Below are 53,836 nucleotides of genomic sequence, written 5' to 3'. Positions count from 1 at the left end.
CCGCGGCCACCCCGGGGGTTTTTTGGCTTTCCGGGGTTTTCCCCGGCACGACATTCCCCGGGCGCGCCCCTGCCCCGTAAACCCGGTGGCCCCGCACAAACCGGCGGGGCGCCCTCCGGTGACGTACTGGACCGTCTTACGCCTCGTCCCTGCGCAGGGAGGGCTTCAGGTCCTTGAAACGGCCGAGAAGGCCGTTGACGAAGGACGGCGACTCATCCGTGGAGAACTCCTTGGCGAGCTGCACCGCCTCGTCGAGCACCACGGCGTCCGGCGTCCCGTCGACCCAGACCAGCTCGTAGGCGCCGAGCCGCAGGATGTTGCGGTCGACGACGGGCATGCGGTCCAGGGTCCAGCCGACGGCGTACTGCGCGATGAGCTCGTCGATGCGGCGCTCATGCTCGGCGTACCCCTCGACGAGCTCCATCGTGTACTCGCTCACCGGCGGCTGCCGGGTGTCGGACCGCGAGTGACGCACCCAGTCAGCGAGGACCGTCAGGACGTCGGTGCCGCGCTGGTCGGCCTCGAAGAGGATCTGGAAGGCGCGCTTGCGGGCCGTGTTACGAGCAGCCACGGTTAGCTGTTCACCCGGCCGAGGTAGTCGCTGGTGCGGGTGTCGACCTTGATCTTCTCGCCGGTGGTGATGAAGAGCGGCACCTGGATCTGGTGGCCGGTCTCCAGCGTGGCGGGCTTGGTGCCACCGGTGGAGCGGTCGCCCTGGACGCCCGGCTCGGTCTCCTGGATGACGAGCTCGACGGCGGCGGGCAGCTCGACGAAGAGCACCTCGCCCTCGTGCTGCGCGACGGTGGCGGTGAAGCCCTCGATCAGGAAGTTGGCGGCGTCGCCGACGGCCTTCTTGTCGACGTGCAGCTGGTCGTAGGTCTCCATGTCCATGAAGACGAAGTAGTCGCCGTCCATGTAGGAGAACTGCATGTCGCGCTTGTCGATCGTGGCCGTGTCGACCTTGACGCCGGCGTTGAACGTCTTGTCGACGACCTTGCCGGAGAGCACGTTCTTGAGCTTGGTGCGCACGAAGGCCGGGCCCTTGCCGGGCTTGACGTGCTGGAACTCGACGACGGACCAGAGCTGGCCGCCTTCGAGCTTGAGCACCAGGCCGTTCTTGAGGTCGTTCGTGGAAGCCACGGTTGCGGAATCTCCTGGACTGACGTGGACGACGCCGGGGCACGCGCCGCGGTGGGTACCGCTAGAGCGCGAGCAGCTCCTTGGTCGTGATGGTGAGTAGCTCGGGTCCGCCGTCCGCCTCGGGGCGCACGACGAGCGTGTCATCGATCCGGACACCACCCCGGCCCGGGAGGTGAACCCCCGGTTCGACGGTGACCGGCACGCAGGCGTCCAGTTTACCCATGGCCGCGGGCGCCAACTGCGGGTCCTCGTCGATTTCGAGCCCCACACCGTGTCCGGTCAGCGGAGCGAGCCCGTCCGCATAGCCCGCGGAGTCCAGCACATGACGTGCCGCACGGTCCACGTCACGGCACGCGGCGCCCGGTACGAGGGCCTCTCTGCCCGCCCGTTGAGCGGCGAAGACGAGGTCGTACAGCTCGATCTGCCAGTCCGCGGGCGACGTGCCGATCACGAACGTACGCCCGATCTCACACCGGTACCCGCGATACGTCGCGCCCAGGCACACGGAGAGGAAGTCGCCCTCCTCCACACGCCGGTCCGAGGGCCGGTGGGCGCCCCGGCCCGAGTGGGGCCCGGTGCCGACCGACGTCGGGAAGGCGGGGCCGTCCGCGCCGTGGTCGACGAGTCGGCGCTCCAGCTCCAGCGCGAGATGGCGCTCGGTCCGCCCGACCAGGATCGACTCCAGGAGCTCGCCGAGGGCCTGGTCGGCGATCTCGGCCGCGATCCGCAGGCTGGAGATCTCCTCCTCGTCCTTGATGAGCCGCAGCTGCTCGACGGCGGTCCCGAGGTCCAGCAGCCGCAGCCGCGGCGCCACCGAACCGAGCGCCCGGTGCCGGGCCACGGTCAGATCGTGCTCCTCGACGGCCAGCGTCTCGGCACCCTGCGCGCCCGCGAGCCCCGCGCCGGCGACGGCGGGATCGGCCCCGGGCGTGGGCAGCACCTGCATCCGCAGCGCCTCGTCGGGCCGCCCCTCCCCCTGCTGATCGCTGGGCGGCCTGCCGCACAGCAGTACGTCCTCGTCCGGGCCCACCAGAAGCACCGCACCGTGCGGCGCCGCACCGGCGAGATAGCGGACATTGGCGGGCCTCGACACCAGCGCCGCGGCACCGCCCCCCGCCGCGCACCGCTCCCTCACCCGATCTCGACGGGCCGCGTACACCTCTGACATGGGGCGAGCCTACGAGCGCCGACACGCCACGGCCCGGCGGGCGCGTCCGACCGGGCGGTGGTGCACGCCTGTACTAAGCGGTGGAGCACGCCTGTACTAAATCGCCGGGGCTACCACTGCGGCGGGCTCGCGATCGCGCGGGCCAGGACGTCGTCCAGGACGCGGGCCGTGGCGGGGACGTCGAGCTGGGAGTTGTCGATGATGGGGAGGCCCGAGCCGTACCAGCCGGCCATCCGGCCGTGGATGCGGGCGACTTCCTCGTCCGTGAGGCGGCGGTTGCCGCTGCGCTCCGCGTTGCGCTCCAGGACGATCTCCAGGCCCGGGAGCAGGACCACGGGGAGCAGGCCGGGGCCCACATGACGCTTCCAGCCACCGAGGCCGACGACCGGGCGGTCGGGGAAGACCGCGTCGTCGAGGATGCACGAGATGCCGTTGGCCAGGAAGTTCCGCGCGGCGAAGCCGCAGGTGCGGCGGGCCAGGCGGTACTGCGCCTCGGAGTGGTCGTTCCAGCCCGACTGGGGGTCGGCGAACCCCGAGCGCACCCATTCGCGTACGTCGTCGAGGCTGATGTGGGCCGTCGGCACCCGGCGGTGCTCGGCCCAGAACTTGGCGACGCTCGTCTTGCCCGCGCCCGCGGGGCCGATGAGCAGCACCGCGAGCGTCGTGGCGCCGGTGTCGGCCCGCGCCGTGCCCTGCGGCGGGCTCGGCATGGCGACGGGGCCGCCGGGCGGGAGCTGGATGTGTCCCGTGGTGTCCGGGATGGGCGGGATCGGACCGTGTCCGAGTCGCAGGGTCGCGGGGCTCTGGCCCGGCGCGCGGGGAGCCTGTCCCTGGGCGTGCGGGGCGGGACCGCCCGCGAATCCCGGCGCGGGGGGCGGCGGAGCGCCCTGCGGCAGGGATCCGGGACATGGCGCGCCCTGGGGTCCGGCTCCCTGCGCGGCTCCCTGGGGCGGCGCGCCCTGGTGATGTGCGGCCGGGGACCAGCCGGTTGCCGGTCCGTGCCCCGGCTGATGGGGCGGCGGCAGCGGAGACCCCACTGCGTGCTGCATCCGGTGCCACTCCGTCTCGTGCGACTGACGCTGGTCGGGCGGCGGCCGGGGCCGCCCGTTACCGAACGGTACCGTCCCCGGCCGTCGTTGTGTGAACGGCCGGGGATGCCAAGAGGTGCCCGTGGCCGGAATGTCCGGCCACGGGTACCGGACTACTCGCCGACTTCGCCGTACGCGGCCAGGAGCACGGCCGGGTCGGGGCCCTCCAGGACGGTCGGCTTGCCGAGCCCGTCCAGGACGATGAAGCGCAGCAGGTCACCGCGGGACTTCTTGTCGACCTTCATGGTCTCCAGAAGCTTGGGCCACTGGTCGTAGCGGTAGCTCAGGGGCAGGCCGACCGATGCGAGGACCGTGCGGTGCCGGTCGGCCGTGGCGTCGTCCAACCGGCCCGCCAGACGGCCGAGTTCGGCCGCGAAGTGCATGCCGACGGAGACCGCGGCACCGTGCCGCCACTTGTAGCGCTCGTTCTTCTCGATGGCGTGCGCGAGCGTGTGCCCGTAGTTGAGGATCTCGCGCAGCCCCGACTCCTTGAGGTCGCCAGAGACGACCTCGGCCTTGACCCTGATGGAGCGCTCGATCAGCTCGGCGGTGTGCGGGCCCGCAGGCGTACGCGCCGCCTCGGGGTCGGACTCGATGAGCTCGAGGATCACCGGGTCGGCGATGAAACCGGCCTTGATGATCTCCGCGAGGCCGGAGACGTAGTCGTTCACCGGCAGCGAGTCGAGCGCCGCGAGGTCGCAGAGCACCCCGGCCGGCGGGTGGAAGGAGCCCACCAGGTTCTTGCCCTCGGCGGTGTTGATGCCGGTCTTGCCGCCGACCGCCGCGTCCACCATGCCGAGCACCGTGGTCGGCACGGCGATCCAGCGGACCCCGCGCAGCCAGGTGGCCGCGACGAACCCGGCGAGGTCGGTGGTGGCGCCGCCGCCGACGCCGACGATGACGTCGCTGCGGGTGAAGCCGGACTGGCCGAGCGCCTTCCAGCAGTACGCGGCGACCTCGGCCGTCTTGGCCTCCTCCGCGTTCGGCACCTGGATGGCGACGGCGTCGTAACCCTGCTCGGCGAGGTCCGCGCGCAGCGCGTCACCGGTCTCGGCGAGCGCCTCCGGGTGGATCACGGCGATGCGCTTGGCCTTGTCGCCGATGAGGCCGGGCAGCTCGCCGAGGAGCTGCCGACCGACCAGGACCTCGTACGGATCCGAGCCGGCGGAACCGCCGACGTGGATACGGGTGGGGGTCTGCTCCGTCGTCATGCTTCCTTCAACTCCAGTGCGTCGAGGACCGCTTGGGCGACCTCTTCGGGGGTGCGGCCGTCGGTGGCGACGACCGCGCGGGCGACTTCGGCGTACAGATGGCGGCGGGCGTCCATCAGCTCGCGCCACTGCTTGCGCGGGTTGACCGCGAGCAGCGGGCGCGCCTGGTTGAGGCCGGTGCGCTTGACGGCCTCCTCGACGTCCATCGACAGATAGACGACGGGGTGCGCGCCGAGCAGTGTCCGGGTGCTCTCGTCGAGGATCGCTCCCCCGCCGAGCGCGAGGACGCCGTCGTGCTCGGCGACCGCGGTGCGCACCGCCTGCCGTTCGAGCTCGCGGAAGACCGGCTCGCCGTCGTCGACGAAGATGTCCGCGATCTCGCGGCCCTGCGCGGCGACGATGTCGGCGTCGGTGTCACGGAACGCGGTGCCGAGCCGCTCGGCGAGCAGCGCGCCCACCGTCGACTTGCCCACGCCCATCGGCCCGATCAGGACGATCAGCGGGCCGCTCACCGGATCTGCAGGTTCTCGAGGTAGCTCTGTACGTTCCGCCGGGTCTCGGGCACGCTGTCGCCGCCGAACTTCTCGGCGACCGCGTCGGCGAGGACGAGCGCGACCATCGCCTCGGCGACGATGCCTGCCGCAGGGACGGCACACACGTCGGAGCGCTGGTGGTGCGCCTTGGTGGCCTCGCCGGTCGCCACGTCGACGGTGGCGAGCGCGCGCGGCACGGTCGCGATGGGCTTCATCGCGGCGCGCACCCGCAGCAGTTCACCGGTGGTCAGACCGCCCTCGGTGCCGCCGGAGCGGCCGGAGGTGCGCCTGATGCCGTCCTCGGTGGAGACGATCTCGTCGTGCGCCTTGGAGCCGGGCACGCGCGCGAGGTCGAAGCCGTCGCCGACCTCGACGCCCTTGATCGCCTGGATGCCCATGAGCGCGGCGGCGAGCCGCGCGTCGAGGCGCCGGTCCCAGTGCACGTGCGAGCCGAGGCCCACGGGCACGCCGTACGCGAGCACCTCGACCACACCGCCGAGGGTGTCGCCGTCCTTGTGGGCCTGGTCGATCTCGGCGACCATCGCCTTCGACGCGTCGGCGTCGAGGCAGCGCACCGGGTCGGCATCCAGCTTCTCGACATCGGCGGGGGTCGGCACGACGCCGTACGGAGCCTTGGCCGCGGCCAGCTCGACGACATGGCTGACGATCTCGATCCCGGCCGTCTCCTTCAGGTAGGAGCGGGCGACCGCGCCGAGCGCGACACGGGCCGCGGTCTCACGGGCGGAGGCGCGCTCCAGGATCGGCCGTGCCTCGTCGAAGCCGTACTTCTGCATGCCCGCGAGGTCGGCGTGGCCGGGCCGCGGGCGGGTCAGCGGGGCGTTGCGGGCCAGGTCGGCGAGGATCTCCGGGTCGACCGGGTCGGCCGCCATGACCTCTTCCCACTTGGGCCACTCGGTGTTGCCCACCATGACCGCCACCGGCGAGCCCATGGTCAGGCCGTGCCGGACGCCGCCGAGGAAGGTGACCTCGTCGCGCTCGAACTTCATGCGCGCACCGCGTCCATAGCCGAGGCGGCGCCGGGCCAGATGGTCGGCCACCATCTCCGTGGTGATCGGCACGCCGGCGGGAAGTCCCTCCAGCGTCGCCACAAGTGCGGGTCCGTGGGACTCCCCAGCGGTCAGCCAGCGCAACCTGCTCAACGGTGCTCCTCATGCTCGCGCCTGGAACTGCGGTCTTCGACGGCGCGGCCGGGTGCGCGGCCCTGGCCCGCCATCCCCCGATCCTCCCATGACCTGACGCGGGCCCGGCCGCCGGTCCATCAGGCGGACTCTCCCCTAGCGTGCGGCGAGCGCCTGCTCCCCCGCCTTGCGCATGGCGTCGAGGGGCGCGGGGGCGCGGCCCGTCATCTGCTCGACCTGGAGCACGGCCTGGTGGACGAGCAGGTCGAGGCCGCCGACGACCGCCCCGCCGTACGCCGACCAGCGGGCCGCGAGAGCGGTGGGCCACGGGTCGTAGAGCACGTCGAAGAGCGTGGCAGGGCGCTCGGGGACGACGGCCGAGAGCGCGTCCGTGGTGCCCGCCGGGGTCGTGGCGATCACCAGCGGCGCGCTCAGCGCCTCACGGGCGTCGTCCCAGGCCTCGGTCCTGACCTCGACGCCGAGCCGCTCGCCCCACTGCCGCATCTCCGCGGCCCGGGTGTCACTGCGTACGTACGCGACGACCTCGCCCGTGCAGATCCGCGCGAGCGCGGCGAGCGCCGAGGACGCGGTGGCGCCCGCGCCGAGGATCGCGGCGGACTCCACCTGCTCGATGCCGCGTTCCCGCAGCGCGGCGACCATGCCGGGGATGTCGGTGTTGTCGCCGCGACGGCTGCCGTCCGCCCCGAACACGACCGTGTTGACGGCTTCGACGGACGCCGCGGTCTCACTGACCTCGTCGAGCAGCGGAATGATCGCCCGCTTCAACGGCATGGTCAGGGAAAGCCCCGCCCATTCGGAACCGAGTTCGTCGACGAATGCGGGCAGCGCCGCCTCGTCGATCTCGAAACGGTCGTACGTCCAGTCGCTCAGCCCCAACTCCCCGTATGCGGCGCGGTGCAGCACCGGGGAGAGGGAATGCGCGATCGGGGAACCAAGGACCGCGGCCCGACGGCCGCCACCGCGCTCAGTCGCCATTCTTCTGCCGCTCGTTGAATTCGTTGACCAGCTTGTCGTGCTCGGCCAGCGTCTTGGTGAACTCGGTCTTCTTTCCGTCGACGGAGACGAAGAACATCCAGCCGCCGCTGTCCGGATCCAGGGTGGCCTTCAACGCCTCGTCGCCCGGGTTTCCGATCGGTCCCGGCGGAAGACCCTTGTGGTAGTAGGTGTTGTACGGGTCGGGGTCGTTCCTGATCTCCGAGATCGGGATCTTGATCTTGCTCTGACCCTTGAGGTAGTTGTACGCCGAGTCGAACTCGAGTTTCTGGTTGGTCACCGTGTTCGTCGCCTTGAGGCGGTTGTAGACGACGGCCGCCATCTTCTTGAAGTCGTCGTGCGTCATGCCCTCTGCCTGCACGAGGCTGGCCACGGTGAGGACCTGCAACGGGTCCTTCAACTTCAGCTCGTCGGCCTTCGACTTGAGGCCGAACTCCTCGTACTTCTCGTTCGCCTGGGCGACCATCCTCTTGAGCACGTCCTCGGGCTTCTGGCCCTTGGCGACCGGATAGCTGGAGGGGTAGAGGAATCCTTCCAGCGGGTCCCTGATGTCCTTGTTCGTATTCGCCCAGCCAGGAAGTCCGAGGCTCTTCCATTCCTTCTTGGCGACCGCTGCCGTGGTGCCATGGTCCAGGTCGAGACGCGTGTCGATCTGCTGGTAGACCCACGCGTTCCGCCTGCCCTCAGGAATGATGAGGTTGTTGCGGCTCTTGGGGCTGAGCATCAATTCGACGGCGCTCTTGGCGGACATCTCCTTCTTCAGCACATAGACGCCCGCCTGAATGGACTTGCCCTGCGGGTTCTGGCCCTGTGCGGAGACGAAGGCGTCGACGCTCTTGACGACTCCGGCGTCCTTGAGCTTCTGGCCGATCGCGTAGCCGCTGGAATCCTTGGGGATTTCGACGGTGGCCTGGCCCGAGCCCTCGCCCGCATAGTCAGGGGCCGTGCCGAAACGGTCCTGGTAGAACTGGTAGCCGAAATAGCCGACGCCGCCGAGGCCGCCCGCGAAGACGAGCGTGACGACCAGACAGGCGCACCCGCTGCGGCGCTTCTTCGGCTTCTTTCCGCCACGGCCGCCGCGCCGGTCGCCGCGGTCACCTTTGCGGCCGGGGTCGTCATCGTCGTAGCCGTCGTCATCGTCCCCGCCGCCCGCGAAGAAGGCGTGCTCCCCCTGGTCGGGACCCGGGTCCCAGTCCTGTTCGGGCTCGGGGGGCGCGGCGGGGCGTCGGCGGCCGGGCGGTTCCGGCGGCTCGTAGGCGTCGGGCGTGGCGTAGTAGTCGGGACTCTCCGCGCCGTAGCCGGCCTGCTGGCCGCCGTAGGGGTCCATCGGGTCGCCGCCGTAGGGGACCTGCCCCTGGCCGCCGGTGTCCCAACCGCCGTTGTTGTAGCCCTGGTCGGGGCCGCCGTTGTAGCCCTGAGCGGGCCCGTTCCCATAGCCCCGGCCCTGGCCGGGCCCGCCGTTGTACTGCTGCTGTCCGGTGTCGTACTGCTGCTGACCCGTGTCGTACTGCTGCTGGCCATAGGCCTGCTGCTGGCCGGTGCTCCAGTCCCCGTACTGGCCCTGGTGCGGCGGCTGCTGCTGATGCTGGTGCGGCTGCTGCGGGTGGTACTGCCCCTGGCCGCCGTAGGTGGACGCGCCGCCCGAGGGCTGCTGTCCTCCCCATCCGCCGTCCCCGTACAACGGGTCCTCCGGATGCCACGGTTCGGAGCCTGGGCCCCGGCCATACTCAGTCATCGATCCCCTACATGCCGCGAGGCGGGGCCGCCGTCTGGATGGCCGGGCAACCGTTCCGCCTCTTGATGCTGTGCGGCAGCTGTTCGAACGCCGCCGCATCGCGCGGAACGTTACCGTATCGCGATCAGATGACCACTTCGACGCCCTCGCCGGGAGCTTTGCCTGACGCCCGTTCGGACTCCAGGGCCTGCTGAAGGATGATCACTGCCGCCGCCTGATCGATGACAGACCTGCCCTTTTTGGACTTCACGCCGGAGGCGCGCAGACCCTGACTGGCCGTCACTGTGGTCATCCTCTCGTCCACGAGCCTCACCGATATGGGGGCGACCATGCGGGCGAGCTCCTGGGTGAAGGCACGGATCTTGGCGGCCGCCGGGCCCTCGCCCCCGTTGAGGGAGCGAGGGAGGCCGACGACGATCTCGATCGGCTCGTACTCGTCGGCGAGCTGCTTCAACCGGCGCTGGGCGGCCGGGACATCGCGCCCCGGCACCGTCTCGACCGGAGTGGCGAGGATCCCGTCGGGGTCGCACGAGGCGACCCCGATGCGGGCGTCACCGACGTCGATGGCCAGACGTCGGCCCCGGCGCATGCCCTGGGCGGACTCGCCGGTCATCAGGCCGTCTCGGTGACGAGGCGCTCGACCGCGGCGATGGCGTCACCGATCGCGGCCGGGTTCTGGCCGCCGCCCTGGGCGACGTCCGGCTTGCCGCCGCCACCGCCGCCGAGGGTCTTGGCGGCCGTGCGGACCAGGTCGCCGGCCTTGAGGCCGCGCTCGCGTGCGGCTTCGTTGGTGGCGATGACGGTGAGCGGGCGGCCGTTGGCCGTGGTGAACAGCGCGACGACGGCCGGGCGGTCGCCCTGGATGCGGCCGCGCACGTCGAGGACCAGCTTGCGCAGGTCGTCGGCGCCCGTGCCGTCCGGCACCTGACCGGTGACCAGGGCGATGCCGCGTACGTCCTTGGCACCCTCGACGAGACCGGCGGCGGCCTGCAGGACCTTCTCCGCGCGGAACTTCTCGATCTCCTTCTCGGCGTCCTTCAGCTTGCCGAGCATGGCGGAGACCTTCTCGGGCAGCTCCTCGGGACGGCCCTTGACCAGCTCCTGGAGCTGGGCGACGACCGTGTGCTCCTTGGCGAGGAAGTTGTACGCGTCGACGCCGACCAGGGCCTCGATGCGGCGCACGCCGGAGCCGATCGACGATTCGCCGAGCAGCTTGACCAGGCCGAGCTGGGCGGTGTTGTGGACGTGCGTGCCGCCGCACAACTCCTTGGAGAAGTCGCCGATGGTGACGACGCGCACGCGCTCGCCGTACTTCTCGCCGAACTCGGCGATGGCGCCGGACTTCTTGGCGTCGTCGATCGACATGATCTCGGCCTGCACGTCCAGCTCGCGGGCGAGGACCTCGTTGATCTTCTGCTCGACGTCCGTCATCACGGCCGTGGGCACGGCGGACGGGGAGCCGAAGTCGAAGCGGAAGCGTCCCGGCTGGTTCTCGGAACCGGCCTGGGCGGCCGTCGGGCCGAGCGCGTCGCGCAGCGCCTGGTGCGTGAGGTGCGTGGCGGAGTGGGCGCGGGCGATGGCGCGGCGGCGGTGCGAGTCGATCGAGGCCCAGACCGGGGCGCCGACGGTGATCTCGCCGACCTGGACGACACCCTTGTGCACGTGCACGCCGGGCACCGGCTTCTGCACGTCACGGATCTCGACGACGGCGCCGCTGTCCAGGCGGATCCGCCCGGTGTCGCCGATCTGGCCGCCGCCCTCGGCGTAGAACGGGGTGCGGTCGAGGACGACCTCGACCTCGTCGCCCTCGGTGGCCGCGGGCGAGGAGACGCCGTTGACGAGGAGGCCGACGATCACGGCCTCGTTCTCGGTGAGGGAGTAGCCCGTGAAGTCGGTGGCGCCCGAGGCGTCCGCGATCTCGCGGTAGGCGTGCAGGTCGGCGTGGCCGGTCTTCTTGGCCCGCGCGTCGGCCTTGGCGCGGTCGCGCTGCTCCTTCATCAGGCGGCGGAAGCCGTCCTCGTCCACGGTCAGGCCCTGTTCGGCGGCCATCTCCAGGGTGAGGTCGATGGGGAAGCCCCACGTGTCGTGCAGCAGGAACGCCTTGTCGCCGGAGAGGACCTGGCCGCCGGCGGCCTTGGTCTCGGTGACGGCGGTGTCGAGGATGTTCGTGCCGCCCTTGAGGGCCTTGAGGAAGGCGGCCTCTTCGGCGAGGGCGACGGTCTCGATGCGCTTGCGGTCGGTGACCAGCTCCGGGTACTGCAGGCCCATCGTGTCGATCACGACGTCGATGAGGTCCTTGACGACCGGGCCCGTGGCACCGAGCAGGCGCATGTTGCGGATGGCGCGGCGCATGATGCGGCGCAGGACGTACCCGCGGCCCTCGTTGCCGGGCGTGACGCCGTCGCCGATGAGCATGGCGGACGTACGGATGTGGTCGGCGACCACGCGCAGGGAGACGTCCGAGCCGTGCTCGGCGCCGTAGCGCACGCCGGTCAGCTCGGTGGCCTTGTCCATGACGACGCGCAGGGTGTCGGTCTCGTACATGTTCTGCACGCCCTGCAGGATCATGGCGAGGCGCTCGAGACCGAGACCGGTGTCGATGTTCTTGGTGGGCAGCTCGCCGAGGATCTCGAAGTCCTCCTTCGAGATGCCCTCGCCGCGCTCGTACTGCATGAAGACCAGGTTCCAGATCTCCACGTAGCGCTCGTCGTTGACGGCCGGGCCGCCCTCGACGCCGAACTCGGGGCCGCGGTCGTAGTTGATCTCGGAGCACGGGCCGCAGGGACCGGGCACGCCCATGGACCAGAAGTTGTCCTTCTTGCCCAGGCGCTGGATGCGCTCCTTCGGTACGCCGACCACCTCGTGCCAGATCCGCTCGGCCTCGTCGTCGTCGAGGTAGACGGTGATCCAGAGCTTCTCCGGCTCCAGGCCGTAGCCACCGTCGGCCACGGAGCTGGTGAGCAGCTCCCAGGCCAGCTTGATGGCGCCTTCCTTGAAGTAGTCGCCGAAGGAGAAGTTGCCGCACATCTGGAAGAACGTGCCGTGGCGGGTGGTCTTGCCGACCTCTTCGATGTCGGGCGTGCGCACGCACTTCTGCACGCTGGTGACGCGCGGGGCGGGCGGCTTGACCTCACCGAGGAAGTAGGGCTTGAAGGGCACCATGCCCGCGGGGACGAGGAGCAGAGTCGGGTCGTCCGCGATGAGCGACGCCGAAGGGACGACGGTGTGCCCGCGCTCCTCGAAGAAGCTCAGCCAGCGGCGGCGGATTTCAGCCGACTCCATCAGTGGTCCTCATTCCGGTTGTACGAGTACGTCGTGTTCTCGAGGTACTTCGTCTTCTTCTTGCTGTCGTTCTTGGTGGAGCTGTGGTTCTCGATGACCGCGAAGCGGCGCTGCGCGGGCAGCTCGGCGTCGGGGTGGTCGTTCATGCCGAGGGCCTCGCCCAGCTCGGCCTCGCGCTCGGCCATGCCGTCGCGGACGTCGAGCGCGAAGTCCTTCAGACGGTGACCGGCCTCGAGTGCCTTGTTCGCGGCCTGCGCGGCGAGGCTCTCGGGGGTCAGCTGCTTGAGCTTGCGGTTGACCTTCGTGGTGGCCCATACGCCGGCGGCTGCGCCCGCGGTGAACCAGAACGTACGGCGGAACATCGCTGCGTCAGTCCCTCTTATTCCGGTTGTCCCGCTTCCCCCGCCGTGCGGCCGGGACGGTTCGGCCCACGATCACCGTACGACGGGACGGCTTGGCGGGCATTTCCTTTGCTTCGGGCCCGGCCTTGCGGCTGATGGCCCGGCGCACGCCGTAGCCGAACGCGGCCACCTTGACGAGCGGGCCGCCGAAGGTGGACGCGACGGTCGTGGACAGGGCCGACGCGTTCGAGGTGACTTCCTGCACGTCGGAGGCGATGGCGTCGACGCGGTCGATCTGCGTCTGCGCGGACCGCACCGCGGTGGAGGCATCGGCCAGGAGCGGAACGGCCTGCTCGGTCACGTCCGCGACGAGCTTGGTGGTCGCCCTGAGCGTCTGGGCCAGCCTCGCCAGTGCCACCGCGAGGAAGGAGACCAGGATCGCCCAGAAGACGGCCACCAGGACCCCGGCAACCTCTCCACCGGACACTTGGCACCGCTCCCTGGATCTCGTCCCTGAACTTCGTCCCTGAACATCGAAAAGTCGTCCCCCGACCCTATCGCGCCGGGGCCGCCCGTCCGCACCGCATTCCCCCTCGGTGCAACAGGAGTTGTGCGAAGTGATTGTACGGACCGCATGCGGATGAGTACGCTCCGTATCCCATGCGACCCTCTCAGCCCGGCAACCTCCCCCTGGAACTCAACGCCTTCGTCGGCCGCGGCACCGAACTGGCCGAACTGGCAACGGCGTTGGAGGCCGGACGGCTGGTCACGGTGACCGGGGTCGGCGGGGTCGGCAAGTCGCGCCTCGCCGCGCGCGCCGCGGCAGGAAGCCGGCTGCGCGACGGGGCCTGGCTGGTGGATCTGACGGCGCTGCGGGACCCGGACCTGGTGGAGCACGCGATAGCCGAGGCCCTCGAACTGACCGACCACACGAACAGGGCGCCGCGCCAGGTGCTGCTCGGGCATCTCGCCGAGCGGGAACTGCTCCTCGTCGTCGACGGGTTCGAGCACCTCGTCGACGTCTGCGCCCCGCTGGTGCGCGACCTGCTCGCCCACTCCCCCGGCCTGCGGGTGCTCGCCGTGGGACGCAGGCCGCTGGAGACCGCGGGCGAGCGGCTCTTCCCGCTCGCGCCGCTGCCCGCCCCCGACGCGGCCACGCTCTTCACCGACCGCGCGACGGACATCGTGCCCGGCTTCGCCATCGACGACGGCAACCGCGCGGAGGTCCTGGAACTGTGCCACCGCCTGGACGGCATCCCGCTCGCCCTCGAACTGGCCGCGAGCCGGCTCCGGGCGCTCTCCCCCGGACAGCTCCTCGCCCGGCTCGACGACCGGTTCCGACTGCTCACGGGGGCCAGGCGCGATGTGCCGACGCGGCACCAGACGCTGCGCACGGCCATCGGCTGGAGCCATGAGCTGTGCACCCCGACGGAGCGGCTGCTGTGGTCGCGGCTCTCGGTGTTCGCCGGGCAGTTCGACCTGGAGGCGGTCGAGTACATCTGCGCCGGGGACGGACTGCACGCCGACGACGTCCTCGACGTGCTCGGCGAGCTGCTCGCGCAGTCCGTGGTGGGCCGCGAGGAGACCCCGGCGGGCGTGCGGTACCGCATGCTCGACACGGTCAGGGCGTACGGCGGCGACTGGCTGGAGGCGGCGGGCGAGGCCGCCCGGCTGCGGCGCAGGCACCGCGACTGGTACATGGGGCTCGCCACCTGGTGCGAGCTGGACTGGTTCTCACCGCGCCAGCCGCAGGTCGCGACCCTCATCGACATGGAACTGCCCAATCTGCGCGCCGCGTTGGAGTTCTGTCTGACGGAGCGGGACGAGGCGCATCTGGGGCAGTACCTCGCGGGCACGCTGTGGTTCTACTGGGTCGGCTGCGGGCGGCTGGCCGAGGGCAGGCACTGGCTCGGCCGGGCCCTCGAACTCGACGGCGGCCACGAGGAGTCGCGGCTCAAGGCCCTGTGGGTGCTCGGCTACGTCGCGGTGCTTCAGGGCGACACCGTCGCGGCGCTCGCCGCGCTGCACGAGTGCCGTGACGCGGCGGAGCGCACGGGCAGCGCCGTCGCGGCCGCGTACGCCGAGCACCGCATCGGCTGTCTGGCCCTGGTCTCCGACGACATCTCGCGCGCGGAAACCCTGCTGCGCTCGGCGCTCGACCAGTACCACGAGATCGGCGAGCTCAACAGCAATGTCCTGATGGGCCAGGTCGAGCTGGCCATGGCCCTGGCCTTCCGCGGCGAGCTCGCCGCGGCGGTGGAGCTCTGCGAGGACGTACGCCAGGTCTGCGAGGACCACGGCGAGCGCTGGACCCTCGCGTACGCCCTCTATGTCCTCGGCTACGCGGCCTGGACCCGCGGCGAGGCGCGGACGGCGCGGGCGCTGCTCGCCGAGTCGCTCGATCTCGACCACCGCTTCCACGACCTGCTCGGGGCGGTGCTGTCCCTGGAGCTGCTCGCGCTGTTCACGGCGGCGGACGATCCCGCGGAGGCCGCGGTGCTGCAGGGCGCGGCGTCCGGCATCTGGCCGTCGGTGGGTCTGCCGCTGTTCGGCTCGGGCAACTTCGGCGGGCCGCACGCGGCGTGCGAGGCACAGGCCCGTGAGGCGCTGGGCGACGAGCGGTACGAGGAGTGCGTGCGCGTGGGCGCGGAGCTCGACCTGGACGCGGCGGTGGAGCGGGCGCTGCGGGCCGGCGGCGGCGCGGGAACCGACCCCGAGAACGAGCGAACCCGCCGCCTGCCCCGCCAGGAAGGGCGGGGAGGCGACGGGCTGAAGCAGGGAGAGCTACGACCGGGTCAGCGGGCGTAGTACTCGACGACGAGCTGCTCGTCGCAGATCACGGGGATCTCCTTGCGGTTCGGGTCGCGGTCCAGGCGGAAGGCCAGGGCCTTCAGGTTCACCTGGAGGTAGCGCGGGGTCTCGCCCTCGGGGGCGAAGCCACCCTCGCGGGAGACCTGGAAGAGGGTCTTCTCGCGGGAGCGCTCGCGGACCATGACGACGTCGTCCGGCTTCACGCGGAAGGACGGCTTGTCGACCTTCTGGCCGTTGACCTCGATGTGGCCGTGCACGACCATCTGGCGGGCCTGGTAGATCGTGCGGGCGATGCCCGAACGCAGGACCAGGGCGTCGAGACGACGCTCCAGCTCGATGATCAGGGCCTCACCGGTCTTGCCCTGGACCTTGGAGGCACGCTCGTAGGCGCGGACGAGCTGGCGCTCGGACACGTCGTACTGCGCGCGCAGACGCTGCTTCTCGAGCAGACGGACCTTGTAGTCCGAGTTCTGCTTGCGCCCACGGCCGTGCTCGCCCGGCGGGTAGGGGCGGGCCTCGAAGTACTTGACGGCCTTCGGGGTCAGCGCGATGCCGAGGGCACGCGACTTCTTGACCTTGGGGCGGGACTGGTTCGGCATGAACCAACCTCTCTGTTCTCAGTGAATTCGGCTTCACCAGGGTTAGGGGAGGTCGCATCCGCAGCCTGGGAAACCTCGCGGGCCCGGGCTCGAAAGCCGTGGGCCGTGAGGCAGCCGCTCCCTGGTCTGGGCACTATGTGCAGCACGCGAGTGGCCCACCGACCGCCATTTCTGGGGTGATGGGCTGCCCGCGACACCTTCGACGGTGCGCGACGCTCCTGGATCCCCTGTGCCTTGCGGCGGTGGGGGTCCGGCTGGATGTCCCGTTCTGGTGGCGCCGGTACGAGACCGGACACGGAACGCAGCACTTCGGGCAAGTGTACCGGGTGCGGCGAGGTGCCTCAGCCGCTGGGCCCGGGGCCCTGTCCGCAGGTGGCGAGGAGGTCCTGGAGGGCCAGCTTCTCGGGGGCGGTGACCGTCAGCCGGTACTTGGCCTTGATGCCGGTCCAGCGGCGCCCGTACTCGCACCAGTATTCCTTGCGGGGCGGCTGCCACTTGTCGGGCGTCCGGCTGCTCTTCCTGTAGTTGGTGTCCTTGTCGGCGGCGAGCAGGACGTCCAGGTCGTTGGCGTAGGTGAGGCGCTGCTGCGGGGTCCAGGCCCAGGCCCCGGCCCGCCACGCGGCGCCGAGCGCGACGACGTGGTCGGTCTGGACCTGGGAGGCGCGGCGGTAGTAGTACGGCAGCTTCTTGCCGGTGTACGGGTCGTGCAGGGTCCCGGAGATCACGACACAGGGATTGCGGTCGCCCTCGCGCAGGTCCTTCAGGTCGCGCCTGAGGACGTCGTCCCGGGTGTCACAGCCGTTGCGCCCACCAGGGGCGTCGACGTCGTCGGACCAGCCGTCGCCGAATGCGGAGCGCTTGTACGTCTCCCAGTTCTTGCCCCAGGCGACGGTGAGACGGGCGAGCTGGTCACGGGCCTGAGCCGGGGTGGGCGGGAAGCCGGGGCTCGCGAGGGGGGCCTTGGGGGACGGCGGGGTCTTGCCTGGCGAGGTCTTCCCTGGCGAGGCCTTGCCGGGCGACGTCGCCGGGGCCTTCGTGTAGCGGGAGTCCGCGCGGTCCAGCTGCGGCGGGGCGCAGGCCGCGGCCACGGCGGCAAGGACGAGCGCTGCCCCCGCGGCCGGTCCGGCTGCTCTGCCCATGGCGCTGAGCGTAGGCGGCGGCACCGGTCCCCGCCTGTCGACTCAGGCGTCGCCGGGCTGCTCACCCTTGAGCCGCGCACGGACCCGCTCGACCACGTCGGCGTAACGCGCCTCCGCACCGTACCGAGTGGGTTGGTAGTACCGCTTGCCCTCCACCGCGTCCGGCGCGTACCGCTGGGCGGCGATGCCCCCGGGCACGTCGTGCGGATAGACATACCCCTGGGCGTGGCCGAGCTTGGCCGCGCCCTTGTAGTGGCCGTCGCGCAGATGGGGCGGGACGGGCCCGGCGAGGCCCGCGCGGACGTCCGCCTGGGCCTGCTGGATCGCGATCGTCGCGGCGTTCGACTTCGGGGCGAGGGCGAGGGCGATCGTCGCGTGGCTGAGGGTGAGCGCGGCCTCCGGGAAGCCGATCATCGCGACGGCCTGGGCGGCGGCGACGGCGGTCGGCAGGGCGGTGGGGTCGGCGAGGCCGATGTCCTCGCTGGCGGAGATCATCAGGCGCCGGGCGATGAAGCGGGGGTCCTCGCCCGCCTCGATCATGCGGGCCAGATAGTGCAGGGCCGCGTCCACGTCCGAGCCGCGGATGGACTTGATGAGGGCGCTCGCGACGTCGTAGTGCTGGTCGCCGTCGCGGTCGTACTTCACGGCGGCCCGGTCGACCGACTCCTCCAGGGTCTGGAGGGTGATCTCCTTCTCGCCCTTGGCGAGGGCCGAGCCCGCGCCCGCCTCCAGGGCGGTCAGCGCGCGCCGGGCGTCGCCGCCCGCGATCCGCAGCAGGTGCGCCTCGGCCTCCTCGGGCAGCTCGACCGCGCCGCCGAGACCCCGCTCGTCGGTGAGCGCCCGGCGCAGCAGGCCGCGCAGGTCGTCGTCCGTGAGCGGTTCGAGGGTGAGCAGCAGGGAGCGCGAGAGGAGCGGGGAGATGATCGAGAAGTACGGGTTCTCGGTGGTCGCCGCGATCAGCGTCACCCAGCGGTTCTCGACGGCCGGGAGCAGGGAGTCCTGCTGGGCCTTGCTGAAGCGGTGGATCTCGTCGAGGAAGAGGACGGTCTCCTTGCCGTGACCGCCCATCGCCCTGCGGGCGCCGTCGATGACCGCGCGCACTTCCTTCACGCCCGCGGTGATCGCGGAGAGCTCGACGAAGCGCTTGTTCGTGGCCTTCGAGACGACGTACGCAAGGGTCGTCTTGCCGATGCCGGGCGGGCCCCACAGGAACACCGAGGAGGGCCCCGCAGGGCCTCCCCCGCCCTCGCCGACTAGGCGGCGCAGGGGCGAGCCCGGCTTCAACAGATGCTGCTGGCCGACGACTTCATCGAGGGTGCGCGGGCGCATCCGGACGGCCAGGGGACTGCTGGACGGGTCCTTCTCCTGGCGGTCTTCGGCTGCGGCGGTGAACAGGTCGGGCTCCACGTCAAGAACCCTATGTCACCCCACTGACAATCCCTCCCGGCCCCGGTCAGGCCCAGAGGTCGGCACCCCAGCGCGTGAGGATCAGCATCGCGACGACACCGAGGTGCATCACGGGCAGGGCCCAGGTGAAGTCCTCCAGGAAGCCCTTGGCCCAGCGCGGCGCGGGCAGGAACCCGGCCCGGATGTTGAACGACGTGACGTACCAGAACATCAGGATCGTGGCGGCCCAGGCCAGGCAGCACCACAGGCAGAGCGCGTTGATCTCGTACAGCGACTGGATCATCAGCCAGGTGCAGAATCCGACGCCGAAGAGCATGCCCGCGTTGAAGGTCAGCCAGTACCAGCGCGGGAAGCGGGCCCGGCCGAGCAGGCTCATGCCGACGCAGATCACGATGCCGTAGGCGACCAGGCCGAGCATCGGGTTCGGGAACCCGAACGCCTCCGCCTGCTCGCTCTTCATGATGCTGCCGCACGCGACCACCGGGTTGATGCTGCACCCCGGCTGGAAGTTCGGGTCCTTCAGGAGCTCGAACTTGTCGAGGGTGATCACCCAGGACGCGAGCAGACCGGCGGCGCCCGTGATCACCAGAAGCAGGGCAAGCGCACGACTCCCGCCGACCGCACCGGGAGCGTCCTTCCGCTCCTGGTCCTCCAAGGCGTCGTCCTTCGCTGACATCGTTTTGCTCATCACGTCGTTCCGTCGCTTGTGGTGGCCTGCGGGCACGCACATTGTGCCGCACGCACGTGTGTGTCCACCGTTCGATGGACATAAGGAAGTACGCACGGGGGTACTGGGGCGTTCGGTCCGGCGGGACGCTCGACCGCATGACAGCACAGGGGCACGAACTCGCCGTACGCGTACGGGGGCTGCGCAAACGGTACGGCGACATCACCGCCGTCGACGGGGTGGACCTGGAGATCGGCCCGGGAGAGGTCTTCGGGCTGCTCGGCCCGAACGGCGCGGGCAAGAGCACCACGGTCGAGATCCTGCAGGGCAACCGGCTCCGGGACGGCGGCGACGTCACCGTGCTCGGCGCCGACCCCGGCGCCGCGGGGCGCGACTGGCGCTCGCGGGTCGGCATCGTATGGCAGGACGAGTCCGCGCCCGCCGAGTTGACGGTGCTCGAGACGGTGCGGCACTTCGCGCGCTACTACCCGCGGCCGCGGGATCCTGACGAGGTGATCGCGCTGGTGGGTCTCCAGGAGAAGGCGGCGAGCCGGATCAAGGCGCTCTCGGGCGGGCAGCGGCGACGGCTCGACGTGGCGCTCGGCGTGATCGGCGGACCCGAACTGCTGCTCCTCGACGAGCCGACGACGGGCTTCGACCCGGCGGCCAGGCGGCAGTTCTGGACCCTGATCAGGGCGCTCGCCGACGAGGGCACGACCATCGTGCTCACCACGCACTACCTGGAGGAGGCCGAGGCGCTCGCGCACCGGCTCGCGGTGATCGCGAAGGGGCGGGTGGTGGCCGAGGGCGAACCCGCCGCCCTGCGCCGTCAGTTCGGCACCGAGGCCACCGTCGAGTGGACCGGCGCCGACGGCACACCGCGCGCGGAGCGCACCGCCACGCCGACCCGCACAGTCGCCGAGCTCACCCGCGCCTTCGACGGCGAGATTCCCGATCTGCGGATCCGCCGCCCCACGCTGGAGGACGTCTACCTCCGGCTGACCGGACAGGAGGACGGCTGATGACGCGGACGACCACCACCGCGGGGGTGCGTTCCCCGGACGCCACCCGACGGCTGCCCGGCGCCTGGGAACTGGGTCTGCACCAGGGTGTCCTGGAGCTGAAGCAGTTCTTCCGCCAGCGCGAGCAGGTCGTGTTCACCTTCGCCTTCCCGATCGTCTTCCTGTTCCTGTTCGCATCGATCTTCAGCGACGACGTGGCGGGCGCGGGCATCACGGCGTCCCAGCTGTACGTCCCCGCGATGATCGCCGCGGGCATCATGTCGACCAGCTTCCAGTCGCTCGGCATCTCGATCGCGATCGAGCGGGACGAGAAGGTGCTGCGCCGGCTGCGCGGGACGCCGATGCCCCCGGCCGCGTACTTCCTCGGGAAGATCTGGCTCGTGCTGGTCACCGGTCTCGTGGAGACGGCGCTCCTGCTGCTCGTCGGCGTGAGCGTCTTCGACGTCGAGCTGCCCACGGGCGCGGGCGCCTGGTCGACCTTCGGCTGGATCTTCGTCCTCGGGCTCACCGGCTGTGCGCTGCTCGGCATCGCGATCAGCAGCGTCCCGAAGTCCGGCCGGAGCGCGACCTCGGTGGTGATACTCCCCTTCCTGGTGCTCCAGTTCATCTCCGGGGTGTACATCGCCATCGACACCATTCCGGACTGGATGCTCGACGTCGGTGCGCTCTTCCCGCTGAAGTGGATGTGCCAGGGCCTGCGCGGGGTGTTCCTGCCGGAGTCCGCGCGCGTCCTCGAACAGACGGGGAGCTGGGAGTACGGGCGGACCGCCCTGGTGCTCGGCGCCTGGTGCGTCGGAGGATTGGTGCTGTGCCTGCTGACTTTCCGGTGGAAGAACCGGCGCGACGGGTGAGCGGGACGGTCGGCCTCCGCGCCCCGGACGTCGAGACGGCCGGTCCCGAGGACTCCGACCTCTGGAACAGGACCTTCCGGCTCTGGGACACGTACTTCGGCGTGGTCTGGCTGGCCACCCTGATCTTCGTGCTCGGCACGGCGCACCCGGGGTGGCCCGTCCGGATCGCCACCGCCACGCTGCTCCTGTTCCTCGTGCCCTGGTACATCGTCGTCGGCCGTCCGATCCTGATGTCCGAGGGCGACGACGAACGGCGCTCGCTCGGCTACATCACCGGCACGATCCTGCTGTTCCTGCCGCCCGGCGTCCTGATCGGCGAGACCCGCCTGATGACCTTCGCGCTCATCCCCCAGTGCTTCATCGCGCTGCGGACGCGCCCGGCACTGATCGCCATCGCCGTCATCAACGTCGTGCCGGTGGCGGGCTGGGCGGTGCTGTGGCGGCCGTCGGCGCAGGACGTCTTCTACAACTCCGTGTTCGGCACCGTCACCCTGGTCTTCTCGGTGGCCGTCGGCGTCTGGACGCTCCGCGTCATCGAGCAGAGCTCCGAACGGGCCGGGCTCATCGCCCAGTTGAAGGCGAGCCGCGAGGAGGTCGCCCGGCTCTCGGCGGAGCGCGGCGCCCTCGCGGAGCGGGAACGGATGTCGCGGGAGATCCACGACACCCTCGCGCAGGGCTTCACCAGCGTCCTGATGCTCGTACAGGCCGTGGACGCCGAGCTGGAACGGGACGCGCCCGCGGCCCGCCGCCACCTGGAACTCATGGAGGACACCGCCCGGCAGAATCTCGCGGAGGCGCGGGCCCTGGTCGCGGGCCGCGCGCCCGCCGACCTGGACGGCGGCGACCCGCTCCCGGACGCGCTGCGCCGCCTCGCCGCCCGCCACGACGCCCGGGTCACCGTGAGCGGCGCGGTGCGGGCGCTGCCACCCGCCCTGGAGGTGGTGGCCATGCGGTCCTGCCAGGAGGCACTCGCCAACGTACGCAAACACGCGGGCCCCGGCGCGGCGGCCGCCGTCACCCTGACCTACGCGGACGGCTCGCTCACCCTCGCGGTGCGCGACACCGGGCGCGGCTTCGACCCCGGCGCACCCCACCAGGGGTACGGCCTGCGAGGGTTGCGGGCGAGAGTCGCCGAGGTGAGCGGCACCGCCGAGGTGGCGAGCCGCCCCGGTGACGGCACCACCGTCACCGTCCTGCTCCCCCTTCCCGACAGGAGCACCCCGTGATCCGCATCGTGCTCGCCGACGACCACCCCGTCGTACGCGAAGGGCTGCGCGCCATGCTCAGCGCCGAGCCCGATCTGGCCGTCGTCGCCGAGGCGTCGAGCGGCCCGCGCGCCGAGGCCCTCGCGGCCGAGCTGCGCCCCGACATCGTCCTGATGGACCTGCGGATGCCCGGCGGGGGCGGCGCCGACTCCATCGAGCGGATGGCCGCCGCGGGGCTCGACTGCCGGGTCATCGTCCTCACGACGTACGAGACGGACCGCGACATCCTGCGCGCCGTGGAGGCGGGGGCCGCGGGCTATCTCCTCAAGGACCTGGCGCGCGGCGAGCTCGCCGACGCGGTGCGGGCCGCGGCGCGCGGCGAGACCGTCCTGGCTCCGTCGGTGGCGGCCCGCCTCGTGGACCAGCTGCGTACGCGACCGGAGCGGCCGCGCCTCTCGGAGCGCGAGACGGCGGTGCTGAGGCTGGTCGCCGACGGCTGCACGAACGCGGAGATCGGGCGCCATCTTCATGTCGCCGAGTCGACGGTGAAGACGCATCTGCTGCGCGCGTTCGGGAAGTTGGGGGTGGACGACCGCACCGCGGCGGTGACGAGCGCGATGCGGCTCGGACTGCTGGACTGAACGCAGAAGGAGCGAGGTCCGGGCGCTGCCCCGGACCTCGCTCCTCCATCGCCGGAGGGGCTCGCCTAGGCGAGCTTGCCCTTCAGTACCGCCACGATCTCCTCCACCGCGACCGCCTCCTGCTCGCCGGATTCCATGTCCTTGAGCTGGACGGCGCCCTCCGCCAGGTCGCGTTCACCCGCGACGACGGTGAAGCGGGCGCCGGAGCGGTTGGCGTTCTTCATGGCGCCCTTGAGGCCCTTGCCGCCGTACGAGAAGTCCGCGGCGATGCCGGCCTTGCGCAGCTCTGTGACCTTGGCGAAGAGCACGCGGCGTGCCTCGTCGCCGAGGGGCACCGCGAACACGCTGGTGGACGCGGGCAGTTCGAGTTCGACGCCCTCCGCCTCCAGGGCGAGCACCGTGCGGTCCACGCCGAGGGCCCAGCCGACGGAGGGAAGCGAGGGGCCGCCGATCATTTCGGACAGGCCGTCGTAGCGGCCGCCGCCGCCGACCGCGGACTGGGAGCCGAGGCCGTCGTGGACGAACTCGAAGGTGGTGCGGGTGTAGTAGTCCAGGCCGCGGACCAGCTTCTCGTCGTCCTCGAAGGCGACGCCCGCCGCCGTGATCAGCTCGCGGACCTGCTCGTGGTACGTCTTGCACGCGTCGCACAGGTAGTCGCGCAGCGAGGGCGCGCCCACGAGCTGCTTCTGGACCTCGGCGCGCTTGTCGTCGAGGACGCGGAGCGGGTTGATGTCGATACGTCGACGTGTCTCCTCGTCCAGGTCGAGGCCGCGCAGGAAGTCCTGCAGCGCGGCGCGGTAGACGGGGCGGCACTCCTTGTCGCCGAGCGAGTTCAGCAGGATGCGGAACTGCGTCAGGCCGAGGGTGCGGTACGCCAGGTCGGCCAGGATGATCAGCTCGGCGTCGAGGGCCGGGTCCTCGGCGCCGATCGCCTCGGCGCCGACCTGCGAGAAGTGCCTGTAGCGGCCCTTCTGGGGGCGCTCGTAGCGGTAGTACGAACCCGAGTACCAGAGCTTGACGGGGAGGTTGCCCGCCTTGTGGAGGTTGCCCTCCAGGGCGGCGCGCAGCACGGAGGCAGTGCCTTCGGGGCGCAGCGCGAGCTCGTCGCCGCCCTTGGTGGTGAAGGCGTACATCTCCTTGGTGACGATGTCGGTCGACTCGCCGACACCGCGCGCGAACAGCTCGACGTTCTCGAAGCCGGGCGTCTCCACGTAGCCGTAGCCGGAGTTGCGCAGCGGCGCGGCGATCGCCTCGCGCACCGCCAGGTACTTCGCGGAGTCCGGCGGAAGCAGGTCGTAGGTGCCCTTGGGGGCCTTGAAGGTGCTCACGGAATTTCTCTCGTCACATTCCTCGTCGCGGGGCGGACGTCTGGTCCGCGCCCAAGCCGGTGGCCACCTGCCGCAGATACGGGTTGGTGGCGCGCTCCTGGCCGATGGATGTCTGGGGGCCGTGGCCGGACAGGACCACGGTCGAGTCGTCGAGCGGCAGGCACACACGGGCCAACGACTCAAGGATCTCGGCGTGACTGCCGCCGGGCAGGTCGGTGCGTCCGATGGAGCCGGCGAAGAGCAGATCGCCCGAGAAGAACACCGAGGGGATCTCGGCGCCGTTGGGGGCCTCGGGCATCTGGAACGTCACCGACCCCTTCGTATGCCCCGGCGCATGCGCGACGGAGAAGTCGAGGCCCGCCAGCTTCAGCCCGGCGCCGTCGGTGAGCTCCCGCACGTCGTCGGGCTCCCCCACCGTCAGCTCGCCCATCAGCGGCATCCCGATGGAGCGGCCGAGCGCCTTCTCGGGGTCGCTCATCATGTACCGGTCGGAGGGGTGGATCCAGGCGGGGACGTCATGCGCTCCGCACACCGGGACGACCGAGGCGACATGGTCGATGTGGCCGTGGGTGAGGATGACCGCGACGGGCTTGAGCCGATGCTTCTTGACTGCGTCCTCGACTCCCTGGGCGGCCTGATGGCCCGGGTCGATGATCACGCACTCCTCGCCTGCGGCGGGGGCGACCAGATAGCAATTGGTGCCCCAGGCCCCGGCGGGGAACCCGGCAATGAGCACGATCGTCCTTCGTTCGTCGTCCGGCGGGAGGCGCCACGGTCCCCGGCGGGAGAACGCGGCAGATCAGAGCCTACCGGCGCTGCCGATTCCACAGGTAACCCATATACGGTACGGGGCACTACGGAGCGCATGCCGAGACGTGCGCGGGAGCAGCGGGAGAAGGGGAGAAGAGCCGGTGGTCAGCCAGGAACAGCGGCGCAAGCAGCTCGCCCGGGAGAAGTTCGCACGCCAGCAGGAGCGGCGCGAGGCCGCGCGGCGCAGGGCGCGGATGCGCAACGCGGTGATCGCGGGGGCCCTCGCGGTGGTCGTGGCGGGCGCCGCGGTGTCGTACGCGGCGGGAGCCTTCGACGGCGACTCATCGAACGACGACCTGAACGCGCAGCCGAGCCCCAGCAGCACGCCGAAGGACCCGTGCGCGAAGGCGGCCCCGGGCAAGGTGAAGCCGCTGAGCTTCAAGAAGGAGCCCACGCTCACCATCGACAAGTCCGCCGACTACACGATGGACCTGAAGACGACGTGCGGCGACATTGGCCTCGACCTGGACGCGGCGAAGGCCCCGCACACCGTCAACTCGTTCAACTTCCTGGTGAACAAGGGCTACCTCGACCACACCAAGTGCCACCGGCTCACCACCGGCGGGATCTACGTCCTGCAGTGCGGCGACCCCGAGGGCACCGGCGAGGGCACCCCCGGCTACTCGATCCCCGACGAGAACCTGAACGACAAGCGCCTGAAGGGGAAGGTGTATCCGGCGGGCACGGTCGCCATGGCGAACCGGTACAACGCCCAGACGAAGAAGGGCCGCAACACCGGCGGCAGCCAGTTCTTCCTCGTCTACCAGGACAGTCAGCTGCCGCCCGACTACACACCGTTCGGGACCATTTCCGATTCCGGCATGAAGGTGCTCAAGAAGATCGCCGCTGCCGGGGAGAGCACCGGGCAGGGCGACGGCGCCCCGAACGCGACGGTCGTCATCGACAAGGCGACTGTCACGAAATCCTGAGCGCCGCCAGGCAAACTTCGGTCGTGCGGGATGCGGACAGCCGCCCCGCCGGTCGCCTATGTTGGCGGTGACGAAACTGTGGACGATGCCGGGGGCCCCGAGGCCCTGCGCAGGCATCATGTGGAGGAGGCGCTGTGAGCAGCGACCCGTGGGGCCGCGTCGACGAGACGGGGACCGTGTACGTGCGTACGGCCGACGGCGGCGAGCGAGTGGTCGGTTCGTGGCAGGCAGGATCTCCCGATGAGGCCCTCGCTTACTTCGAGCGCAAGTACGACGGTCTGGTCGTCGAGATCGGACTTCTCGAGCGCCGGGTGAAAACGACCGACCTGTCGGCCAAGGACGCCATGACGGCCATCGACCATCTGCGCCAGCAGGTGGACGAGGCACACGCGGTGGGCGACCTGGACGCCCTGGGCAAGCGGCTCGACAAGCTGGTCGAGACCGTCGAGGCCCGCCGTGAGGAGCGCAAGGCCCAGAAGGCCAAGCAGTCCGACGAGGCACGGCACGCCAAGGAAGCCCTGGTCACCGAGGCCGAGGAGCTGGCCCAGAGCGAGCAGTGGCGGGCGGCGGGCGAGCGGCTGCGCGCCCTGGTGGACACCTGGAAGGGGCTGCCGCGCCTGGACCGCAAGTCGGACGACGAGCTCTGGCACCGCTTCTCGCACGCCCGCTCGGCGTTCTCCAAGCGCCGCAAGGCGCACTTCGCGTCGCTGGACGCGCAGCGCGAGGACGCCCGCAAGGCCAAGGAGAAGCTGGTCGGCGAGGCCGAGGCACTGTCGGGTTCGACGGACTGGGGCCCCACGGCCGCCCGGTACCGCGAGCTGATGGCCGACTGGAAGGCGGCGGGCCGGGCCCAGCGCGAGCACGAGGACGACCTGTGGAACCGCTTCCGCGGCGCCCAGGACGTGTTCTTCGCGGCGCGCAGCGCGGTCTTCGCGGAGCGCGACGCCGAGCAGGGCGAGAACCTGAAGCTCAAGGAGGAGCTGGCGGACGAGGCCGAGAAGCTCGTCCCGGTGACGGACCTGAAGGCGGCCCGTGCCGCGTTCCGCTCCATCAACGAGCGCTGGGAGGCCATCGGCCACGTCCCGCGTGACGCGCGGCCGAAGGTCGAGGGCCGGATGCACGCGGTGGAGCGTGCCCTGCAGGAGTCCGAGGAAGCCGAGTGGCGCCGTACGAACCCGGAGGCACGCGCGCGTGCCGAGGGTCTCACCGGTCAGCTGCAGGCCGCCGTGGACAAGCTCCAGGGCCAGATCGAGGCCGCTCGCGCCGCGGGCAACGCCTCGAAGGCCGACAAGCTGCAGCGGGAGCTCGACGGCCGTCAGGCGCTGCTCGACCAGGCGCTGAAGGGTCTGCACGAGTTCGGCGGCTGAGTTTTCCGTCTTCTACGTAGAGGGGCTCCCGTACTTCGCGTACGGGAGCCCCTCTACGTAGAGCCACGATTACGGCATCGAGCCGGGCTTACGGCCTGCGCGCCGACGTCACCCGGTACACGTCGTAGACGCCCTCGACGCCCCTGACCGCCTTGAGGACGTGCCCCAGGTGCTTGGGGTCGCCCATCTCGAAGGTGAAGCGGGACGTGGCGACGCGGTCGCGCGAGGTCTGCACGGCCGCCGACAGGATGTTCACGTGCTGGTCCGAGAGGATGCGCGTGACGTCCGAGAGGAGGCGCGAGCGGTCCAGGGCCTCGACCTGGATGGCGACCAGGAAGACCGAGGACTGGGTGGGCGCCCACTCGACCTCGAGGATCCGCTCGGGCTCCCGCGAGAGCGAGTCGACGTTCACACAGTCGCTGCGGTGAACCGATACTCCACTGCCGCGCGTGACGAAACCGATGATGGGGTCACCGGGCACGGGCGTGCAGCACCGCGCGAGCTTGACCCACACGTCGTCGACGCCCTTGACCACGACACCGGGGTCGGCGTTGGCGCGGCGCTTGCTGCGGCCGCGCGCGGGCGGCGCGCTCTCGGCGATGTCCTCGTTGGCGGCCTCTTCGCCGCCGAGCGCCTGGACGAGCTTCTGCACGACGGACTGCGCGGTGACGTGGCCCTCGCCGATCGCCGCGTACAGCGAGGAGATGTCGGGATAGCGCATCTCGTGCGCGAGGGTGACCAGGGAGTCGCCGGTGAGGATGCGCTGGATCGGCAGGTTCTGCTTGCGCATGGCCCGCGCGATGGCGTCCTTGCCCTGCTCGATGGCCTCGTCGCGGCGCTCCTTGGAGAACCACGCACGGATCTTGTTGCGCGCCCGCGGCGACTTGACGAAGCCGAGCCAGTCGCGCGAGGGTCCCGCCCCTGCGGCCTTGGAGGTGAAGACCTCCACCAAGTCGCCGTTGTCCAGGGTCGATTCGAGCGGTACGAGCCGGCCGTTGACCCGCGCCCCTATGGTGCGGTGGCCGACCTCGGTGTGCACCGCGTACGAGAAGTCGACCGGCGTCGCGCCCGCCGGGAGCGCTATGACGTCGCCCTTCGGCGTGAAGACGAAGACCTCGTTGCGGGAGAGGTCGAAGCGCAGCGACTCCAGGAACTCGCTCGGGTCCTCGGTCTCCTTCTGCCAGTCGAGCAGCTGGCGCAGCCACGCCATGTCGTTGAGGTGGTCGTCCTTGCCGGTCTTCTTCGGTACGTCGGTGCGCACCTTGGAGGCACCGGCGACGGCCTCCTGCTTGTACTTCCAGTGCGCGGCGATGCCGTACTCGGCGCGGCGGTGCATGTCGAACGTACGGATCTGCAGCTCGACGGGCTTGCCGTTGGGGCCGATCACCGTCGTGTGCAGCGACTGGTACATGTTGAACTTGGGCATCGCGATGTAGTCCTTGAACCGCCCCGGAACCGGGTTCCAGCGGGCGTGGACGGTGCCCAGTGCCGCATAGCAGTCGCGGACCGTGTCGACGAGGACGCGGATGCCCACCAGGTCGTAGATCTCCGCGAAGTCACGGCCGCGGACGATCATCTTCTGGTAGACGCTGTAGTAGTGCTTCGGGCGCCCGGTGACGGTGGCCTTGATGCGGGCGGCGCGCAGGTCGGCCTGGACCTCGTCGGTCACTATGGCCAGGTACTCGTCGCGCTTGGGCGCGCGCTCGGCGACGAGCCGCACGATCTCGTCGTACATCTTGGGGTAGAGGATCGCGAAGGCGAGGTCCTCCAGCTCCCACTTGATGGTGTTCATGCCCAGGCGGTGGGCGAGCGGCGCGTAGATCTCCAGGGTCTCGCGCGCCTTCTTCTCCTGCTTCTCGCGCTTGAGATACCGCATGGTGCGCATGTTGTGCAGGCGGTCGGCGAGCTTGATGACCAGGACGCGGGGGTCCTTGGCCATGGCGACGACCATCTTGCGCACGGTCTCGGCCTGCGCGGCCTCGCCGAACTTGACCTTGTCGAGCTTGGTGACGCCGTCGACGAGCAGGGCGACCTGGTCGCCGAAGTCGCGCTTGAGGGTGTCCAGGCCGTACTCGGTGTCCTCGACCGTGTCGTGCAGGAGACCGGCCATCAGGGTGGCCGGGTCCATGCCGAGCTCGGCGAGGATGGTGGTGACCGCGAGCGGGTGCGTGATGTACGGGTCGCCGCTCTTGCGCTTCTGGCCGCGGTGCCAGCGCTCGGCGACCTGGTAGGCGCGCTCGATCTGGCGCAGCGTGGACGTCTCGATCTTTGGGTCGTTGCTGCGCACTATCCGCAGCAGGGGCTCCAGGACCGGGTTGTACGGGTTCGAACGCTGGACGCCCAGGCGTGCGAGGCGGGCGCGGACGCGGTTGGAGGAGCCCGAGCGCGCGGGCTGGCCCGTCGCGGGGCGGATCGCGGGAGCCGTCGGGTGATGGTCCGCGGGCGGCTTCGGACGGGGCTGCTCGGCCGGTTTGTCGCCCCGGGAGACCTCTCCCTGGACGCGCTGCGCGGACGTGCCGCCCTGCGCGCCTTCTGCCTTCTTCGCGGACGCGGCGGAGCCCGCCGAGGCCTGCTGAGCCTGCTGGGCGGCCTTGGCGGCGGTGAGTGGCTGGGACTCGTCTGGCAAGAGCGCTCCCTGTGCGCGATCGGGGTCCCTCGGTCAGGCCCCGAAGAGCCCATGGTATCGATCCTGGGCCTCCGGCTCGCCTTCGGCCGGTGAGACAGCTCTGTACAGGAGAAACGCGAGGGACGGCCCCCGGATTCCCCCGACCCCGACACTCTGACCCCTCGGCTGTCCCCCGTCCACTCCGTCCCGTCACTCGGACGGTCCGCGGCGGCCCGCCGCACGCGGCCAGGGCGGGATCCGGCCGATCCCCTGCGCCCCCTCGCCCGGCGCCCCGCACAGCGGCGACGGGCGCCCCGGTCGAAACCGGAACGCCCGTCGCCGTCGTCCTGCGAGCCGCCTCGGGCGGCACTCTCAGACGGTGATCAACGCCTCCAACGGCGCCCCGCCCAGGGCGCGTTCGAGCTTCTCCCTGCCGTCGAGGAAACCGAGCTCCATGAGGACCGCGACCCCGGCCACCTCGGCGCCCGCACGACGGATGAGGTCGAGCGAGGCCCCGGCGGTGCCGCCGGTGGCGAGGACGTCGTCGATGACCATGACGCGGTCGCCCGCGACCAGGTCCTCGGCGTGCACCTCGATCTCGGCGCTGCCGTACTCCAGGTCGTAGCTCTGCTTGAGCGTCGCCCCGGGGAGCTTGCCCGCCTTGCGTACGGGGATGAAGCCGAGCCCCGCCCGGAGTGCGACGGGGGCGCCGAGGATGAAGCCGCGGGCCTCCAGGCCGACGATCTTCGTGGCGCCGTGCCGCACGCTGAGGTCGGCCAGCGTCTCCGTCAGCGCCGAGAACGCCTCAGGGTCGGCCAGGAGCGGCGTGATGTCCTTGAACATCACGCCGGGCACCGGGTAGTCGGGGACGTCGCGGATGCGGCTGAGCAGCAGCTCCGTGACGCCGGCGAGCTCGGTCATCGGCGCTTCCCCGAAGGACGGCCCTTGCCCCGGTTGCGGGACGCGGGCTGGGTGCGGGGGCCGACGACCGCGGGAGCCGCGTCACCGACGACGGCGTCCTGCGGTTCGTCGTCACCGGCGGGCTCCGGCGTCTCCGCCGACTCGCCCTTGGCGGCGGCCGCCGCGCGCTTGGCGAGCACCCGCTTCTTGAGGGCCTTCATCTGCGGCTCGCGCTCCTTGAAGTCGGCGACGAGCGGCGTGGCGATGAAGATCGAGGAGTACGCACCGGCCGCGAGGCCGACGAACAGCGACAGCGAGATGTCGTTGAGCATGCCCGCGCCCAGGACACCGCCACCGATGAAGAGCAGGCCCGCCACCGGGAGCAGCGCGACCACCGTGGTGTTGATGGACCGCACCAGGGTGCCGTTGATGCTGCGGTTGGCGAGTTCGCTGTAGGTGTACTTGGTCTGCTTGGTGATGTCCTTCGACTGCTCCTTCAAGCTGTCGAAGACCACCACCGTGTCGTAGAGCGAGTAACCGAGGATGGTCAGCAGACCGATCACCGTGCCGGGGGTGACCTCGAAGCCCACCAGCGCGTACACACCCACGGTGATCGTGATGTCGTGGATCAGCGCGATCAGTGCCGCCAGGGCCATGCGCCATTCGAAGGCGATGGCCAGATAGATCACCACGAGGACCATGAAGATCGCCAGGCCCTGCCAGGCCTTCTTGGCGATCTGCTCGCCCCAGCTGGGGCCGACGAGGTCGGCGTCGATGTCGCCGGCCTTGACGTCCAGGTCCTCGGCGAGCGCCTTCTTGATCTGGTCGGACTTGTCGATGTCGACGCCCGCGATCTGGATGCGGAGCTTGTTGTCGCCCAGCTTCTGGACGATCGCGTCGTGACCGGACGCCTTCTCCGCTGACTCCTCGGCCTTGGCGACCGAGGCGCTCGTCTTCGGGGTGTTGAAGACGGCACCGCCCTCGAACTCGATGCCCATGTTCAGGCCGCGCACCGCAAGGCCGACGATGGCCGTGATGGTGATCAGGATCGAGATGGCGTACCAGATCTTGCGTTTGCCGACGAAGTCGTAGCCGACCTCACCGCGGTAGAGCCTGGCGCCGAGATTGCCGAGCTTCGACATCTCACGCCTCCTTCGGGTCGACAGGGCCGGCGGTGGGAGCGGTGGCACGGCGGGCCCGGCGCAGCGGCGGCTTGGCGCCGAGCCGCTTCGGGTCGAGTCCGGACCACTTGTGGCCGTTCGCGAAGAACTTCTTGCGGGCCATGAGCGTCATCAGCGGCTTGGTGAAGAAGAACACCACGACGACGTCGAGCAGCGTGGTCAGGCCGAGCGTGAACGCGAAGCCCTGCACCTTGCCGACCGTGACGACGAAGAGCACGGCGGCGGCGAGGAACGACACGAAGTCGGAGACCAGGATGGTGCGCCGGGCGCGCGGCCAGGCCCGCTCGACGGCGGGACGCAGCGTACGGCCCTCGCGGACCTCGTCACGGATGCGTTCGAAGAACACGATGAACGAGTCCGCTGTGATGCCGATCGCGACGATCGCACCACAGACGGCGGGCAGGTTCAGCGCGAACTTAATCGTCGGGCCGAGCAGCGTCATGATCGTGTACGTCAGCGCCGCGGAGACCAGGAGGCTCGCGATGGCGATGAGCGACAGACCGCGGTAGTAGACCACCAGGTAGATGATGACCAGCGCGAGGCCGATGGCGCCCGCGATCAGGCCCGCGTGCAGCTGCTCGCCGCCGAGGGCCGGGCTGACCGTGGTGACGCTCTGCTCGTGGAAGGTGAGCGGCAGGGCGCCGTACGACAGGATGTTCGCGAGGTCCTTGGCGGAGTCCTGCGTGAAGCTGCCGGAGATCTCGGCGTTGGCGCTCAGGGTCGTGTTGACGCTGGGGGCCGAGACGACCTCACCGTCGAGCACGATCGCGAACTGGTTCTGCGGAGGCTGCTGCTGCGAGAGCTTGCTGGTGACCTTCGCGAACTTCTTCGAGCCGCCCTTGGTGAAGTCCATGTTGACGACCCAGGCAGCGGAGTTCTGGTTGATGGTCGCCTGCGCCTTGTCGACGTCCTTGCCGTTGATCTCGGCCGGGCCGACGATGAACTTGTCCCACGTCTTGCCGTCGGGGCTCTTGCCGCAGGCGATGGTGGTGTCGGAGGGCTTGGCACCCTTGCCGGCCTCGGCACGGGCCTTCTTGTCGGTGCAGTCCAGCTTGGCGAACTGCTCCTGCAGCTTGGCGGTGGACGGGTCGGCGGACGGCGTGGACGAGGGCGTCTCGTCCTTCTTCTTGTCGTCCTTGGCCTTGTCCGACGCGGACGGCGTCGGGTCGGCCTTCAGGGCGTCGGAGACGGCACGGCCCTGGGACGTCGGGGTCGCGGTCGGAGAGGTCGCCTTGTCGGTGGCCTCGTCCTTGTCGCTCGCCTTGTCCTTCTTGTCCGTGTCCTTCTCCTTGTCCGTACCGGACGAGGAGCTGGCGGAAGGATCGGGCGTCGGCTCGCCGCTGGCCTGCGTGATCACCGGACGGAAGTAGAGCTGAGCGGTCGTACCGACCTGCTCGCGCGCCTGCTTCTGGTCCGTGCCCTTGGGGATGTTGACGATGATGTTGCGATCGCCCTGGGTCTGGACCTCGGCCTCGGAGACACCCAGACCATTGACACGGTTGTTGATGATGTCAACGGCCGTGTTCATGTTGGTCGGGTTGATCGCGTTCTTCTGGCCCGGCTCGTTCTTCGCCTCGAGCGTGATGCTCGTACCACCGGCGAGGTCAATGCCGAGGCGCGGCGTGGTGTGCCCGGAAAGGAACATTCCCCCGGTCAGCGCCACGAGGGCGATCAGGATGAAGACCAGTGAGCGGCCCGGCCTCCCCTGGGCGCCCTGCCTTCGGCCCTTCTTCGGTGCTGCCACCTTCTCGTTCTCCCTGTCCAACCGCCCGACATCCGGTCTGCCCCCTTACCGTGCGAGGAGGGCCCGGGCGGGCGGCCATGAAGTGGTGTCGAGACTCGGCGCGAAATGCACGTGGTCCGGGGACCGCGGCGCGCGAGCGGCGCGCGGCGCGGTCCCCGGTCGTGACTACTTCGCGTCGGACTCGCCGTCGGTCTTCTTCGGCTGCGCTTCGTCGGCCTCGGCAGCCGCGTCCTTCTTGCCGAGGTCGATGGGCGAGTCGTCGGAAGCGTCGGCGGGCTCGTCGGTCTCGGTCAGGGAGGAGGCGTCGTCGGGAACGACGGGGGTGTCCGCTTTCAGGTCGTCCTCGGTGCCGTGCACGATGCGGTTGTACTCGTCGTCGTCGAGGACGGCGCCGATCGCGTTCTTCGCGTACACAGCGTGGACACCGGGGGCCACCTCAAGGAGGACGGCGTCGTCGTGGACCTCCTTGACGGTGGCGTACATGCCCCCGATCGTGCGGATGCCGGTGCCGGGCTGCATCTCGTTACGCATCGCCGCGGCGGCCTGCTGCTTCTTCTTGGCCGAGCGGGTCATCAGGAACATGGCCCCGATGAGCACGATGAACGGGAGGAGGGTCACGATATTCACGGGACGGAGTTTCCTTCGCACGACCGCGCAGGTAAGCGGCCATTGGGATGGGGGTGGGCACGCCACCTATAAGGGCGGCATCGGCGGAGTCTAAGCGAGTCCGCACCTAACGAACAACGCTCAGCATGGCACCGCAGTTCCTGAGGGGGCGACTATCCGCGCCGTGGTCCTTCACTCACGGTGCTGTAGTGCCGGCCTCACGCCCCGAACAGGTCCTGTTGTCCCTTTCCGCCCGACTGGCGCGGCGGCACCAGGCCGAGGTGCGCCCACGCGGCGGGAGTGGCGACGCGGCCGCGCGGCGTGCGGGCCAGCAGACCCTCCCGTACCAGGAAGGGCTCCGCCACCTCCTCGACCGTCTCGCGCTCCTCCCCCACGGCGACCGCGAGGGTCGACAGGCCCACGGGGCCGCCGCCGAACAGCTTGAGCAGGGCTTCCAGGACGGCCCGGTCGAGGCGGTCGAGGCCGCGGCCGTCCACTTCGTAGACCGCGAGGGCCGCGCCCGCGATGTCGCGGGTGATCGAGCCGTCGGCCTTGACCTGGGCGTAGTCCCGCACGCGGCGCAGCAGGCGGTTGGCGATACGGGGCGTGCCGCGCGAGCGGCCCGCGATCTCGGCGGCGCCCGCCGGGTCGATCTCCACGTCCAGGAGCTGGGCGGAGCGGTGGACGACGCGCTCCAGCTCGGCGGGTTCGTAGAACTCCATGTGCGCCGTGAAGCCGAAGCGGTCGCGCAGCGGCGGCGGGAGCAGGCCCGCGCGCGTGGTGGCGCCGACCAGGGTGAAGGGCGGCAGTTCGAGCGGGATGGCGGTGGCGCCGGGGCCCTTGCCGACGATCACGTCGACGCGGAAGTCCTCCATCGCCATATACAGCATCTCCTCGGCGGGCCGCGACATCCGGTGGATCTCGTCGAGGAAGAGGACCTCGCCCTCCTGGAGGGAGGAGAGGATCGCGGCCAGGTCGCCCGCGTGCTGGATGGCTGGGCCGCTGGTGATGCGGATCGGGGCGCCCATCTCGGCGGCGATGATCATCGAGAGGGTCGTCTTGCCGAGGCCGGGGGCTCCGGAGAGCAGCACGTGGTCGGCGGTGGCGCCGCGCGCGCGTGCGGCGCGCAGCACGAGGTCGAGCTGCTCGCGGACCTTCTCCTGGCCGATGAACTCGCCCAGGTCCTTGGGGCGCAGGGCGGCCTCGACGGCCTGGTCCTCGCCGTCGGCCGACGCACCGACCAGCCGCTCGGCCGCCCCGGCGGCGTCGTCGGTCGTGTCGTCCCAGTTCATGCGGTGTGCCTCGCGATGCGGTTCGGAAGGTGGCCTGCGGGTGCGGTTCGGGGGTGGCTAGCGGGTGCGGTTCAGGGTCTGGAGCGCCGCCTTCAGGAGCTGGCCCACCTGCGGCGACTCCATGGCCTCGGCCTGCGGGGTGACGGCGGCCACGGCCTCGTCGGCCTCGCGTGTGGCGTAGCCGAGGCCGATCAGCGCGGCGTGCAGCTGGTCGCGCCAGCCCGCGGTGACGGACGTGCCGATCGCGGGGCCGCCGGTGCCGAGGGGCTCGCCGAGGCGGTCCTTGTACTCCAGGAGGAGCTTCTGGGCGCCCTTCTTGCCGATGCCGGGGACGGCCGTGAGGGCCTTCTCGTCGCCGGTGGAGACCGCGCGGCGCAGCGCGTCGGGGCTGTGCACGGCGAGCATGGCCTGCGCGAGGCGGGGCCCGACGCCGCTGGCGGTCTGCAGCAGCTCGAAGGTCTGGCGCTCGTCGTCGTCCGCGAAGCCGTACAGGGTCAGGGAGTCCTCCCGTACGACGAGGGAGGTGGCGAGCTTGGTCTGCTGGCCGACGCGGAGCGTGGAGAGGGTGTTCGGCGTGCACTGGACGGCCATGCCGATGCCGCCGACCTCGACCACCGCGGCGTCGGGGGCGAGCGCGGCTACGGGGCCGCTGACGAAGGCGATCATGCGGTACGGCCTTTCTGGGCTGTCGGGGGCTTCGCCGGCGAGGACTTCGCGGCGTGCAGGGCCACGGCCTGCTGGAGGCGGTTCTGGGCGACGGCCTGCTGGAGGCGGTGCTGCGCGGGGGCGCGCCAGATGTGGCAGATCGCGAGGGCGAGGGCGTCCGCGGCGTCGGCGGGCTTGGGGGGTGCGTCGAGCCGCAGGAGGCGGGTCACCATCGCCCCGACCTGGGCCTTGTCGGCGCGGCCGCTGCCGGTGACGGCGGCCTTGACCTCGCTGGGGGTGTGCAGGGCGACCGGGATGCCGCGGCGCGAGGCGCAGAGCATGGCGACGGCGCTGGCCTGGGCGGTGCCCATCACCGTACGGACGTTGTGCTGGCTGAACACGCGCTCGACGGCGAGGACTTCGGGGTCGTGCTCGTCGAGCCACTGCTCGATGCCCTGCTCGATGGCGACCAGGCGGTGGCCCAACTCGGCGTCGGGCGGGGTGCGTACGACACCGACTCCGCGCATGGTGAGCGGGCGGCCTGCGACTCCGTCGACGACCCCGACACCGCACCGGGTCAGCCCCGGGTCCACGCCCAGTACCCGCACCGAGCCCCCTCCTTCGATCGCCTGTTTGTGCAGGGTATCGGGGACCTCTGACAAACCGACAAAGCGACGGGCCGACGGGGGTGTCCCCGTCGGCCCGTCCGTTGACCGACTGTCAGGCGTCGACCTTCGCCATGACCTCGTCCGAGACGTCGAAGTTGGCGAAGACGTTCTGCACGTCGTCGCTGTCCTCGAGCGCGTCGATCAGCTTGAAGATCTTCCGGGCGCCCTCTTCGTCCAGCTCGACCTGCATGGTCGGGACGAAGTTGGCCTCGGCCGAGTCGTAGTCGATGCCGGCGTCCTGCAGCGCGGTGCGGACCGCGACCAGGTCGGTGGCCTCGCTGAGCACCTCGAAGGTCTCGCCGAGGTCGTTGACCTCTTCGGCGCCCGCGTCCAGGACGGCGCCGAGGACGTCGTCCTCGGACAGCTCGCCCTTGGGGACGATGACGACGCCCTTGCGGTTGAAGAGGTACGAGACGGAGCCCGGGTCGGCCATCGAGCCGCCGTTGCGCGTCATGGCGACGCGGACGTCGGACGCGGCGCGGTTGCGGTTGTCGGTGAGGCACTCGATGAGCACCGCGACGCCGTTCGGGCCGTAACCCTCGTACATGATCGTCTCGTAGTCGGCGCCACCGGCCTCAAGACCGGCACCGCGCTTGACCGCGGAGTCGATGTTCTTGTTCGGAACCGAGCTCTTCTTGGCCTTCTGGATGGCGTCGAAGAGCGTCGGGTTGCCGGACACATCGGCGCCGCCCGTGCGGGCCGCGACCTCGATGTTCTTGATCATCTTCGCGAAGAGCTTGCCGCGCTTGGCGTCGATCACGGCCTTCTTGTGCTTCGTCGTAGCCCATTTAGAGTGGCCGGACATCTGCCTGTCTCCTTCGCGTTACCCAGCAACCAGTACGAACTCTCCCAGACCTTAAGGCTCCGGGGGATCCCCGGAGATCCTACAAGGATCCCGCGCGCGCGTTCCCCCGCACCATGTCCACGAAGAGCGCGTGGATGCGGTGGTCGCCCGTCAGCTCGGGGTGGAACGACGTGGCGAGCGCGTTGCCCTGGCGTACGGCGACGATGTGGCCCTCGTGCTCGGCGAGCACGTCGACCTCGGCGCCGACCGACTCCACCCAGGGGGCCCGGATGAAGACGCCCTCCACGGGGGTGCCCTCGACGCCCTTGACGGCGACGGACGCCTCGAACGACTCGTTCTGCCGGCCGAAGGCGTTGCGCCGCACGATCATGTCGATGCCGCCCACCGTCTCCTGGCCCGAGCGCGGGTCGAGGATCTTGTCGGCGAGCATGATCATGCCCGCGCAGGTGCCGTAGACCGGCATGCCGTCACGCACGCGTGCGCGCAGCGGCTCAAGGAGACCGAAGAGCGTGGCCAGCTTCGAGATGGTGGTGGACTCGCCGCCGGGGATGACCAGGCCGTCCACCTCGGCGAGTTCCTCGGGGCGCCGGACCGGCCTGGCCACGGCGTCCGCCGAGGCCAGGGCGATCAGGTGCTCCCGCACGTCCCCCTGAAGGGCGAGGACGCCCACTACAGGAGTGGTCATTACCAGCCCCGGTTCGCGTAGCGCTCGGTCTCCGGCAGGGTGTCGCAGTTGATGCCGACCATGGCCTCGCCGAGGTTGCGGGAGGCGTCCGCGATGATCTTCGGGTCGTCGAAGAAGGTGGTGGCCTTCACGATCGCGGCGGCGCGCTTGGCCGGGTCGCCGGACTTGAAGATGCCGGAGCCGACGAAGACACCCTCGGCACCGAGCTGGCGCATCAGGGCGGCGTCGGCGGGGGTGGCGACGCCACCGGCGGAGAAGAGCACCACCGGGAGCTTGCCGAGCTCGGCGGTCTCCTTGACCAGCTCGTAGGGGGCGCGCAGCTCCTTGGCGGCGGCGTACAGCTCGTTGTTGTCGTAGCCGCGCAGCCTGGCGATCTCGTTCTTGATCTGGCGCAGGTGACGGACCGCCTCGACGACGTTGCCGGTGCCGGCCTCGCCCTTGGAGCGGATCATGGCCGCGCCCTCGGCGATGCGGCGCAGTGCCTCGCCCAGGTTGGTGGCGCCACAGACGAACGGGGTCGTGAACGCGAACTTGTCGCTGTGGTTGACCTCGTCGGCCGGGGTGAGGACCTCGGACTCGTCGATGTAGTCGACGCCGAGGGACTGGAGCACCTGGGCCTCGACGAAGTGGCCGATGCGGGACTTCGCCATGACCGGGATCGAGACGGCCTCGATGATCTCTTCGATCATGTTCGGGTCGGACATCCGGGCGACGCCGCCGTCCTTGCGGATGTCGGCGGGGACCCGCTCCAGCGCCATGACGGCGACGGCACCGGCGTCCTCGGCTATCTTCGCCTGCTCGGCGTTGACGACGTCCATGATCACGCCGCCCTTGAGCTGCTCGGCCATGCCGCGCTTCACGCGCGCGGTGCCGGTCTCGGGCGTCGGGTTGCTGTGGGAGGGGGTGTTCGGCACGGACACGGAGTTGACCTCGCTCGCTGAAGAGGGTTTCTGCAGCTCCGAGGAAACTCCCGACCACCAGGCCACAGCAAGGGCCAATGGATGACCGGTGGCTCATTTTTCGGCGACGTGCCTGGTCAGCGGCGCGCTGACCGGCGTCTGGCAGCTCTACGCAGTCGCGTGTCTCTCCTTGGGCGCATGCCTCTGCGCAGTCCCGTACTGCTACGTAGTCGCGCGGTCGGCCAGTGCCACGGGCGGCTCGTCGTCCATCTCGAACGCCATCGGGAACGGCGCGTGGCCCGCGAGGCGGAACCAGCGGACCTTGCGGTGCCTGCGCAGCGCGCGGGCCGCGCGCACGGCGTCGTTGTGGAAGCGCCTGGCCATCGGCACCCGGCGTACGGCCGCGGCCAGTTCGGTGGCCGCCTCGTCGCCGCCCGGCGCCTCCCGCAGGTCCTCGACCTGCCCGGTCTCTCCGAAGATGGCCCGCAGCGCCTGGCTGAGCTCGCTCTCGGCGACCTCGCGCTGCTCCTCCTCCGCCTGCCGGGCCGCGTGCGCCGCTTCGTAGAGCACGATCGACGCGGCGGGATCGAGCACTCCGGAGGTGGCCAGTTCCTGGGCGACCGAGGCGCGGCGCAGGAGTTGCGCGTCGAGGGCGGCGCGGGCCGCGTCGATGCGTGCGTGCAGCCGGTCGAGGCGGCCCGCGGTCCAGCTCAGGTAGAGGCCGATCGCGAAGAGGGCGGCCGCGATCCAGATCAAGGTGGAGGTCACGGGCCTAGAGGCTACCTTCGGGCGGGGGCGCCTTGAACCGGGAACGGGTTTGGGCTACCCGGGCCGCCGTTTCGTGGGCTTCGCCGCCCGGACCCCCAGTCCTCAAACGCCGGACGGGCTGAGTTCTCAGCCCCAGCGCGGCCGAGAACTCAGCCCCGCTGCGCCAGCCCGAACCGCGCCCGCAGCCCCGGGCGTTCGTCCGCCGCCACCGATGCCGCGCCGTCCGTGACCGTCTCGTACACCGCGAGGATGTCCGCGCCGACGGTCGACCAGTCGAAGCGGCGGACATGGGCGCTGCCGCGTTCGCGCAGGCCCTCGCGGCGTTCGGGGTCGGCGAGGAGGCGTACGGCCGCCTTGGCGAGGGAGTCCGCGTCCTCGTTGGCGAACAGGTCGCCCGCCGCGCCCTGGTCGAGGACCTGGGCGAAGGCGTCCAGGTCGCTGGCGAGCACGGGCGCGCCCGCGGACATCGCCTCGACGAGGATGATGCCGAAGCTCTCGCCGCCGGTGTTCGGGGCGACGTACAGGTCGACGCTGCGCAGCAGTCGCGCCTTGTCCTCGTCGCTGACCATGCCGAGGAACTCGACGCGGGAGCGGAGTTCGGCGGGCAGTGAGGCCACCGCCTCGTCCTCGTCGCCGCGGCCCGCCACCAGGAGGCGCGCGTCCGGCCGCTCCGCGAAGATCTGCGGCAGGGCCTTCATCAGCACCGGAAGTCCCTTGCGGGGCTCGTCGATGCGGCCGATGAAGCCGATGGTCTCGCCCTGCCACTCGGGCTTGGGCTCGGCCTTGGCGAAGAAGTCGACGTCGACGCCGTTGGGGATGACGACCGCGTCGCCGCCCAGGTGCTCGACGAGGGTGCGGCGCGCGTACTCGCTCACCGCGATGCGCGCGCTGATCTTCTCCAGGGCGGGCTGCAGGATCGGATACGCGGCGATCATCGCCCGCGAGCGCGGGTTGGACGTGTGGAACGTCGCGACGATCGGACCCTGCGCGGCCCAGCAGGTGAGCAGGCCGAGCGAGGGGGAGGTCGGCTCGTGGATGTGGATCACGTCGAACGTGCCGTCGTGCAGCCATCGGCGTACGCGCGCGGCCGACAGGAAGCCGAAGTTGAGCCGGGCGACGGAGCCGTTGTACGGCACAGGAACGGCCCGGCCCGCCGACACGACGTACGGCGGAAGGGGCGTCTCGTCGTCCGCAGGGGCGAGGACGGAGACCTCGTGCCCGAGACGGATGAGGTGCTCCGCCAGATCGCGGATGTGGAACTGGACGCCGCCCGGCACGTCCCAGGAGTACGGGCAGACGATGCCGATCCTCACGACCGCTCCTTCGGGGCATCGGTCTCGGAGCGTGGCTCCAGGTCGGCGACCCACAGACGCTGCAGCATGTGCCAGTCCTCCGGATGGTCGGCGATCCCCGTGGCAAAGGCGTCGGCCAGCGCCTGCGTCATGACAGACGTCTTCTCGGCCTTCGTACCTGTCTCGGGGACGTCGATGGGTGGGTGGACACGGCCCTTCATGACGGGCGAATCGTCGTACCAGAGCGTGACGGGAAGCAAGAGCGCGCCGGTCTGCTGGGCGAGCATCGCGGGTCCCGCGGGCATCCGGGCGGTGTCTCCGAAGAACTTCACCTCGACTCCGGAGGCCGACAAATCACGGTCGGAGACGAGACAGACCAGGCCGCCCGCGCGAAGGCGGCGGGCCAGCGTGCCGAAGGCGGAGCCGCCGGTGTGCGGCAGGACCTCCATGCCCAGGCTCTCGCGGTAGGCCACGAAGCGGTCGTACAGCGTCTCGGGCTTGAGGCGCTCGGCGACCGTCGTGAACGGCGTCTCCAGCTTGGTGGTGACCCAGGCACCCGCGAGGTCCCAGTTGCCCAGGTGCGGCAGGGCGAGGATGACGCCCTTGCCCGCGGCGAGCCCGTCGGTGAGGTGGTGGACGTCCTTGACGTCGAAGCCGTTCTTGACCCGCTCCCTGCTCCAGGACGGCAGGCGGAAGGACTCCATCCAGTACCGCAGGTAGGAGCGCATGCCCGCCTTGGAGAGCTCGGCGAGCCGCTCCGGGGTGGCGTCGGGCACCACGCGCGCGAGGTTGGACTCCAGGCGGAGGACGCCCTTGCCGCGACGCTTCCAGACCGAGTCGGCGATGGTCCTGCCGAGGCGGTCGGCGACCGGCTCCGGCAGCTTCTTGACGGTGCTCCAGCCGAGCCCGTACAACGCGTCGGTGAGTCGGTCCTTCACTGCGCGGCCTCACTCTCCTGGGCCTGCGAGTCCGTGGCGGCGTCCGCCTCCGCGGACTCGCGGCGCACGGTCACGACGCGCTGGACGAGGGTGACGGCGCTGCCGACGGCGACGATCCACAGGGCGATGGGCAGCAGGATCTGGATGCCCGGGACACCGAACTTGTGCAGCCCCGCGAAGCCCGCGGCGACCAGCGAGATCACGAGCCGCTCGGCGCGCTCCACCAGGCCGTTGACGGCGACGGGCAGGCCGATCGCCTCACCGCGTGCCTTCGTGTACGAGACCACCTGGCCGCTCGCCAGACAGAAGATGGCGACGGCGCAGAGGATGTTGTCGTCGCCGGACCCCGCGTACCAGAGGGCGAGACCGCCGAAGATCGCGCCGTCCGCCACCCGGTCGAGCGTCGAGTCCAGGAAGGCGCCCCAGCGGCTGGAGCGGCCGAGCTGGCGGGCCATGTTGCCGTCGACGAGGTCCGAGAAGACGAACAGCGTGATGACGATCGTGCCCCAGAAGAACTCTCCACGGGGGAAGAAGACCAGCGCTCCCGCCACCACACCGGCCGTGCCGATGAAAGTCACCGCGTCGGGGCTGACCCCGCGGCGGATGAGAAACGCGGCGAACGGTGTGAGGACACGCGTAAAGAATGCACGCGCGTACTTGTTCAGCATGGCCTTCCCGAGGGGTCGGTGCGCCGCGCGGCCCCGTTGGCCACCGGCTGGCCCATCGTAGTCACGCCCTTGACGGACCGGCTCGCCCCCTCACGATCGCGTACGACGTATGGACGCAGAGTGACCCGAGTGGAAAGCTCGAAAGCACCGCGGGCGTCGCCGGAGTCGACCCGCACACGGCCCCGCGTGTCCGCGAGCAGCCAGCATCCCCGAGGGGGCTGAGCCTCCTCACCATGCACGTAACCGGGAGGCCAAGGCATGGGCGACAAGGCGAACGCACACCCCGGAGCCGCCGGCAGGGCAGCATCGGCCGACCACCCCGCGTCCGTACGGAATGTGGTGCTGGTCGGCCACAGCGGATCGGGCAAGACGACTCTGGTGGAGGCCCTCGCGCTGACCGCGGGGGCGGTGAACCGGGCGGGCCGCGTGGAGGACGGCGGCACCGTCTCCGACTACGACGAGATCGAGCACCGGCAGCAGCGCTCGGTGCAGCTGTCCCTGGTCCCCCTCGAATGGGGCGACTACAAGATCAATCTGCTGGACACACCCGGCTACGCCGACTTCGTCGGGGAGCTGAGGGCCGGTCTGCGCGCCGCGGACGCGGCCCTTTTCGTCGTCTCGGCGGCGGACGGCGTGGACGGCGCGACCCGCATGGTGTGGGAGGAGTGCGCCGCGGTCGGCATGCCGCGGGCCATCGTGATCACGCATCTGGAGTCGGCCCGCGCCGACTTCACCGACATGACGCGCACCTGCGCCGAGGCGTTCGGCGCGGATGACCCGGACGCCGTGCTTCCGCTGTATCTGCCGCTGCACGGCGAGCAGGGCCCGGACGGGCACGCGCCGGTGACCGGGCTGATCGGGCTGCTCTCGCAGCGGATATTCGACTACGCGTCCGGGGAGCGCAAGGAGTCCGAACCGGGCGCCGACCAGCTGCCGCTGATCGAGGAGGCACGCAACAAACTGATCGAGGGGATCATCGCCGAGAGCGAGGACGAGTCCCTCATGGACCGCTATCTCAGCGGCGAGGACATCGACTTCAAGACACTCGTGGACGACCTGGAACGGGCCGTGGCGCGCGGCATCTTCCACCCCGTGCTCGCCGCCGCGCCCGCGGTGGAGGGCGCCCGCCAGGGCATCGGCACGGTCGAGCTCCTCGAACTCATCACGGGCGGCTTCCCGACCCCGCTCGAACACCCCGCGCCCGCCGTCACCACACCGGGCGGCAAGGCGCGGCCCGCACTCACCTGCGACCCCGCGGGCCCGTTGGTCGCCGAGGTGGTGAAGACGGCGTCCGACCCGTACGTGGGCCGCATCTCGCTCGTCCGCGTCTTCTCCGGCACCCTGCGCCCCGACGAAACCGTGCACGTCTCCGGGCACGGCCTCGCCGACCGCGGGCACGAGGACCACGACGTGGACGAGCGGGTCGGCGCGCTCTCCTCACCCTTCGGCAAGCAGCAGCGCACCCTGACCCGGTGCGTCGCGGGCGACCTGGCGTGCGTGGCCAAGCTGAGCCGCGCCGAGACCGGCGACACCCTCTCCGCCAAGGACGATCCGCTCCTGATGGAGCCCTGGGACATGCCCGACCCGCTGCTGCCGCTCGCCATCCAGGCGCACAGCAAGGCCGACGAGGACAAGCTCTCGCAGGGGCTCTCGCGCCTGGTCGCCGAGGACCCGACGATGCGGCTCGAACAGAACCAGGACACGCACCAGGTGGTCCTGTGGTGCCTGGGCGAGGCGCACGCCGACGTCGCCCTCGAGCGGCTGCGCAGCCGGTACGGCGTGCAGGTCGACGTCGTGCCGCACAAGGTCTCCCTCCGGGAGACGTTCGCGGGCAGGTCCGGTGGCCGGGGCCGCCATGTGAAGCAGTCCGGCGGGCACGGGCAGTACGCGATCTGTGAGATCGAGGTGGAACCGCTGCCCGGCGGCAGCGGCATCGAGTTCGTCGACAAGGTCGTCGGCGGCGCGGTCCCCCGCCAGTTCATCCCGTCCGTCGAGAAGGGCGTGCGCGCCCAGGCGGCGAAGGGCGTCGCCGCCGGGTACGCCCTCATCGACGTACGCATCACACTGCTCGACGGCAAGGCGCACTCGGTGGACTCCTCCGACGCCGCGTTCCAGACGGCGGGCGCGCTCGCGCTGCGCGAGGCCGCGTCCGAGGCGAGGATCCACCTCCTCGAACCGGTCGCGGAGGTACAGGTGTTGGTCGGCGACGACCATGTGGGCGCGGTGATGAGCGACCTGTCGGGCCGCCGCGGCCGGGTCGTCGGCACCGAGCAGGCGCCCGGCGGGCGCACCCTCGTGCGGGCCGAGGTGCCCGAGATCGAGATCGGCAGGTACGCGGTGGATCTGCGCTCCCTCTCGCAGGGCACGGCGCGTTTCAGCCGTACGTACGCCCGTCACGAGCCGATGCCCCCGCAGCTCTCCGACAAGATCCGCGAACAGGCGGCGGACGCCCCGTAGTTGAGCACCCGCCCGATCACCGCCCGCACCAGGTGGGCGGTGATCGGCCGCATTCCGCCGTCCGCTGACGGATGTCGGTGCGCCCGGATACGCTGATGACCTGATCAACGGATGTGCCGGGCGGCAACAGGTGTGCCGGACAAGGAAGTCGGGAAGAGCCGCAGCAGCGAAGGCGTCGCGGCGATGGGGGCGGCAGTGGCGGACGATGGATTCGACTTCAGGCCGGGGGCCCAGGTCCCGCTCTCGGGCGCGGCGGGACAGACCGCGGCGACGCACGCCCTGGCCTCGGCGGCGTATCGCGACGGCGACGTGGAAGACCTCCTGAAGGCCAACAGCGAATGGCACAAGTCCGAGGTGAAGCCCGGCCTTTGGTCGCTGTTCAAGCCGAGCCTCGGCGAGGCGTTCTCGCGGACCGTGCAGGTGCGGATGCTCGGCGGCGGCCGCAAGCCGCTCATCCAGTCGTTCGGCATCGAGCCGCAGTCGGTCGTCGAGCACTGCCTCGCGGCGAACAACATCCGCAAGCAGCGCGACAGCTGGCTCACCGCCGTCATGGTGCTGTGCGGGGTGCTTTTCCTGCCGGGCCTGCTCGTCTGGCTCGCCGTCTTCACCATCAGGAAGCAGGTCGCCAAGCGGGAGGACAAGCGCGCGGGCGCGCTCGCCTCGGCCGTGCTCGTCGCGGTGGGCGTGCTGGCCGTGATCCTCCTGATCAAGCTGCCGTTCGGCGGCTTCTGGGCCTGGTATCTCCGCGCGGCGGTCGTGCTCCCCGTGGTGGGCTGGTTCTGGGCCAAGCAGATCGCCGAGCGCACCGCCAAGGACATGCGCGAGCGCTGGTCGGGCCTGCTCGCGGGCGGCGGCATCGGCGCGAAGATCCCGGAGGCGGTGCCGGGCAGCCCCGGCGAGACGGCCGCCGAGCGGCTCCGGCAGGGCCTTGCGCGGCTCTCCGCGGAGCAGCAGAGCAACTCCGTCTTCTACGCCGGGCCCAAGGGCATATTGGGCATGGGCACCCGCTGGGGCAGCTGGCAGCTGGCCGAGGAGCTGGTGCCCGCCGAAGAGGGCAAGGAGATCCACCCCTTCCGCAGCTGGGACGTCATACGCGCGGTGCACGACCAGCTCCGCATGCTGGAGCGCGGCCCGCTGCACACCGGCGGCTTCCCCACCCCGTCGATAAAGCACTGGGTCGTCTCGCCGATCGGGGAGAACGCGAAGGCGGTGGCCCGCCCCACCGGCACCGACGTAGAGGCCTTCCAGGTCCGCGGCCACGAGATCCAGCGGATCTGCAACGAGCAGCAGTTCGGCAGCGGCGACCGCCACTACCTGGGCGTGCAGTTCACGCTCTGGGACGGCCAGTTGGTCATCACGATGCTGATCACGGTGACCGTGCTGCACGAGACGCTGCGCATCGAGGTCACCGGGCACGCGCTGGGCCCGGTCCACTCGCTGTTCACCAGCAAGCCCGACCCCAAGACGAAGACGGTCGCCAAGCCGATCAAGTTCTGGGAGACCACCGAGCGCAGCCTGCCGCTGGTCGACGCCGACGAGGTCGTACGCCTCGCGGTGCGCGCACCCTTCACCTGGTATCCGCCGCTCCTCGACTACCTCGGCGGCAAGCTGGCGCTCCCCGAGCCCTTCGGTCTGCGGCATGCCTGGGCGGACAAGCCGTGGCGGCACCGCTTCATGGCCGACGACGCGCTGCGTGCCGCCACGCCCGTGCTGCGCGTGGTGCACTCCGCCGCGATCAAGGTGCTCGAGGAGAACGGCGTGAACACGGAGAAGTTCGGCAACCGCTCCGGCTTCCTCAGCGGTGCGATCCAGGACCCCATGCCGCGGAAGGCGGACGTGTACGACGCGTGAGCCGGGCCTGCGGCGGATGGCAGCAAGGAGGGCGGTGGGGTGCACGCACCCCACCGCCCTCTGCATGTCACCGGCAGCCCCCCACCAGGACTACCGGTGAGGGCTCACGGTCAGATGGCCTCCCAGAGGGCGGGGACGTTCGGCGGCTCCCAGCCCGGGTTGGCGGTGTGGCCCTGGATGCAGCGGTAGCGGACGCCGTTGTAGGTCACCACGTCCCCCACCGCATAGGTGGCACCCACCTGCCAGGTGGTGTCGCCGCCGCCCGGCACGGTGAGGGTGTAGGTGGTGGTGTGGGTGGCCTGTCCGCTGCCCGTGAAGGTCAGCGTGTAGGTCCCGGCGGTCACACCTGCCGCGACCTCGACGGTGGCCGTCGCGGACTCGCCCGAGAGCACCGACGCCGGACTGATGGAGACGCTCACTCCGGTCGGGGCCCCTGAGGCCGAGAGAGCCACCTTCTGCGCCGACCCGCTGGTCGTGGCGGTGGAGAGGGTGACCTTCGCGGAGGAACCCGGTTCGACCGTGCCCGAGGCCGGGTCGGCGGAGAGGGAGAAGTCGTCCGTCGGGGCGGGCTTGTCGCTGACGGACGTCTTCCAGACCGCGTACGCGAGCCCGTCCGAGCTGCGGTCGAGCGCGGTGGCACCGATGTTGGCGGTGGTGTCACAGGCGGAGTGGTAGCACGAGTCGTACGCACGGCCCGCGGTGCCGCCCCACTTCGCGGCCTCGGCCGCGGTCTTCGTGGCGGAGGCTCCGGTGGCGTAGCCGGAGGTCGGGATGCCGACGCGCTGGAAGGAGGCGTCGTCGGAGCGTCCCTGTCCCTCGACGTTCTCCTGGGGTGCGAGGTTGAGTGATGTCCAGTAGTCCCGCAGCGGGACCGAGGCCGTGGAGCTCAGGTTGTTGATGAAGTACCCGGCGTTCGCCGAGCCGACCATGTCGAAGTTGTAGTACGCCTTGATCTTGGCGCGTTCGGTGCCCGAGAGCGATCCGGCGTAGTAGTCCGAGCCGTTCAGGCCCTGCTCCTCGTCGGTCCACCAGGCGAAGCGGACGCGGTTCTTCATGGTGGGGTTGTTCTGCGCCAGGGCCAGCGCGGTCTCCAGGATCGCGGCGGAACCGGAGCCGTTGTCGTTGATTCCGGGCCCGGCCGCCACGCCGTCGAGGTGCGCGCCGAACATGTAGACGCTGTCCGCGTCGCCCTGCGGCCACTCGGCGATCAGGTTGTTGCCCGCTCCGGCGGTGCAGCCGGAGGCGCAGCTCTGCTCGGTGACCTTGTATCCGGCGGCTTCGAGCTTGCCCTTCACATACGCGAGGGAGTCGCGGTACCCGCCACCGGTGGAGCGGCGGTTGCCGCCGTTCTGCGAGGCGATGGTGTTGAGCTGTGTCAGATGGGCCCGCACCTTCTCCACATCGACGTCCGGCGGCTGCGTCGGGTTGCCGCCGCCGCCCACGGTCAGCGTGTACTGGACGGTGTGCGACTTGGTGCCCGCTGTCCCGGTGACGGTGATCGGATAGGTGCCGGCCGTGGTGGACGCCGAGGTGGTGATCTTCATGGTGGCGTTGGAGCCGGACGTGACGGTCTTCGGGTCGAACGTGACGTCCACGCCGGTCGGCGCGCCCGCGCCGGTCAGCGAGATCTGCTGGGCGCTGCCGGTGACGGTCGTGGTGTTGACCGTGGCGGTGAGCGAGCCACCCGCGTCGACCTTCCCCGAGGCCGGGTTGAGCCCGAGGGAGAAGTCGTTCTGCTGCCCCTCGCAGGTCGGGTCACCGCTCTGTGCCGGGATGCTGATGGCGTCCCAGGCCGCCTTGGTGGCGTTGAACAGGTCGCAGCTCGCGTCCAGGTTCTTCGCCGAGGTGAGCGTGGCGGTGCGGTAGCGCTTGTACGTCATGCCGCTGGTCTTGAGCAGCATGGCGCCGTAGAAGATCTTGCCGGCGTTCTTGACGCCCACGCCGGTCACCTGCTTGTTGTTGCAGGTGGGGCTGGTGGGTTTGCCGCCACCGGGGTTGGAGCCCTCGGCGAGCAGATAGAACCAGTGGTTCATGGGCCCGGCGGCCTTGTGCTCCTCGGTGCCGGGAATCGAGGCGGAGTAGCAGTTGGGGTCGTTGTTGACCCGGCTCGGGTCGTACATGTTCCGGATCGGTCCGCGCCCCTGGAGGTTGATCATTTCCCCGACGGTGTAGTCGGGGGTGTCGTAGGGGGCGGGTTCGTCGATGTACGCCTCGGTCAGGGCGCCCATGATGTCGCCGGTCGCCTCGCCGAGGCCGCTCTCGTGGTTCGCGCCACCGGGAGTGAAGGAGTCCAGGCCATGGCCGAACTCGTGGCCGACGACGTCCAGTCCGGCGATCCACTCGTTGGCGCTGTTGTGGCCGATGGTGACGGAGGAGCCGTCCCAGTAGGCGTTGAGCTCGTTGAGGCCCACGCTCACCGGCCAGCTGCCGCCGTTGCCGTTGTGGCCGTTGCGGCCGAGCCACTCCTTGAGCATGTTCGACTGCTTCTGCGCCGCGAACATCACGTCGACGCAGCCGGTCTCGCGGCTGGTGGGGTTGCCGGTGCCCCAGTCGTCGGTCGCCTTGCTGAACACTGAGCCCTGGTAGCTCGAGCACTGGAGACCCGGCCGTGTGGTGTCGCGCAGCACGTAGTTGCTGCCCGACCGGGAGGTGTCGATGGTCAGCGGGTTGGGCCCGTTCCACTTGCTGTGGCCGGTTCCCGCGCGCACGTCGTCGTAGGTGTCGACGACCTTGCCGGTGAGCGCGTCGACGAAGACATGCAGCTTGCTGGGGTCGCCCGTCTTGGCCCTGCCGGTCAGCTCGGTCTCCCAGGCGAGCCTGGCCTGGTCCTTCTTGATCCGGACCACCAGGCGCTTGGAGTCGACCTTCTTGACCGACGCCAGCCTCGTACGGCTCGTCCTGACCGCCTGGGCGGCCGTCACCTCCGCCTTGGTGGTGACCGAGATCGTCGCGTCGGTCGCGGACCGGACGGAGCGGACCTTTCCGTCGCCGTCGGCGAGGACCACCGCGTCTCCGCCCACCACCGGAAGGCCGCGGTAGGTGCGTTCGTACGCGACCGAGTAGAGGCCCTTGACCCAGGGGGTGACCTGGTGCCGGTCGTACTGCTCCTCGGGCCCCTTGGCGAGCGAGTCGAGGCCGCTGCGCACCGCCTTGTCGGCGGCGGCGACGGCTCTGGCGAGGGGGTCCGGCTTTCCCGCGGAAGGCGCGGTCGCCGAGGCGAGGGACGCCGGCACCGTCACCCCCGCGAGTGCCAGGGCCAGGGTTAACCCGGCCGCTGCGGATCTTCTGAGCATCACGGCTCCTTGTGAGAGGTGTTGAGGCTCGGCTTGGCCAGGAGGAGCACGTGTGCGTCAGGCCGTGCGGTCGTACCCGCTGCCCCACTTCCGGACTGACGGTGACATGACACTCTCGTGGCAGGCGGAACCCTCACACCGGCCCGGTCCGCGGTCAATGGATTCCCGGCGTCCGGCACGCCCTGTCAAGAACTGGCAAGCGCGCGCAACCGGCACCGCCTCACTCCGACACGCTCCGCAGCAGCTCCCGGTACTCCCGGACCTCCGGCAGATCGCCCCAGCGCCCGACGAGCCGGCTGTGCAGGCCGCGCAACTCGACGGTGACCAACAACTCGCGGGCGCCCACGGCCTCTTCCAGGACCGGCCGCGCCAGAGCGACCGCCGCGACAGGATCACCGGCGCACGCCCAGCTGTCCGCGAGGCGCAGGGTGAGCAGCAGGCGCGCGGAGTGCATCACGGGCGGCAGCAACGCGTACGACCGGGCGGTGGCCTCGATCGCGCGCCGGGCCACCGCACGGTCCTCCGTCACCACCGCGAGGTCACGCAGCGCCCCGCCGATCGCCGACTCGAGCCGCAGCACACCCTCGGCGCCCGAGAGCCAGGGCGCCTCGAGGCGGTCCCGGTCATCGAGCCGGGCGAACCTGCGCCGCGCCATGGAGATGTGCCGTCGGCACGCGGCGGCGTCGTGGCTCAGCGCGTAGGCGCGCGCCTGGTACAGGTCGGCGAGGGTCGTCATCCAGCGCCGCTTGGCGTCCACCGCCCCGATGGCCTCCGCGTACACGAGCATCGACGCGGCGTCCCCGTCGAGCCGGACGAGCGTGGACATGTCGCTGAGGAGGGTCGCGCGGGCCTCGCCGTCCTGGGCGGCGTCCGCCCACCGCAGGCCGTGCCCGAACCAGGCCATGGCGACGCCGCTCTGCCCGCGCTCCATCCGCAGCCGCCCGGCGACCTGGGCGTACTGCGCGGCGAGCCGCAACTGGCCGTACGGAAGGCGCCCCGTGGAGTTGACCGCTTCGGCCCAGCGGGCCACGCCGCGCAGCAGCCGTTCCACGGTGGTCGCGCACGCGTCGGTGACACGGACGAACGCTTCGCGGATCAGACAGGCCAGCACGGTGGTCAGGCCGTGCAGCAGCTCCACCTCCGCGCCCGCCTTCTCGTCGGCACGGTCGTACGGCCCGGTCAGTCCGGTCAGCAGGTCTGTCACCGAACTCCGGTCGGGCGTCGCGCAGCCCACCCTGTCGTGCAGCGGGCAGGCAAGACCCTCGGCGGGCAGCCGGTCCGGCCATGGCTGCGTGGTCAGGAGAGCCCCGTCGCCGGGGGTGTCCGCTCCGGGGATCGGGGAGAACAGCGTGGGCTCCGTCAGGAGGAGGCCCGGCGCGCACCGCGACGGGGGCGGTGCGGCGATGACGGCGGCGAGCCGACCGCCGGTCTCCAGGACGGTGTCGAGCCGGTTCACCAGGTCGAAGGGGGGTTCCCGCCGCCCGCCCTCGAGCCTGCTGATGAAGCTGTGGTGGTAGCCCACCCTCCTGCCGAGCTGCAACTGGGTGAGTCCGGCAAGGCGGCGGTGAAAACGCAACTGCCGCCCGAACTCCGCCCACCCCGGATGGACCACCTGTGACATGCCGACAGACATGGCCCCTCCCTGACCAGGCTCTCCCTGACGGCAGAGTGGCAGGTGGGGTTGGCGCTTCCAACCCCCTTATCGCACAGGGGGGTTGACGATATGCAACGGAGTCGCCGCTAGCTCGTCGCCAGGGGCCAGGCGTCGGCGAGCATCTTGCGGGTGTCGGCGAGCAGCTGCGGCAGCACCTTCGTGTGCCCCACGACCGGCATGAAGTTGGTGTCGCCGCCCCAGCGCGGGACGACGTGCTGGTGCAGATGCGCGGCGATGCCGGCGCCCGCCACGGCCCCCTGGTTCATGCCGATGTTGAAGCCGTGCGCGCCGGACGCGGTGCGCAGCGCCGTCATCGCCTGCTTGGTGAGCTCGGCGAGTTCGGCCGTCTCCGGGCCCGTCAGGTCGGTGTAGTCGGCGACGTGCCGGTAGGGCACGACCATCAAGTGCCCGCCGTTGTACGGGTAGAGGTTGAGCACCGCGTACACATGCTCGCCACGCGCGATCACCAGACCGTCCTCGTCGGACTTGGCCGGGATGGAGCAGAAGGGGCAGCCGTCGTCGGCCCCCGGTCCCGTGGGCTTGTTCTCGCCCTGGATGTACGCCATCCGGTGGGGCGTCCACAGGCGCTGGAACGCGTCCTGCGTACCCACTCCGATCTGCTGCTCCGGCTCACTCGTCATGAGGTGCAGCATATGACTTCGTCCGTTCGGAGCGTGTCGGCGGGGCAGATCTGCGCGGGCACGCGGCGAAGCTTGGCCGATGATCGACGAGAGCAGGAAGGCGCGCTGGGAGAACCGCGCGGAGGTCCCGTTGGCCGTGGCATCGGTGCTCTTCCTCGCCGCGTACGCGGTGCGGGTGCTTGCCCACGGGCTGCCCGCGCCCTGGCGGGATGTGTGCCTGGCCGTGGCCCTCGGGGCCTGGGCGGCGTTCGTGGTGGACTACGCGGTGCGGTGGCGGCTGAGCGGGCAGCGCCTCGGCTTCGTACGCAGGAACTGGCTGGATACGGCCATCGTCGTCCTGCCGCTGCTGCGCCCGCTGCGCTTCGTGCGCACCTACGAGGCGGTGGAGCGCCGGCACTCCCAGCCGCGCCTCGCGCTGCACGCGCGTGTGGCGCTGTATGCGGGCCTGTCCGCGCTGCTCCTCGGCTTCGCGGGGGCGCTGGCCGTGTACCAGCAGGAGCACGGGGCGCGGGGCGCGACGATCCGTACGTTCGGGGACGCGGTGTGGTGGACCTGCTCGACGCTGGCCACCGTGGGGTACGGGGACGTGGCGCCCGTGACGCCCCTCGGCCGGCTCGTCGCGGTCGGCCTGATGGGCTGCGGTCTCGCGCTGCTCGGCGCGGTGACCGGCTCGTTCTCCTCGTGGCTGCTGCAGGTCTTCGCGCGCGAGGGCGACGCTCCCCCGGTCCCGGACGGCGGGGGGCCCCCCGGGGGTGCCCCGGGGGGCGCGCGGGGGCGGGGGCCCGATAAGGAACGGGGGGTTTTAAACAAAAACCAG

General features: G+C 70.7%; 46 protein-coding genes and 1 pseudogene. 10 read left to right on the top strand and 37 right to left on the bottom strand.

The window, feature by feature from the left end; genetic code table 11:
- Nucleotides 1–136: 136 nt before the first annotated feature.
- From nusB to ACFWZ2_RS36920, 13 genes are all read right to left on the bottom strand, one after another.
- Nucleotides 137–571, bottom strand: coding sequence for a transcription antitermination factor NusB (gene nusB, locus ACFWZ2_RS36980; RefSeq protein WP_361168907.1), 435 nt, complete (start codon nt 569–571; stop codon nt 137–139).
- A 2-nt stretch (nt 572–573) separates the two neighbouring features.
- Nucleotides 574–1,140, bottom strand: a complete 567-nt coding sequence (gene efp / locus ACFWZ2_RS36975) for an elongation factor P (RefSeq protein WP_384553412.1) — start codon at nt 1,138–1,140, stop codon at nt 574–576.
- A gap of 61 nt (nt 1,141–1,201) precedes the next feature.
- Complete coding sequence (locus tag ACFWZ2_RS36970) at nt 1,202–2,308, bottom strand: M24 family metallopeptidase (RefSeq protein WP_384553410.1); 1,107 nt, start codon at nt 2,306–2,308, stop codon at nt 1,202–1,204.
- Between the two features lie 110 nt (nt 2,309–2,418).
- Nucleotides 2,419–3,357 (bottom strand): Pro-rich N-terminal domain-containing protein, encoded by a 939-nt coding sequence (locus tag ACFWZ2_RS36965; protein WP_384553408.1) that lies wholly within the window; start codon nt 3,355–3,357, stop codon nt 2,419–2,421.
- A gap of 152 nt (nt 3,358–3,509) precedes the next feature.
- Nucleotides 3,510–4,607, bottom strand: coding sequence for a 3-dehydroquinate synthase (aroB, locus tag ACFWZ2_RS36960; RefSeq protein ID WP_384553406.1), 1,098 nt, complete (start codon nt 4,605–4,607; stop codon nt 3,510–3,512).
- Entirely contained in the window at nt 4,604–5,119 is a 516-nt protein-coding gene (locus ACFWZ2_RS36955; RefSeq protein ID WP_384553404.1) for a shikimate kinase, read from the bottom strand. The genes aroB and ACFWZ2_RS36955 overlap by 4 nt, the downstream gene beginning before the upstream one ends.
- Nucleotides 5,116–6,300: a chorismate synthase gene (aroC, locus tag ACFWZ2_RS36950; protein WP_384553401.1), complete on the bottom strand. Its 1,185-nt coding sequence runs from the start codon at nt 6,298–6,300 to the stop codon at nt 5,116–5,118. The genes ACFWZ2_RS36955 and aroC overlap by 4 nt, the downstream gene beginning before the upstream one ends.
- Nucleotides 6,301–6,435: 135 nt before the next feature.
- Nucleotides 6,436–7,275, bottom strand: coding sequence for a shikimate dehydrogenase (locus ACFWZ2_RS36945; protein WP_384553400.1), 840 nt, complete (start codon nt 7,273–7,275; stop codon nt 6,436–6,438).
- Entirely contained in the window at nt 7,265–9,028 is a 1,764-nt protein-coding gene (mltG, locus tag ACFWZ2_RS36940; RefSeq protein WP_384553398.1) for an endolytic transglycosylase MltG, read from the bottom strand. Before mltG ends, ACFWZ2_RS36945 begins: the two co-directional genes overlap by 11 nt.
- A gap of 124 nt (nt 9,029–9,152) precedes the next feature.
- On the bottom strand, nt 9,153–9,641 hold the full coding sequence (gene ruvX, locus ACFWZ2_RS36935; protein WP_384553397.1) for a Holliday junction resolvase RuvX: 489 nt from the start codon (nt 9,639–9,641) through the stop codon (nt 9,153–9,155).
- Nucleotides 9,641–12,310, bottom strand: coding sequence for an alanine--tRNA ligase (gene alaS / locus ACFWZ2_RS36930; RefSeq protein WP_384553395.1), 2,670 nt, complete (start codon nt 12,308–12,310; stop codon nt 9,641–9,643). The genes ruvX and alaS overlap by 1 nt, the downstream gene beginning before the upstream one ends.
- The gene (locus ACFWZ2_RS36925; protein ID WP_384553393.1) at nt 12,310–12,672 is read right to left on the bottom strand and encodes a DUF6167 family protein; all 363 of its coding nucleotides are present in this window, start codon (nt 12,670–12,672) and stop codon (nt 12,310–12,312) included. The genes alaS and ACFWZ2_RS36925 overlap by 1 nt, the downstream gene beginning before the upstream one ends.
- A 7-nt stretch (nt 12,673–12,679) precedes the next feature.
- Nucleotides 12,680–13,138: a DUF948 domain-containing protein gene (locus tag ACFWZ2_RS36920; protein WP_384553391.1), complete on the bottom strand. Its 459-nt coding sequence runs from the start codon at nt 13,136–13,138 to the stop codon at nt 12,680–12,682.
- Between the two features lie 173 nt (nt 13,139–13,311).
- Between ACFWZ2_RS36920 and ACFWZ2_RS36915 the strand changes: the two are divergent.
- A pseudogene (locus ACFWZ2_RS36915) lies at nt 13,312–15,424 on the top strand (ATP-binding protein).
- A gap of 22 nt (nt 15,425–15,446) precedes the next feature.
- Here ACFWZ2_RS36915 and rpsD read toward each other — a convergent pair.
- From rpsD to ACFWZ2_RS36895, 4 genes are all read right to left on the bottom strand, one after another.
- Nucleotides 15,447–16,061: a 30S ribosomal protein S4 gene (gene rpsD / locus ACFWZ2_RS36910; RefSeq protein ID WP_384553389.1), complete on the bottom strand. Its 615-nt coding sequence runs from the start codon at nt 16,059–16,061 to the stop codon at nt 15,447–15,449.
- A 341-nt stretch (nt 16,062–16,402) separates the two neighbouring features.
- Complete coding sequence (locus ACFWZ2_RS36905) at nt 16,403–17,200, bottom strand: HNH endonuclease family protein (protein ID WP_384553388.1); 798 nt, start codon at nt 17,198–17,200, stop codon at nt 16,403–16,405.
- Between the two features lie 42 nt (nt 17,201–17,242).
- Nucleotides 17,243–18,607 (bottom strand): replication-associated recombination protein A, encoded by a 1,365-nt coding sequence (locus ACFWZ2_RS36900; protein ID WP_384553386.1) that lies wholly within the window; start codon nt 18,605–18,607, stop codon nt 17,243–17,245.
- A 46-nt stretch (nt 18,608–18,653) separates the two neighbouring features.
- Nucleotides 18,654–19,295 carry a vitamin K epoxide reductase family protein gene (locus ACFWZ2_RS36895; RefSeq protein WP_384553384.1) on the bottom strand — a complete coding sequence of 214 codons (642 nt, stop codon included), beginning with the start codon at nt 19,293–19,295 and terminating at the stop codon, nt 18,654–18,656.
- Between the two features lie 137 nt (nt 19,296–19,432).
- On the opposite strand from ACFWZ2_RS36895, the gene ACFWZ2_RS36890 reads away from it, so the two are divergent.
- The 4 genes from ACFWZ2_RS36890 to ACFWZ2_RS36875 are packed head-to-tail and all read left to right on the top strand — an operon-like array spanning nt 19,433 to nt 22,993.
- Nucleotides 19,433–20,296, top strand: a complete 864-nt coding sequence (locus tag ACFWZ2_RS36890; RefSeq protein WP_384553382.1) for an ABC transporter ATP-binding protein — start codon at nt 19,433–19,435, stop codon at nt 20,294–20,296.
- Nucleotides 20,296–21,147 (top strand): ABC transporter permease, encoded by an 852-nt coding sequence (locus ACFWZ2_RS36885; protein WP_384553381.1) that lies wholly within the window; start codon nt 20,296–20,298, stop codon nt 21,145–21,147. Before ACFWZ2_RS36890 ends, ACFWZ2_RS36885 begins: the two co-directional genes overlap by 1 nt.
- Complete coding sequence (locus ACFWZ2_RS36880) at nt 21,105–22,373, top strand: sensor histidine kinase (RefSeq protein ID WP_384553379.1); 1,269 nt, start codon at nt 21,105–21,107, stop codon at nt 22,371–22,373. The genes ACFWZ2_RS36885 and ACFWZ2_RS36880 overlap by 43 nt, the downstream gene beginning before the upstream one ends.
- Nucleotides 22,370–22,993: a response regulator gene (locus ACFWZ2_RS36875; protein WP_384553377.1), complete on the top strand. Its 624-nt coding sequence runs from the start codon at nt 22,370–22,372 to the stop codon at nt 22,991–22,993. The genes ACFWZ2_RS36880 and ACFWZ2_RS36875 overlap by 4 nt, the downstream gene beginning before the upstream one ends.
- Before the next feature lie 65 nt (nt 22,994–23,058).
- Here ACFWZ2_RS36875 and hisS read toward each other — a convergent pair whose 3' ends face one another.
- Both hisS and ACFWZ2_RS36865 read right to left on the bottom strand, forming a co-directional pair.
- Nucleotides 23,059–24,321, bottom strand: a complete 1,263-nt coding sequence (gene hisS, locus ACFWZ2_RS36870) for a histidine--tRNA ligase (protein WP_384553375.1) — start codon at nt 24,319–24,321, stop codon at nt 23,059–23,061.
- 13 nt (nt 24,322–24,334) lie between these two features.
- Nucleotides 24,335–25,057 (bottom strand): MBL fold metallo-hydrolase, encoded by a 723-nt coding sequence (locus ACFWZ2_RS36865; RefSeq protein ID WP_384553373.1) that lies wholly within the window; start codon nt 25,055–25,057, stop codon nt 24,335–24,337.
- A gap of 175 nt (nt 25,058–25,232) precedes the next feature.
- Here ACFWZ2_RS36865 and ACFWZ2_RS36860 point away from each other — a divergent pair, with 175 nt between their 5' ends.
- Nucleotides 25,233–26,060 (top strand): peptidylprolyl isomerase, encoded by an 828-nt coding sequence (locus ACFWZ2_RS36860; RefSeq protein WP_384553371.1) that lies wholly within the window; start codon nt 25,233–25,235, stop codon nt 26,058–26,060.
- 134 nt (nt 26,061–26,194) lie between these two features.
- The gene (locus tag ACFWZ2_RS36855; protein ID WP_384553369.1) at nt 26,195–27,427 is read left to right on the top strand and encodes a DUF349 domain-containing protein; all 1,233 of its coding nucleotides are present in this window, start codon (nt 26,195–26,197) and stop codon (nt 27,425–27,427) included.
- A gap of 88 nt (nt 27,428–27,515) precedes the next feature.
- Here ACFWZ2_RS36855 and ACFWZ2_RS36850 read toward each other — a convergent pair whose 3' ends face one another.
- The 15 genes from ACFWZ2_RS36850 to pgsA form a co-directional block, all read right to left on the bottom strand.
- Nucleotides 27,516–30,053, bottom strand: a complete 2,538-nt coding sequence (locus tag ACFWZ2_RS36850; protein ID WP_384553367.1) for a RelA/SpoT family protein — start codon at nt 30,051–30,053, stop codon at nt 27,516–27,518.
- A 351-nt stretch (nt 30,054–30,404) separates the two neighbouring features.
- Nucleotides 30,405–30,953 carry an adenine phosphoribosyltransferase gene (locus ACFWZ2_RS36845; RefSeq protein WP_384553366.1) on the bottom strand — a complete coding sequence of 183 codons (549 nt, stop codon included), beginning with the start codon at nt 30,951–30,953 and terminating at the stop codon, nt 30,405–30,407.
- Nucleotides 30,950–32,074: a protein translocase subunit SecF gene (gene secF / locus ACFWZ2_RS36840; protein ID WP_384553364.1), complete on the bottom strand. Its 1,125-nt coding sequence runs from the start codon at nt 32,072–32,074 to the stop codon at nt 30,950–30,952. Before secF ends, ACFWZ2_RS36845 begins: the two co-directional genes overlap by 4 nt.
- Nucleotide 32,075: 1 nt before the next feature.
- A complete protein-coding gene (gene secD / locus ACFWZ2_RS36835) occupies nt 32,076–33,857 on the bottom strand; it encodes a protein translocase subunit SecD (protein ID WP_384553362.1) in 1,782 nt (593 codons plus the stop codon).
- Between the two features lie 165 nt (nt 33,858–34,022).
- On the bottom strand, nt 34,023–34,484 hold the full coding sequence (gene yajC / locus ACFWZ2_RS36830; RefSeq protein ID WP_384553360.1) for a preprotein translocase subunit YajC: 462 nt from the start codon (nt 34,482–34,484) through the stop codon (nt 34,023–34,025).
- Nucleotides 34,485–34,681: 197 nt separating this feature from the next.
- Nucleotides 34,682–35,755: a Holliday junction branch migration DNA helicase RuvB gene (gene ruvB / locus ACFWZ2_RS36825; protein WP_384553358.1), complete on the bottom strand. Its 1,074-nt coding sequence runs from the start codon at nt 35,753–35,755 to the stop codon at nt 34,682–34,684.
- 57 nt (nt 35,756–35,812) lie between these two features.
- On the bottom strand, nt 35,813–36,421 hold the full coding sequence (gene ruvA, locus ACFWZ2_RS36820; protein WP_384553356.1) for a Holliday junction branch migration protein RuvA: 609 nt from the start codon (nt 36,419–36,421) through the stop codon (nt 35,813–35,815).
- Nucleotides 36,418–37,008, bottom strand: coding sequence for a crossover junction endodeoxyribonuclease RuvC (ruvC, locus tag ACFWZ2_RS36815; RefSeq protein ID WP_384553354.1), 591 nt, complete (start codon nt 37,006–37,008; stop codon nt 36,418–36,420). The genes ruvA and ruvC overlap by 4 nt, the downstream gene beginning before the upstream one ends.
- Before the next feature lie 112 nt (nt 37,009–37,120).
- On the bottom strand, nt 37,121–37,873 hold the full coding sequence (locus ACFWZ2_RS36810) for a YebC/PmpR family DNA-binding transcriptional regulator (RefSeq protein ID WP_384553352.1): 753 nt from the start codon (nt 37,871–37,873) through the stop codon (nt 37,121–37,123).
- Nucleotides 37,874–37,952: 79 nt separating this feature from the next.
- A complete protein-coding gene (gene pdxT, locus ACFWZ2_RS36805; RefSeq protein WP_384553351.1) occupies nt 37,953–38,558 on the bottom strand; it encodes a pyridoxal 5'-phosphate synthase glutaminase subunit PdxT in 606 nt (201 codons plus the stop codon).
- Entirely contained in the window at nt 38,558–39,472 is a 915-nt protein-coding gene (gene pdxS, locus ACFWZ2_RS36800; protein ID WP_384553413.1) for a pyridoxal 5'-phosphate synthase lyase subunit PdxS, read from the bottom strand. Before pdxS ends, pdxT begins: the two co-directional genes overlap by 1 nt.
- Before the next feature lie 207 nt (nt 39,473–39,679).
- A complete protein-coding gene (locus ACFWZ2_RS36795; RefSeq protein ID WP_384553349.1) occupies nt 39,680–40,225 on the bottom strand; it encodes a hypothetical protein in 546 nt (181 codons plus the stop codon).
- 149 nt (nt 40,226–40,374) lie between these two features.
- Complete coding sequence (locus tag ACFWZ2_RS36790; RefSeq protein WP_384553347.1) at nt 40,375–41,538, bottom strand: glycosyltransferase family 4 protein; 1,164 nt, start codon at nt 41,536–41,538, stop codon at nt 40,375–40,377.
- A complete protein-coding gene (locus tag ACFWZ2_RS36785) occupies nt 41,535–42,455 on the bottom strand; it encodes a phosphatidylinositol mannoside acyltransferase (protein WP_384553345.1) in 921 nt (306 codons plus the stop codon). The genes ACFWZ2_RS36790 and ACFWZ2_RS36785 overlap by 4 nt, the downstream gene beginning before the upstream one ends.
- Complete coding sequence (gene pgsA / locus ACFWZ2_RS36780; RefSeq protein WP_384553343.1) at nt 42,452–43,123, bottom strand: phosphatidylinositol phosphate synthase; 672 nt, start codon at nt 43,121–43,123, stop codon at nt 42,452–42,454. Before pgsA ends, ACFWZ2_RS36785 begins: the two co-directional genes overlap by 4 nt.
- Nucleotides 43,124–43,381: 258 nt before the next feature.
- On the opposite strand from pgsA, the gene ACFWZ2_RS36775 reads away from it, so the two are divergent.
- Together ACFWZ2_RS36775 and ACFWZ2_RS36770 are read left to right on the top strand one after the other, a co-directional pair.
- Complete coding sequence (locus ACFWZ2_RS36775) at nt 43,382–45,580, top strand: elongation factor G-like protein EF-G2 (protein WP_384553341.1); 2,199 nt, start codon at nt 43,382–43,384, stop codon at nt 45,578–45,580.
- A 183-nt stretch (nt 45,581–45,763) separates the two neighbouring features.
- Nucleotides 45,764–47,431 carry a hypothetical protein gene (locus tag ACFWZ2_RS36770; protein ID WP_384553339.1) on the top strand — a complete coding sequence of 556 codons (1,668 nt, stop codon included), beginning with the start codon at nt 45,764–45,766 and terminating at the stop codon, nt 47,429–47,431.
- A gap of 110 nt (nt 47,432–47,541) precedes the next feature.
- On the opposite strand, the gene ACFWZ2_RS36765 is transcribed toward ACFWZ2_RS36770, so the two are convergent.
- From ACFWZ2_RS36765 to ACFWZ2_RS36755, 3 genes are all read right to left on the bottom strand, one after another.
- Complete coding sequence (locus tag ACFWZ2_RS36765; RefSeq protein WP_384553337.1) at nt 47,542–50,724, bottom strand: M20/M25/M40 family metallo-hydrolase; 3,183 nt, start codon at nt 50,722–50,724, stop codon at nt 47,542–47,544.
- A gap of 220 nt (nt 50,725–50,944) precedes the next feature.
- Entirely contained in the window at nt 50,945–52,357 is a 1,413-nt protein-coding gene (locus ACFWZ2_RS36760) for a helix-turn-helix domain-containing protein (protein ID WP_384553335.1), read from the bottom strand.
- A gap of 107 nt (nt 52,358–52,464) precedes the next feature.
- Nucleotides 52,465–53,031: an HIT family protein gene (locus ACFWZ2_RS36755; protein ID WP_384553333.1), complete on the bottom strand. Its 567-nt coding sequence runs from the start codon at nt 53,029–53,031 to the stop codon at nt 52,465–52,467.
- Nucleotides 53,032–53,098: 67 nt separating this feature from the next.
- On the opposite strand from ACFWZ2_RS36755, the gene ACFWZ2_RS36750 reads away from it, so the two are divergent.
- Nucleotides 53,099–53,836, top strand: a 738-nt coding sequence (locus ACFWZ2_RS36750) for a potassium channel family protein (RefSeq protein WP_384553331.1), incomplete at its 3' end; no start/stop codon positions are given.

Source organism: Streptomyces sp. NPDC059002 (assembly GCF_042740435.1).
Classification (GTDB): domain Bacteria; phylum Actinomycetota; class Actinomycetes; order Streptomycetales; family Streptomycetaceae; genus Streptomyces.
The sequence above is the reverse complement of the archived record's forward strand: the minus strand, read 5'-3'. Positions and strand labels throughout refer to the sequence as shown.

What these genes read in the sequence shown, in the direction of transcription:
- ACFWZ2_RS36970 (WP_384553410.1), bottom strand. Translation starts at nt 2,308, where the DNA reads ATGTCAGAGGTGTACGCGGCCCGTCGAGATCGGGTGAGGGAGCGGTGC.
- ACFWZ2_RS36965 (WP_384553408.1), bottom strand. Translation starts at nt 3,357, where the DNA reads ATGCAGCACGCAGTGGGGTCTCCGCTGCCGCCGCCCCATCAGCCGGGG.
- aroB (WP_384553406.1), bottom strand. Translation starts at nt 4,607, where the DNA reads ATGACGACGGAGCAGACCCCCACCCGTATCCACGTCGGCGGTTCCGCC.
- ACFWZ2_RS36945 (WP_384553400.1), bottom strand. Translation starts at nt 7,275, where the DNA reads ATGGCGACTGAGCGCGGTGGCGGCCGTCGGGCCGCGGTCCTTGGTTCC.
- mltG (WP_384553398.1), bottom strand. Translation starts at nt 9,028, where the DNA reads ATGACTGAGTATGGCCGGGGCCCAGGCTCCGAACCGTGGCATCCGGAG.
- ruvX (WP_384553397.1), bottom strand. Translation starts at nt 9,641, where the DNA reads ATGACCGGCGAGTCCGCCCAGGGCATGCGCCGGGGCCGACGTCTGGCC.
- alaS (WP_384553395.1), bottom strand. Translation starts at nt 12,310, where the DNA reads ATGGAGTCGGCTGAAATCCGCCGCCGCTGGCTGAGCTTCTTCGAGGAG.
- ACFWZ2_RS36925 (WP_384553393.1), bottom strand. Translation starts at nt 12,672, where the DNA reads ATGTTCCGCCGTACGTTCTGGTTCACCGCGGGCGCAGCCGCCGGCGTA.
- rpsD (WP_384553389.1), bottom strand. Translation starts at nt 16,061, where the DNA reads ATGCCGAACCAGTCCCGCCCCAAGGTCAAGAAGTCGCGTGCCCTCGGC.
- ACFWZ2_RS36905 (WP_384553388.1), bottom strand. Translation starts at nt 17,200, where the DNA reads ATGGGCAGAGCAGCCGGACCGGCCGCGGGGGCAGCGCTCGTCCTTGCC.
- ACFWZ2_RS36895 (WP_384553384.1), bottom strand. Translation starts at nt 19,295, where the DNA reads ATGAGCAAAACGATGTCAGCGAAGGACGACGCCTTGGAGGACCAGGAG.
- ACFWZ2_RS36890 (WP_384553382.1), top strand. Translation starts at nt 19,433, where the DNA reads ATGACAGCACAGGGGCACGAACTCGCCGTACGCGTACGGGGGCTGCGC.
- ACFWZ2_RS36885 (WP_384553381.1), top strand. Translation starts at nt 20,296, where the DNA reads ATGACGCGGACGACCACCACCGCGGGGGTGCGTTCCCCGGACGCCACC.
- ACFWZ2_RS36845 (WP_384553366.1), bottom strand. Translation starts at nt 30,953, where the DNA reads ATGACCGAGCTCGCCGGCGTCACGGAGCTGCTGCTCAGCCGCATCCGC.
- secF (WP_384553364.1), bottom strand. Translation starts at nt 32,074, where the DNA reads ATGTCGAAGCTCGGCAATCTCGGCGCCAGGCTCTACCGCGGTGAGGTC.
- ruvB (WP_384553358.1), bottom strand. Translation starts at nt 35,755, where the DNA reads ATGAACTGGGACGACACGACCGACGACGCCGCCGGGGCGGCCGAGCGG.
- ruvA (WP_384553356.1), bottom strand. Translation starts at nt 36,421, where the DNA reads ATGATCGCCTTCGTCAGCGGCCCCGTAGCCGCGCTCGCCCCCGACGCC.
- ACFWZ2_RS36810 (WP_384553352.1), bottom strand. Translation starts at nt 37,873, where the DNA reads ATGTCCGGCCACTCTAAATGGGCTACGACGAAGCACAAGAAGGCCGTG.
- pdxT (WP_384553351.1), bottom strand. Translation starts at nt 38,558, where the DNA reads ATGACCACTCCTGTAGTGGGCGTCCTCGCCCTTCAGGGGGACGTGCGG.
- pgsA (WP_384553343.1), bottom strand. Translation starts at nt 43,123, where the DNA reads ATGCTGAACAAGTACGCGCGTGCATTCTTTACGCGTGTCCTCACACCG.
- ACFWZ2_RS36775 (WP_384553341.1), top strand. Translation starts at nt 43,382, where the DNA reads ATGGGCGACAAGGCGAACGCACACCCCGGAGCCGCCGGCAGGGCAGCA.
- ACFWZ2_RS36770 (WP_384553339.1), top strand. Translation starts at nt 45,764, where the DNA reads ATGGGGGCGGCAGTGGCGGACGATGGATTCGACTTCAGGCCGGGGGCC.
- ACFWZ2_RS36765 (WP_384553337.1), bottom strand. Translation starts at nt 50,724, where the DNA reads ATGCTCAGAAGATCCGCAGCGGCCGGGTTAACCCTGGCCCTGGCACTC.
- ACFWZ2_RS36760 (WP_384553335.1), bottom strand. Translation starts at nt 52,357, where the DNA reads ATGTCTGTCGGCATGTCACAGGTGGTCCATCCGGGGTGGGCGGAGTTC.
- ACFWZ2_RS36755 (WP_384553333.1), bottom strand. Translation starts at nt 53,031, where the DNA reads ATGCTGCACCTCATGACGAGTGAGCCGGAGCAGCAGATCGGAGTGGGT.